Origin of the sequence: Agrobacterium sp. ICMP 6402 (genome assembly GCF_009498615.1) — a bacterium.
GTDB classification, from domain to species: domain Bacteria; phylum Pseudomonadota; class Alphaproteobacteria; order Rhizobiales; family Rhizobiaceae; genus Agrobacterium; species Agrobacterium burrii.
This window is the reverse complement of record NZ_QSNV01000003.1, coordinates 342135-390971: the sequence shown is the minus strand read 5'-3', so window position 1 is coordinate 390971 and position 48837 is coordinate 342135. Positions and strand designations below refer to the sequence as shown.

At 58.9% G+C, this 48837-nt stretch carries 52 protein-coding genes, 3 tRNA genes and 3 pseudogenes; 23 read left to right on the top strand and 35 right to left on the bottom strand.

Going from position 1 to position 48837, the window contains the following annotated elements:
• A pseudogene (locus tag DXT96_RS27075) lies at window positions 1-77 on the bottom strand (elongation factor Tu); the annotation flags it as partial.
• Between the two features lie 405 nt (window positions 78-482).
• Between DXT96_RS27075 and DXT96_RS13065 the strand changes: the two are divergent.
• Window positions 483-1115: a TerC family protein gene (locus DXT96_RS13065; protein ID WP_149900272.1), complete on the top strand. Its 633-nt coding sequence runs from the start codon at window positions 483-485 to the stop codon at window positions 1113-1115.
• 534 nt (window positions 1116-1649) lie between these two features.
• On the opposite strand, the gene DXT96_RS13055 is transcribed toward DXT96_RS13065, so the two are convergent.
• Window positions 1650-2018, bottom strand: a complete 369-nt coding sequence (locus tag DXT96_RS13055; protein WP_153515114.1) for an MliC family protein — start codon at window positions 2016-2018, stop codon at window positions 1650-1652.
• Between the two features lie 701 nt (window positions 2019-2719).
• Window positions 2720-3169 (bottom strand): hypothetical protein, encoded by a 450-nt coding sequence (locus DXT96_RS13050; protein WP_153515113.1) that lies wholly within the window; start codon window positions 3167-3169, stop codon window positions 2720-2722.
• A gap of 336 nt (window positions 3170-3505) precedes the next feature.
• Between DXT96_RS13050 and DXT96_RS13045 the strand changes: the two genes are divergently transcribed.
• Window positions 3506-3832, top strand: a complete 327-nt coding sequence (locus tag DXT96_RS13045) for a BA14K family protein (protein ID WP_153515112.1) — start codon at window positions 3506-3508, stop codon at window positions 3830-3832.
• Window positions 3833-3900: 68 nt separating this feature from the next.
• Here DXT96_RS13045 and DXT96_RS13040 read toward each other — a convergent pair whose 3' ends face one another.
• From DXT96_RS13040 to DXT96_RS13015, 6 genes and pseudogenes are all read right to left on the bottom strand, one after another.
• Window positions 3901-5751 carry an ABC transporter ATP-binding protein gene (locus tag DXT96_RS13040; protein ID WP_153515111.1) on the bottom strand — a complete coding sequence of 617 codons (1851 nt, stop codon included), beginning with the start codon at window positions 5749-5751 and terminating at the stop codon, window positions 3901-3903.
• A gap of 1073 nt (window positions 5752-6824) precedes the next feature.
• Window positions 6825-7190, bottom strand: coding sequence for a hypothetical protein (locus DXT96_RS13035; RefSeq protein WP_153515110.1), 366 nt, complete (start codon window positions 7188-7190; stop codon window positions 6825-6827).
• A gap of 40 nt (window positions 7191-7230) precedes the next feature.
• A pseudogene (locus DXT96_RS13030) lies at window positions 7231-7413 on the bottom strand (POTRA domain-containing protein); the annotation flags it as partial.
• A 27-nt stretch (window positions 7414-7440) separates the two neighbouring features.
• Window positions 7441-7689, bottom strand: a pseudogene (locus DXT96_RS13025) (Arm DNA-binding domain-containing protein); the annotation flags it as partial.
• A 162-nt stretch (window positions 7690-7851) separates the two neighbouring features.
• Window positions 7852-7925: transfer RNA gene (locus DXT96_RS13020), tRNA-Gly, on the bottom strand.
• 25 nt (window positions 7926-7950) lie between these two features.
• Window positions 7951-8035 (bottom strand) — tRNA-Tyr (locus tag DXT96_RS13015).
• 209 nt (window positions 8036-8244) lie between these two features.
• Between DXT96_RS13015 and rlmB the strand changes: the two genes are divergently transcribed.
• From rlmB to DXT96_RS12990, 5 genes are all read left to right on the top strand, one after another.
• Window positions 8245-9132, top strand: coding sequence for a 23S rRNA (guanosine(2251)-2'-O)-methyltransferase RlmB (rlmB, locus tag DXT96_RS13010; RefSeq protein WP_153515109.1), 888 nt, complete (start codon window positions 8245-8247; stop codon window positions 9130-9132).
• A 76-nt stretch (window positions 9133-9208) separates the two neighbouring features.
• Window positions 9209-9601, top strand: a complete 393-nt coding sequence (locus tag DXT96_RS13005) for an acyl-CoA thioesterase (RefSeq protein ID WP_149900265.1) — start codon at window positions 9209-9211, stop codon at window positions 9599-9601.
• Between the two features lie 5 nt (window positions 9602-9606).
• Window positions 9607-10200, top strand: a complete 594-nt coding sequence (locus DXT96_RS13000) for a hypothetical protein (protein WP_149900264.1) — start codon at window positions 9607-9609, stop codon at window positions 10198-10200.
• A 70-nt stretch (window positions 10201-10270) separates the two neighbouring features.
• Window positions 10271-10672: a DUF2946 family protein gene (locus DXT96_RS12995; protein ID WP_149900263.1), complete on the top strand. Its 402-nt coding sequence runs from the start codon at window positions 10271-10273 to the stop codon at window positions 10670-10672.
• A gap of 45 nt (window positions 10673-10717) precedes the next feature.
• Window positions 10718-12082: a PepSY domain-containing protein gene (locus tag DXT96_RS12990; protein WP_153515108.1), complete on the top strand. Its 1365-nt coding sequence runs from the start codon at window positions 10718-10720 to the stop codon at window positions 12080-12082.
• A 75-nt stretch (window positions 12083-12157) separates the two neighbouring features.
• On the opposite strand, the gene DXT96_RS12985 is transcribed toward DXT96_RS12990, so the two are convergent.
• Together DXT96_RS12985 and DXT96_RS12980 are read right to left on the bottom strand one after the other, a co-directional pair.
• Window positions 12158-12634, bottom strand: a complete 477-nt coding sequence (locus tag DXT96_RS12985; protein ID WP_153515107.1) for a nuclear transport factor 2 family protein — start codon at window positions 12632-12634, stop codon at window positions 12158-12160.
• Between the two features lie 12 nt (window positions 12635-12646).
• Window positions 12647-13258, bottom strand: coding sequence for an NAD(P)-dependent oxidoreductase (locus tag DXT96_RS12980; RefSeq protein ID WP_153515106.1), 612 nt, complete (start codon window positions 13256-13258; stop codon window positions 12647-12649).
• A 155-nt stretch (window positions 13259-13413) separates the two neighbouring features.
• Between DXT96_RS12980 and DXT96_RS12975 the strand changes: the two genes are divergently transcribed.
• Complete coding sequence (locus DXT96_RS12975; RefSeq protein WP_142840194.1) at window positions 13414-13797, top strand: helix-turn-helix domain-containing protein; 384 nt, start codon at window positions 13414-13416, stop codon at window positions 13795-13797.
• A gap of 36 nt (window positions 13798-13833) precedes the next feature.
• Here the strand turns inward: DXT96_RS12975 and DXT96_RS12970 are convergent, their stop codons facing one another.
• Entirely contained in the window at window positions 13834-14256 is a 423-nt protein-coding gene (locus tag DXT96_RS12970) for a GNAT family N-acetyltransferase (protein ID WP_153515140.1), read from the bottom strand.
• Window positions 14257-14362: 106 nt separating this feature from the next.
• Window positions 14363-14716 (bottom strand): DMT family protein, encoded by a 354-nt coding sequence (locus tag DXT96_RS12965; RefSeq protein ID WP_003495099.1) that lies wholly within the window; start codon window positions 14714-14716, stop codon window positions 14363-14365.
• A gap of 257 nt (window positions 14717-14973) precedes the next feature.
• Between DXT96_RS12965 and uvrB the strand changes: the two genes are divergently transcribed.
• A complete protein-coding gene (gene uvrB, locus DXT96_RS12960; protein WP_153515105.1) occupies window positions 14974-17934 on the top strand; it encodes an excinuclease ABC subunit UvrB in 2961 nt (986 codons plus the stop codon).
• A gap of 114 nt (window positions 17935-18048) precedes the next feature.
• Here uvrB and DXT96_RS12955 read toward each other — a convergent pair whose 3' ends face one another.
• Complete coding sequence (locus DXT96_RS12955) at window positions 18049-18651, bottom strand: hypothetical protein (RefSeq protein ID WP_153515104.1); 603 nt, start codon at window positions 18649-18651, stop codon at window positions 18049-18051.
• A gap of 175 nt (window positions 18652-18826) precedes the next feature.
• Here DXT96_RS12955 and DXT96_RS12950 point away from each other — a divergent pair, with 175 nt between their 5' ends.
• Window positions 18827-19795 (top strand): alpha/beta hydrolase family protein, encoded by a 969-nt coding sequence (locus DXT96_RS12950; protein WP_153515103.1) that lies wholly within the window; start codon window positions 18827-18829, stop codon window positions 19793-19795.
• A gap of 28 nt (window positions 19796-19823) precedes the next feature.
• Here DXT96_RS12950 and DXT96_RS12945 read toward each other — a convergent pair whose 3' ends face one another.
• Window positions 19824-20249 (bottom strand): DUF1801 domain-containing protein, encoded by a 426-nt coding sequence (locus DXT96_RS12945; RefSeq protein ID WP_153515102.1) that lies wholly within the window; start codon window positions 20247-20249, stop codon window positions 19824-19826.
• Between the two features lie 163 nt (window positions 20250-20412).
• On the opposite strand from DXT96_RS12945, the gene DXT96_RS12940 reads away from it, so the two are divergent.
• Together DXT96_RS12940 and DXT96_RS12935 are read left to right on the top strand one after the other, a co-directional pair.
• A complete protein-coding gene (locus DXT96_RS12940) occupies window positions 20413-20868 on the top strand; it encodes a PRC-barrel domain-containing protein (RefSeq protein WP_046798139.1) in 456 nt (151 codons plus the stop codon).
• A gap of 202 nt (window positions 20869-21070) precedes the next feature.
• Window positions 21071-21640 (top strand): DUF922 domain-containing Zn-dependent protease, encoded by a 570-nt coding sequence (locus tag DXT96_RS12935; RefSeq protein ID WP_153515139.1) that lies wholly within the window; start codon window positions 21071-21073, stop codon window positions 21638-21640.
• A 7-nt stretch (window positions 21641-21647) separates the two neighbouring features.
• On the opposite strand, the gene DXT96_RS12930 is transcribed toward DXT96_RS12935, so the two are convergent.
• Window positions 21648-22250 (bottom strand): J domain-containing protein, encoded by a 603-nt coding sequence (locus DXT96_RS12930; RefSeq protein ID WP_371418856.1) that lies wholly within the window; start codon window positions 22248-22250, stop codon window positions 21648-21650.
• Window positions 22251-22647: 397 nt separating this feature from the next.
• On the opposite strand from DXT96_RS12930, the gene DXT96_RS12925 reads away from it, so the two are divergent.
• Window positions 22648-23001 (top strand): nuclear transport factor 2 family protein, encoded by a 354-nt coding sequence (locus DXT96_RS12925; protein ID WP_153515101.1) that lies wholly within the window; start codon window positions 22648-22650, stop codon window positions 22999-23001.
• 60 nt (window positions 23002-23061) lie between these two features.
• On the opposite strand, the gene DXT96_RS12920 is transcribed toward DXT96_RS12925, so the two are convergent.
• Window positions 23062-23137 (bottom strand) — tRNA-Thr (locus DXT96_RS12920).
• Between the two features lie 210 nt (window positions 23138-23347).
• Here DXT96_RS12920 and DXT96_RS12915 point away from each other — a divergent pair.
• Entirely contained in the window at window positions 23348-25087 is a 1740-nt protein-coding gene (locus DXT96_RS12915) for a GGDEF domain-containing protein (RefSeq protein ID WP_153515100.1), read from the top strand.
• Window positions 25088-25217: 130 nt separating this feature from the next.
• On the opposite strand, the gene DXT96_RS12910 is transcribed toward DXT96_RS12915, so the two are convergent.
• The 5 genes from DXT96_RS12910 to DXT96_RS12890 form a co-directional block, all read right to left on the bottom strand.
• Complete coding sequence (locus DXT96_RS12910) at window positions 25218-26327, bottom strand: endonuclease/exonuclease/phosphatase family protein (protein ID WP_153515099.1); 1110 nt, start codon at window positions 26325-26327, stop codon at window positions 25218-25220.
• 59 nt (window positions 26328-26386) lie between these two features.
• Window positions 26387-27415 (bottom strand): ABC transporter ATP-binding protein, encoded by a 1029-nt coding sequence (locus tag DXT96_RS12905; protein ID WP_153515098.1) that lies wholly within the window; start codon window positions 27413-27415, stop codon window positions 26387-26389.
• Complete coding sequence (locus DXT96_RS12900) at window positions 27403-29097, bottom strand: iron ABC transporter permease (RefSeq protein WP_153515097.1); 1695 nt, start codon at window positions 29095-29097, stop codon at window positions 27403-27405. Before DXT96_RS12900 ends, DXT96_RS12905 begins: the two co-directional genes overlap by 13 nt.
• Window positions 29098-29106: 9 nt before the next feature.
• Window positions 29107-30090, bottom strand: coding sequence for an ABC transporter substrate-binding protein (locus DXT96_RS12895; RefSeq protein WP_153515096.1), 984 nt, complete (start codon window positions 30088-30090; stop codon window positions 29107-29109).
• A 304-nt stretch (window positions 30091-30394) separates the two neighbouring features.
• Entirely contained in the window at window positions 30395-31639 is a 1245-nt protein-coding gene (locus DXT96_RS12890; RefSeq protein WP_153515095.1) for a PLP-dependent aminotransferase family protein, read from the bottom strand.
• A gap of 276 nt (window positions 31640-31915) precedes the next feature.
• Here DXT96_RS12890 and DXT96_RS12885 point away from each other — a divergent pair, with 276 nt between their 5' ends.
• Window positions 31916-32365 (top strand): RbsD/FucU family protein, encoded by a 450-nt coding sequence (locus DXT96_RS12885; RefSeq protein WP_153515094.1) that lies wholly within the window; start codon window positions 31916-31918, stop codon window positions 32363-32365.
• Between the two features lie 4 nt (window positions 32366-32369).
• On the opposite strand, the gene DXT96_RS12880 is transcribed toward DXT96_RS12885, so the two are convergent.
• From DXT96_RS12880 to DXT96_RS12860, 5 genes are all read right to left on the bottom strand, one after another.
• Entirely contained in the window at window positions 32370-32639 is a 270-nt protein-coding gene (locus DXT96_RS12880; protein ID WP_149900246.1) for a Txe/YoeB family addiction module toxin, read from the bottom strand.
• On the bottom strand, window positions 32636-32890 hold the full coding sequence (locus DXT96_RS12875; protein ID WP_142840208.1) for a type II toxin-antitoxin system Phd/YefM family antitoxin: 255 nt from the start codon (window positions 32888-32890) through the stop codon (window positions 32636-32638). The genes DXT96_RS12880 and DXT96_RS12875 overlap by 4 nt, the downstream gene beginning before the upstream one ends.
• 136 nt (window positions 32891-33026) lie before the next feature.
• Window positions 33027-34046: a ketol-acid reductoisomerase gene (gene ilvC, locus DXT96_RS12870; protein WP_149900245.1), complete on the bottom strand. Its 1020-nt coding sequence runs from the start codon at window positions 34044-34046 to the stop codon at window positions 33027-33029.
• A 47-nt stretch (window positions 34047-34093) separates the two neighbouring features.
• Complete coding sequence (locus tag DXT96_RS12865; protein ID WP_110760222.1) at window positions 34094-34747, bottom strand: TetR/AcrR family transcriptional regulator; 654 nt, start codon at window positions 34745-34747, stop codon at window positions 34094-34096.
• A 389-nt stretch (window positions 34748-35136) separates the two neighbouring features.
• Window positions 35137-36042: an AraC family transcriptional regulator gene (locus DXT96_RS12860; protein WP_149900244.1), complete on the bottom strand. Its 906-nt coding sequence runs from the start codon at window positions 36040-36042 to the stop codon at window positions 35137-35139.
• A gap of 192 nt (window positions 36043-36234) precedes the next feature.
• Here DXT96_RS12860 and DXT96_RS12855 point away from each other — a divergent pair, with 192 nt between their 5' ends.
• On the top strand, window positions 36235-37281 hold the full coding sequence (locus tag DXT96_RS12855) for an NAD(P)-dependent alcohol dehydrogenase (RefSeq protein WP_149900243.1): 1047 nt from the start codon (window positions 36235-36237) through the stop codon (window positions 37279-37281).
• A gap of 76 nt (window positions 37282-37357) precedes the next feature.
• On the opposite strand, the gene DXT96_RS12850 is transcribed toward DXT96_RS12855, so the two are convergent.
• Both DXT96_RS12850 and DXT96_RS12845 read right to left on the bottom strand, forming a co-directional pair.
• Window positions 37358-38623: an NAD(P)/FAD-dependent oxidoreductase gene (locus DXT96_RS12850; protein WP_149900242.1), complete on the bottom strand. Its 1266-nt coding sequence runs from the start codon at window positions 38621-38623 to the stop codon at window positions 37358-37360.
• Window positions 38624-38695: 72 nt separating this feature from the next.
• Window positions 38696-39451, bottom strand: a complete 756-nt coding sequence (locus tag DXT96_RS12845) for a pyridoxine 5'-phosphate synthase (protein ID WP_149900241.1) — start codon at window positions 39449-39451, stop codon at window positions 38696-38698.
• Window positions 39452-39679: 228 nt separating this feature from the next.
• Between DXT96_RS12845 and DXT96_RS12840 the strand changes: the two genes are divergently transcribed.
• Window positions 39680-40375 (top strand): MerR family transcriptional regulator, encoded by a 696-nt coding sequence (locus DXT96_RS12840; protein WP_153515093.1) that lies wholly within the window; start codon window positions 39680-39682, stop codon window positions 40373-40375.
• A 78-nt stretch (window positions 40376-40453) separates the two neighbouring features.
• Here the strand turns inward: DXT96_RS12840 and DXT96_RS12835 are convergent, their stop codons facing one another.
• Window positions 40454-41581, bottom strand: a complete 1128-nt coding sequence (locus DXT96_RS12835; RefSeq protein ID WP_153515092.1) for an ATP-dependent RecD-like DNA helicase — start codon at window positions 41579-41581, stop codon at window positions 40454-40456.
• Window positions 41582-41705: 124 nt separating this feature from the next.
• On the opposite strand from DXT96_RS12835, the gene DXT96_RS12830 reads away from it, so the two are divergent.
• Complete coding sequence (locus tag DXT96_RS12830) at window positions 41706-42992, top strand: SDR family oxidoreductase (protein WP_153515091.1); 1287 nt, start codon at window positions 41706-41708, stop codon at window positions 42990-42992.
• Entirely contained in the window at window positions 42992-43474 is a 483-nt protein-coding gene (locus DXT96_RS12825) for a DUF2269 domain-containing protein (protein ID WP_153515090.1), read from the top strand. Before DXT96_RS12830 ends, DXT96_RS12825 begins: the two co-directional genes overlap by 1 nt.
• A gap of 6 nt (window positions 43475-43480) precedes the next feature.
• On the opposite strand, the gene DXT96_RS12820 is transcribed toward DXT96_RS12825, so the two are convergent.
• Together DXT96_RS12820 and DXT96_RS12815 are read right to left on the bottom strand one after the other, a co-directional pair.
• A complete protein-coding gene (locus DXT96_RS12820; RefSeq protein WP_153515089.1) occupies window positions 43481-43963 on the bottom strand; it encodes an SRPBCC family protein in 483 nt (160 codons plus the stop codon).
• The gene (locus DXT96_RS12815; RefSeq protein ID WP_153515088.1) at window positions 43960-44322 is read right to left on the bottom strand and encodes a helix-turn-helix transcriptional regulator; all 363 of its coding nucleotides are present in this window, start codon (window positions 44320-44322) and stop codon (window positions 43960-43962) included. The genes DXT96_RS12820 and DXT96_RS12815 overlap by 4 nt, the downstream gene beginning before the upstream one ends.
• 141 nt (window positions 44323-44463) lie before the next feature.
• Here DXT96_RS12815 and DXT96_RS12810 point away from each other — a divergent pair, with 141 nt between their 5' ends.
• Genes DXT96_RS12810 through DXT96_RS12800 form a run of 3 tightly spaced genes read left to right on the top strand, consistent with a single transcriptional unit; the run spans window position 44464 to window position 46170 of the window.
• Window positions 44464-44844, top strand: a complete 381-nt coding sequence (locus tag DXT96_RS12810; protein ID WP_153515087.1) for a hypothetical protein — start codon at window positions 44464-44466, stop codon at window positions 44842-44844.
• A complete protein-coding gene (locus DXT96_RS12805; protein ID WP_194287629.1) occupies window positions 44828-45385 on the top strand; it encodes an RNA polymerase sigma factor in 558 nt (185 codons plus the stop codon). Before DXT96_RS12810 ends, DXT96_RS12805 begins: the two co-directional genes overlap by 17 nt.
• Complete coding sequence (locus DXT96_RS12800) at window positions 45382-46170, top strand: anti-sigma factor (RefSeq protein WP_153515086.1); 789 nt, start codon at window positions 45382-45384, stop codon at window positions 46168-46170. The genes DXT96_RS12805 and DXT96_RS12800 overlap by 4 nt, the downstream gene beginning before the upstream one ends.
• A gap of 6 nt (window positions 46171-46176) precedes the next feature.
• On the opposite strand, the gene DXT96_RS12795 is transcribed toward DXT96_RS12800, so the two are convergent.
• On the bottom strand, window positions 46177-46770 hold the full coding sequence (locus tag DXT96_RS12795; RefSeq protein ID WP_153515085.1) for a LysE family translocator: 594 nt from the start codon (window positions 46768-46770) through the stop codon (window positions 46177-46179).
• A gap of 163 nt (window positions 46771-46933) precedes the next feature.
• Between DXT96_RS12795 and DXT96_RS12790 the strand changes: the two genes are divergently transcribed.
• A complete protein-coding gene (locus tag DXT96_RS12790) occupies window positions 46934-47779 on the top strand; it encodes an aldo/keto reductase (protein WP_153515084.1) in 846 nt (281 codons plus the stop codon).
• Window positions 47780-47912: 133 nt separating this feature from the next.
• Here DXT96_RS12790 and DXT96_RS12785 read toward each other — a convergent pair whose 3' ends face one another.
• A complete protein-coding gene (locus DXT96_RS12785; protein ID WP_153515083.1) occupies window positions 47913-48446 on the bottom strand; it encodes an SRPBCC family protein in 534 nt (177 codons plus the stop codon).
• Window positions 48439-48807 (bottom strand): helix-turn-helix transcriptional regulator, encoded by a 369-nt coding sequence (locus tag DXT96_RS12780; protein WP_149900229.1) that lies wholly within the window; start codon window positions 48805-48807, stop codon window positions 48439-48441. The genes DXT96_RS12785 and DXT96_RS12780 overlap by 8 nt, the downstream gene beginning before the upstream one ends.
• Window positions 48808-48837 lie beyond the last annotated feature (30 nt).

The window sequence follows — 48837 nt, the reverse complement described above, 5'->3', positions numbered from 1 at the left end:
GTCTTGCCGTGGTCGACGTGACCGATCGTGCCAATGTTGACGTGCGGCTTATTGCGCTCAAACTTGCTCTTTGCCATGTGAATTGCTTCCTGTGAACGTGAAGTAGGTTCCCCGGCGAACCGGTTTGGTGTCGCCGTTTAAGGCTTTGTAAGCGAATGCGCAAGACTTAATTGTGAAAGCGTCTGCGTACGCGCTTCAAGCGTGCCCTGAGGCCCGTATATGGTGTGTTGTTTGCGACATTTAAACCCTCGGGAGGAGGACACCGACGCGAGGCGCGGGCGAACGCTTTCCCGCCATTGCTGATCACTAATTAAGGTATTTTCATCACAACTTCTTTACCTGCACCGCCATGATGGCTTAAGGACAGTCCATCGCCCGGGGGGAGACAGGTGATTGGAACGCGGCGCCAGGCGCCACCCCATGCCATATCTCGATCCGTCGCTTTCCCTCGCGACCTTGTCTATCCGTTTCAGGACCATCCCATGGAAATCTTCACAGCCGCCGGTTTCACGGCATTCTTACAGGTCATTGCGATCGATCTCGTTCTGGCGGGCGACAATGCCATCGTCATCGGCCTTGCCGCTGCGGGGCTTCCCGCCCATCTTCGCCGCAAGGCGATCCTGGTGGGCATCATCGCCGCCACCGTTCTGCGCATCGCCTTTGCCGCCGTCACCGTACAGCTTCTCGCCATTGTCGGTCTGCAATTGTTCGGCGGCCTGCTGCTCGCCTGGGTATGCTGGAAGATGTGGTCCGAACTGCGCGAGGCGGCCGGCTCCATCGAAGACGAGGTGACCGACGAGGAAGCCGATCTGACCAAAGGCCACAAGACCTTCCTGCAGGCCGCGATCCAGATCGTCATCGCCGACGTCTCCATGTCACTGGACAACGTTCTTGCCGTTGCCGGCGCCGCACAGGAACATGTGACGGTACTGGTGATCGGGCTTATCGTCTCGATCGCCCTCATGGGTCTTGCCGCCAACTTCGTCGCCAAACTGCTGCACCGCTATCGCTGGATTTCCTATATCGGCCTGATAGTCATCATCTACGTGGCGCTCAACATGCTCTACCACGGCGTGATCGAAGTCTTGCCTTACATCAAGCCTTATTTCGGCTGAAATCCCCTAAAGCAGCGCATTGTCAAAAGGCCCGGAAACGCAAGTTTTCGGGCCTTTTTTTTGACATGTGGGCATCAAACCTTCTCAATCGCACAGCGGCGCAAGCCGCCCTCGCCGCCCGTAACACCGCACCGTCCGCCTTGAGAACCACTTACCGCGAGAGGTATCGGCAGCTACGGGAATCACTCACCGCGCGTGCTGCAACATACGGACAAGACAGGGAAATCATGATTTCTCGCCTATGGCTTTTGGCAATTGAGGTCAGCCACGAGCAAGCCTAGGGAGCTAGTAATAAGTCATAATAATAAAAAGAAAGGTAAAGCTGCCAATGGCTTATGACTGGAGCGGTGGTCGTACCCGCCGCCTTAGACGGGTGAAGCTTGGCGTTGTCGCAAGCTCTCTCATCCTGCTGGCGCTTCTTGCGTCGCTCGTTCTTGGCTGAACGCGCCGCGCGCGCAATCCAACGCTGACCGGCGGCATGGCAAGGTTTTATGACCGCCCTGCCGCCGCTCCTTTAAGGGCAGCCGACGGCGATCAGGATTTCTTCTTTTCCACGCAATGAACCGGCTTCTTCATCTCCGGATCCGCCATCAGATCGTAAAGATCGGCCTCCTCACCCTTCGACCACCAGACATGGACGCCGCCCTGATATCTGGCCCCCGATCCTGAAATGACATTCGCTGCAACAATGACGCCATCCTTCAAACCCAGTCGCACGAGACTGATGTCGCCGGCATTAAAATAAACGGCCTCCACCGTGTCGGCGGCGCATTGATAGACAGCCTCGACCTTCTCGATCTTCGTGTCCTTCGGAAGCGGAATCACCAGATCTTCCGCCAGAGCGCTGGAAGCTACCGGTGACGACAAGATTGCAAGACACGTGACGGCGATGGATTTTCTCATGACGACCCTTTCCTGATCCGGTCGAAACATAAGGTCACGACAGCAAAGCCAAAATTGGGCCAACCGTCCTCACTTTTGGAATGTCCGGGAATATAAACGACGGAGACATACCGCAGCTATCGGCGACACATGTCAATCCGCTGCCCGTTCGTGCCGGCGGTCGCAACAGCCGCCCTTACCAATACATCCAATAAGCGACGCCAAGAATCACCGCCCACATCAGCAATGATATGGTCAGCACCGCGAGATAGTTTCGAAATCGTCTGGTCATCCGCCCACATTGCCGGTCGGCCGTCATGGGACAGCCTTCACCGTTGAATTGCTGGATGCGGGCCGAACCGCAGGATCAACTCTTTCTACCAAGATACTGAATCACGGACTATTCGCAGATTTTACCCGCCCGAAAACGGGGTTGTCCCATGCCCCGGACTTGCACCCGCATGCAAGAAGTCACCCACCTTTACGCACGATCATAATGCGGGCATTGCCCCACCTGTTCTCCATCTGGTGATGGCGATGGACGGCGCACGAACAAAACCCCGCCATTACCGGCAGGGTCTGCAAAAAGCGATAAGGGCGCACAACTTCGGAGGTGGCGCAAACACGGCCTCACCGGCTGAAACGGCACCCCGCCTGTCGGTATGATTTTGGAATCATTCTGATGGTCGGGCGACGGCAGTCAGTCGCCGCCCCGCCCCTTGTCAGCTCTTCAGCGCCGTGTTGCACAGGCTCCAGTAGCCGCCGCCCTTCTGAATCCATTTCAGATCGCCGAGCGTGCCGTCATCCTTGTTCTTGTGATAGGAATCGACACAGGTCTTCAGGCGAGCCTTGCCGGGCGTTTCGCTTGAGTATTTCTTATCGACAGCACTCGGAAAAGCGACGCCCTTCGGGGCCTTTATCGTCGCTTTTTCGGGTTCTTTGTCGGGTGTGGCCGCGACCTGCTTATTGTCAGCGGCATCTTCAGCCGCCGCGTCGCTGCCGCAGAACTTGGCGCGATAGTCGTTCCACTTGACGTCCTTCGCGGACCCGTCGGTTTTCGCCGCCTGATATTTCACGCTGCACTCTTTCATGGTGAGTGCGGCTGCGGGGGAGACGAACGCTGCAGATGTCAGCAGCGCAAAGGATGAGAGAATGACAACCCTGTTAAACATTGAAGACTCCCGTTTGCATGATTGCCGGCCGACTATCCGACCGGATTTTCCGCTTGTCAACGAGCAGTGCGGGAAGGACGAAAAGTCAAATTGACGAGGGAATGAAACGCGTTCACGGGACACGGCATCTTCCTAATGAAGACGGCATCATGCCGGCTCACATTTTGCGCGTGGACGCGTCATGCCCAACAGCCGCCGCAGGCAACCTCTCCAATCCTGCCGCCTCACCTTTTTGCCAATCCCGAAGAATCACGTGTTCGTGTGGCGTCAACCCTCTCAGGGAACGAATTTCCTAAATTTTCGTTAGCATCCCGAACGAATAACGAGGATTTATCGATGTTGAGGATGCCGAAGACTATCTCCGCACTCGCTCTTGGCGTCGCATTATCTGGCGCTTCCGTCATGCCCGCCCACGCGCTGAGCCTCATACAGCCGGCCTATGAACCGCCGGAACAGGCGCAGGAGTTGAACCAGCGCGGCTACCCCGCATCCGCCTTCGCCGCGGGAAAGGGTGAAGAAGCTACGTCCAACGGTTACGCCCTGTCACAGGCGGAGATAAACCACGTCAAATGGTGTGCGGCGCGATACACCTCCTACCATCCGACCGATAACAGCTATATGGCCCCTGCGGGGACACGCAGTCAGTGTCTTTCTCCCTACTGACTTGGCCGCAAGAACAGCCACCTAAAATGACGGGTGACATCTCACGCGTTGTCGGCAGCAGGATTTGATCACTCATCTTCCGGCATGAAGCCGCCGATCTGGCGTTTCCAGAGCCGGGCAAACAGCCCGTTCCGCTCGACCAGATCCTCCGGTCGCCCCTCTTCGACAATCCGGCCGTGATCCAGCACGATGATCCTATCCATTCTGGCGATGGTAGACAGGCGGTGCGCGATCGCGATCACGGTTTTGCCTTCCATCACAAGATTGAGCTTTTCCTGAATAGCGGCTTCGGACTCGCTGTCCAGCGCAGATGTGGCCTCATCGAGGATCAGGATGGGCGCATCTTTCAAGAGTACCCGAGCGATGGCGACCCGCTGACGCTGCCCGCCGGAAAGCTTGATGCCGCGGTCCCCGACAAACGCCAGATACCCTTTTCGGCCCTCGCTATCGGCAAGATCAGCGATGAAAGCATCGGCCTTGGCCACTTTCGCCGCCCGCTCGATATCTTCCTGCCTCGCCTCCGGCCGCCCGTAGCGAATATTGTCGCCGACGGAACGGTGCAGCAGCGCCACATCCTGGGCGATAACCCCGATATTACGGCGCAGACTCATCTGCGTGACATCACGGATATCCTGACCGTCGATGCGAATTGCACCCTCCTGAATGTCGTAAAACCGCAGGAGCAGATTAACCAGCGTCGTTTTTCCCGCTCCCGACAGGCCCACAAGGCCGACTTTCTCCCCCGCGCGCACGGTCAGTGACAGATCATCAATCACCGGCCTGCCTGACTTATAAGCAAAGCGGATATCGTCGAAATCAATGTTCCCATGCGAAACACTCAGTTCCGCAGCGCCTGCCCTGTCAGTGATGGTGGGCGGCGTCGTCATGACAGGCATGGCGTCCTTGATGGTGCCAATCGCCTGAAATATCTGCTGCCCCATCTGCAGGAAGGTGAATGTGTGCCCAGACAGGCGTTGCAGAATATAGACGGCACCGACAAACTCCCCAACCGTGAGGAAGCCCTTCACCAAACCGGAAAAACCGACCGACAAAATCGCCAGCCATAACGCCATATTGAGTGCCACGACGACCAGTTCGGACGCGCGGTAGACACGCTGCTCCCTGTGCTGCGTCTGCACCGCCTTCATCAGGATGCGGCGGATTGCGCCCGCCTCGCTATCTTCAGCGGCGAATTGCTTGATCATCTGCATATTGCTGTAGAGATCGGTGATCGCGCCCGAGACAAGGCTCTTTTGTTTGGCCGAACGACGTGACCGCTCCGTGAAGACGGGAGCCAGTTTAACGGCGAGAACCACATTCAGCACGATCCAGACCAACACCGGCAGAGCCAGTTGCCAGGATAGTGCGGCCAGCAGAACCAGAGAGCCGACCATCTGCAACAGGAAGCGCGGTCCTGTCTGGAATGCATTGATGATCTGCTGCTGGACCGCCGACGACACCTGTGAAAGACGCGAGGCGACCTGCCCCGCATAAAGCTCATGGAAAAATGCCAGATCCTGCCGCTCCACGGCCTTGTGGCCCTGCCACTGAATGGCCGCCGGCATCGCGATGCCAAGGGTGTGCGAATTGAGCGTGTTAAGAAGAAATGACGCGATCGGCATGGCGGGAAAAATCAGCATTCCGAGGACAGCGAGCAGCAGCCATTCATTGCGCAGAAAAGCCTCCGCTCCCTGCGCCGTCACGCCATCAACGATGACGGACAATCCCCAGATGATGGAGAGATTGATGGCTTCCACCGCCATGGAGGACAAAGCAAGTGCGATGAGGACGCCGCGAAACATCGCGATAAAATGCAGCAGCACCGCCACGGGGCCTTTCGACGGCAACGGGCGGAAAGGAATGTCAAGCGGCCGTATCAGCCTCTCGAAAGGGCGGAAGATCGTATCTGAAATCGACATGGGCCTCTCGGATCAAGCTTGGCATCGACGGGGAGGAATCAGCTACGCGCCCGGCATCGAACCATGATCGGCCCTTGATCTCAATTGCAAAGAATGGCCGGCGCTGCCTTCGCGGCCAGGCACCAGAACTTAACGTCAAATGTGCGGATGAGCCGATGCGGATCATCGGCCGGTAAAACAAATGCCGATGGCTACGACTGCGCGTATCCGCACATACGATAAAAGCGCTTAAAAATCTAAGCTTTGTACGCGATACATAATGCTGGGAAGAGTAAATGGAGCGGGTGCCCCGAACCTGCTCTGAAAGTCTGCGAGTGTCTTGCCTCGCCATTGGGAGGCAAGTTTTCGGTATGGTGACAGCATCGCAGTAACGACACCATCATTCGCGTTGTTGATGGCCGACGATGTCTGATTCAATGCGGTGCGTCCAGTCAGGAACAGAGATCCGAAAATAATGGAGGAGAATGATTTCAACATCTTCATTAATTACAGCAGTGTCTTCTACAATGAATTGGAATTACCCCAACCTTCATCAAAACCGCCCTTCGCTATGATCGTCATTAAATATGGATTTGTACTCAACAAGCGCTTCGATAGTGGATTTAATATCCAAATTATATTCTGGATTCTGCCTTTCAAAATCCCTCAAAACAATAATACTATCATCAATACAATAATTTGCCCGACACATTCCATAGAATGTTTCAAAAATATTTTTTAACCATAACTTTTACCACATTTTGCCTTTTTAAACTATTTTATCAAAATATATCCTGAAACGTTTATCGTTTTTCCATAGTAAACAGTAGACAAAAATGCCGATATTCTTTCTTCTGAATCATTGTCAATACGCGACAAAATCGCGATAACTTCTTTTTCCGTTCTGTTTTCTGGCGATTTGTACTTCACTTGACAGGCCTCCCTTTAGCCGTGAACGGCCCAGCACGGATAAGTGCATTTTCCTCGGACTGCCGCAGCTCGTTCCAAGAAGACGGAAGAAGACTGCAGGAACAATCAAGCTGACACCGCTCCGGCTATCCGAACTAGGTTTCGGTGCCCGGGTGTACGACCGGCTATTTTGTGAATTCTTGTGAAAGAAGTTTCATACTCTTCTTATCAAACCGCGATGTAAATCCGTCCCAATGCTGAGCACGGAGCTCCGGCCCTTCCAACCAAATTTCAATCACCACGCTGGTATTTGGCTCTTTTACTGCCTCTTGATACTTAATCGTCAGATTAGTATTCTTAATTGAAGCCAGAGTGCATGCTAATAGACAACCCGTCGGTTCACGTAGCACCAAATTCAGGAGACCTGCAGCCGAAAGCCTGTCTGCCGATTTGCCTGTGTAGAGTTCTATGGAACCGTAATCCAACTCCACAGATTGTTTGCAATCCGCAGGAGCAATGAGCGATTCTAAATTGTTATAGTGGCTTAACATCGGCCCAGCCTTTCTCTACTCGATCCAACAGTTAGAACTGTGTTCCATCTTCCTTACCCGGTAACATCGAGGTCTTCGCGTCGTTCGATGACAGGCGGTTGATCTGGTCCAAGCCCTGCTCAATATCGCGAATATTGGCGACCTCACCCTTCATGCCGGGAAAAGCCGCAGCGAATGAACCGTTTCGCCCGGCCGGTTGACCGTTAAGGTAGATATCCGAGATGGCAGTAAGGTGATCGCGTTTCTTAGCCAACGACGGGTCCAAACCCTCAGCCAGTTTTTTCTTGGCCTCGTCACGCAGTCGTCGGGCATCCGCCAGCCCCACCGTCGGGCACGCCCCAATCGTCAGCGTTTTTCGTTTCCCGAAAAAATCATAATCAAACCGCCAAGACTTTCCGCCAGCAACCGATATATAGAGGTAAAGCCCCTTCTCATCAGATAGCTTCTGCGGCTTGCTGTCGGCTTTGGCGTTCTTAACCTGAAAGTCTGTCAGTGCCATTTTACGGTATCGGCTTTCCACCACGATGACGAATACCGTAATTTTTACCGACAAAAGTGCTGGATGTCACTGCATACCGTTGCACGACCTTACGCACGCGCGAGGCAAAAACGCTGAAAAATCAACGCTTTTTGACGTCATTGATCTTGTTGGAAAGGTCGCTGGAGCGGGTAGCGGGAATCGAACCCGCGTATTCAGCTTGGAAGGCTGCTGCTCTACCATTGAGCTATACCCGCGGTGGTGATTTCGATCCGTGCAGAATGGTGGAGGGAGTTGGATTTGAACCAACGTAGGCGTAGCCAACGGATTTACAGTCCGTCCCCTTTAACCACTCGGGCATCCCTCCAGCTTTCTGCTAGGATCGAGCTACCAAGCTCTTCAGATTTCGCTGCGGCGAAGCGCCGTTGCGTCGTCTGTGGCGCGTATATGACGGCCTCGTTCGTTTCTGTCAACACGCCCTTTCACGAATTTTCGGGAAAAAATTCAAACATCTTTACAGCCCTGTGGATTATCGCGGGGGCTGGTGCGCGCCTCTTCCCGGAGATATAAGGCGGCATGAGCAAAGACGATCCCAACGACAAATCCACCCGCGACACGCACTACGCCACCCTGCGCCGTGCCGTGCGCGACGCCAAACGCGAAAGGGGCGAAATCCCCACTCCGCCACAGCAGAGGCGCAGAAGCCGCAGCGCGGACGACTGGAAGCCGCCGCAGCTTGCGCCGGATCAGGTGCATCTTTACGGCCTGCATACCGTGCGTGCGGCGCTGTCCAATCCCGAACGGCAGATCGTCAAGCTCTCCGTCACCCAGAACGCGCTTGCGCGTCTGGATATCGGCGAGGCGGATGCCCAGCCCTTCCCGGTCGAAATGGTTTCGCCACAGGATATCGACAAGGTCCTCGGCCCCGAGGCGATCCATCAGGGTGTGATGCTGGAAACCAGGCCGCTGCCGGTCAAGAAGCTCGATGCGCTGAAGAAAAGCCCGCTGATCCTCGTGCTCGATCAGGTCACCGACCCGCACAATGTCGGCGCCATCATGCGCTCGGCGGTCGCCTTCAACGCCGGCGCCGTCATCACCACCATGCGCCACAGCCCGACCGAGTCAGGCGTACTGGCGAAATCCGCATCCGGCGCGCTGGAACTCATTCCCTATATCCAGGTCACCAATCTGGCCGATGCGCTGGGCGAGTTGCACAAGCTTGGCTTCTTTTCGGTCGGGTTGGATTCGGAAGGCCCCGGCCCCATCGAACAGACTTTCAGCGGCGCAAAAATTGCGCTGGTGCTGGGAGCCGAAGGCAAGGGCCTGCGCCAGAAGACGCGCGAAACCGTCTCGGCGCTCGCCCGTCTCGATATGCCCGGCGAGATCAAATCGCTCAACGTGTCGAATGCGGCGGCCATCGCCCTTTACGCAACGCAGCAATTTCTGGGCAAAGCGTCGTCCTGACGCTTGCCCTTCCTTGCGAAATCGCAAAGCGCAACGCATGCTGCGCCTTTCTCATTCGCAAGGAGCAAATCTCGACATGACCGACCTGCCCATCAAACCGACCGGCGAGCTAACCCTGCGGACGCTCGCCATGCCGGCCGACGCCAATCCGGCCGGTGATATTTTCGGCGGCTGGGTCATGTCGCAGATGGACTTGGCGAGCGGCATCCGCGCAGCGGAACGCTCGCGCTGTCGCGTGGTTACGGCGGCGGTCAAGGAGATGGCCTTCGAACTGCCGGTGAAGATCGGCGATACTTTGTCCATCTATACCGATATCGCCCGCGTCGGCCGCACCTCCATCACATTGACGGTTGAGGCCTGGGCGCAGCGGTCGCGTTTCGACAAGCTGGAAAAGGTCACCGCCGGCACCTTCATCATGGTGGCGATGGACGAAAACGGGCAGCCGACGCCCATTCCTCCGGGGGAGTAGGCACGATGGAGGCCGCCGTCAACGCCGCAGAAGCCTATTCGCACATCCGTGCCGTCATGGGCATGGTGGTCGGCCTCAGCCTCGCCCGCCTGCTGACCGGCCTTGCCGGTTTCGTGCAACACCCAAAAAAGGAACACATCTATCCGCTGCATCTCGGCTGGGTGGCGTTCCTGTTTCTGATGCTGGTGCATTTCTGGTGGTGGGAACACCGGCTTTCCGCCACCGGCCACGTGCTGGGCTTCGGCGCCTTCCTGTTCCTCATCCTGTTCTGCTCGCTGTTTTATTTCCTCTGCGTGCTGCTGTTTCCGACTGAGATGAAGGAATACAAGGGATATGAGGACTACTTCTTTTCCCGCAAAAGCTGGTTCTTCGGTTTTCTGGCAGCGCTTTTCGTCACCGATGTCGGTGACACGCTGCTGAAGGGACAGGACTACCTCGCAACACTCGGCCCGGAATATCTCATCCGTACCGCGATTTACGTCGTTCTTTTCACGTCCGCCGCCTTCATCGGCAACCGCCGCTTCCACCGCTTCCTCGTCGTCTTCGCGCTGATCTACCAGATCGCCTGGATTTTCCGCACCTACGACCTGCTGGCCTGAAGACCGCAACGCCCTGATGCCGTCATTGTGTCGCGGTGACATTTCGCCGCGACTATGGCATTCCGGCCGTATGGGATACATTCGCAGGATCATGCAGGACCGAAGCTCGGCTGGCGCCATCGCCACGCTGGCCGTCCTGCTTTTCCTTTTGCAGGGGCTCGCCAATGGCCTGACCAGCGGCAACATGGCGATGGCCGCGCTCGCGGCGGATGAGGTCATCTGTTCCAGCCACATGCCGGAAGGCCCCGCAAAGCAGGACCCGGCGGGCAAAATTGCCGCCGACTGCTGCGGAACGCTGTGCCGGCTGGCATCGGCCACCATTGCCACTCTTCCGGTTACGCCTGTCGAACGCGCAGACACGATCGTTACGACGGACGAAGTCGCCTTTTTGAACTTCGACGCGGCATTGCCGCCATCGCCGCCCAATCTGGAATCGCGCCCACGCGCACCACCCCTCCCTCCGCAGAACTGAAACACTCCCGGCCTGCCGGAAATCACTCTTCTTGCGGAGACATCCATGTCCGTTACGACCTCTTTCGAGGGCGAGCGCGCGCCTGCGCATTCCTCGTCCATCAATCTTTACCGCGCCGTGTGGCGCTGGCATTTCTATGCCGGTCTCTTCGTCCTGCCCTTCATGATATCGCTCGCCGTCACCGGCGCCCTCTATCTCTTCCGGGACGAATTCGATAACCTCATCCATTCTGATTTGAAGCGGATAGAGGTGGTACAAGACGCACCGAAAGCGCTGCCTTCCGAAATTGTTGCCGCTGCGCTGACTGCCGTTCCCGGCACGGCCGTCAAATATACGAGCCCCGCCGATCCCGGCGCGTCGACGGAAATCACCGTCAATACGGCGGATGGCAAGCGCGCCGTCTACGTCAATCCCCATACGGCTGAGGTTGCCGGCTCCCTGCCGGATCGCGGCACCGTCATGTGGACGATCCGCTATCTCCACAGCCTCAAATATTTCGGCACCTATGCCCGCTATCTGATCGAGATCGCCGCCGGCTGGTCCATCCTTCTCGTCGCCACCGGCATCTATCTCTGGTGGCCGCGCAAACAGACCGGCGGTGTCGTCACCGTGCGCGGCACGCCGAAAAAGCGGGTCTTCTGGCGCGATACCCATGCTGTCACCGGCATCTTCGTCGGCTTTTTCATCGTCTTCCTCGCCGTCACCGGCATGCCCTGGTCCGGCGTGTGGGGCGCGAAGGTCAATGAATGGGCGAATGGCAGCAATTTCGGATATCCGGCCGGCGTTCGCACCGATGTTCCGATGTCGGGTGACCATCTCGATCACGTGGCCAAAACAAGCTGGTCGCTGGAGCAGGCAAAAATCCCGGAATCCATCGCACCAGCCACCGGCCAACCGGTCGGAATCGACACGGCCATGGCGCGTTTCGACGCCTTGGGCCTCGCTGCCGGTTACGCCGTCGCACTGCCCACCAAATCGTCCGGTGTCTATAGCGGCTCCGCCTATCCTGACGATCTGACGCAGCAACGCGTCGTCCACCTCGATCAATATAGCGGCGAACCTCTGATCGATATGAGCTACGCCGATTACGGTCCGCTCGGCAAGGCGCTGGAATGGGGCATCAACGTGCATATGGGCCAGCAATATGGCCTCGCCAACCAGATGGTGCTTTTGGTCGCCTGTTTCGGCATCGTCCTGCTTGCCGTGTCCGCCGGTATCATGTGGTGGAAACGCCGCCCGCAAGGCTCGCTCGGCGCGCCGCCCCTGCCGCAGGAAAAACGTGTGCTGCGCGGGCTCCTCGCTGTGCTCGCCATCGGCGGCATCCTTTTCCCGCTGGTGGGTGCGAGCCTGCTGGTGATGCTGGCGCTGGATCTGATCGTGCAGTCTCGCCAGAAGCGGCGGGCCGTTTAAAAAGGCATCCTCTAAAATGAAAACAGCCGGGCGAAAAATCCCGGCTGTTTCCCTCGATATCAAAGAAAGCCCGACCTAGAACATCGTATTGTTGTTCGCCGCCTTCTCCGGCACCGGCTGGATCACATCCCAATGCTCGGTGATCTTGCCATCAGTGACGCGGAAGATGTCGACAATCGCCCTGCCGCGATCACCGTCGCTCTCTGTCGAATGAATATGCAGATAGACGAGATCGCCATCCGTGGCGCTGCGGACAATCCGTGCTTTCGACTGCGGGTTTTCTTTAAAGAAGCCGGTGAAATAATCGACGAACGGCTTCTTGCCATCTGGCACATTGGGATTGTGCTGCTTGTAGCTGTCCGCGACGACGACCGCGCCCTTCTCGACATCATGCTTGTTGAAGACGGTGTCGTAAAACTCGATCACCAGCTTGCGGTTGGCTTCTTCCTGAGCCAGATCGCGGTTTGCTGTTTGCGCCAGAACCGGCGCGGCCGCCAAAGCAGGCACGAGGGCGAAAGCGGCGATGGCAAGACGACGTGTTACGAAATTCATGGGTGAGACCTCTCAATAACCGACGGTGAAACGCTGGCGGGAATGCTGCGGCTTCTCGATTTCATCGACAAGCGCGATCGCATAATCTTCGAAGGAAATACGGCTGCCTTCGTCATTGCTGAGCAGGCTGTCCTTGCCGATGCGGAATTTTCCGGTTCTTTCCCCCGGCACAAATTCGGCTGAGGGTGACAGGAAGGTCCAGTCAAGCTGCTTTTCCTGTTTCAGCAGATCCAGGAATTCCGCGCCCTTGGTTGCCTCGGCCTTGTAGGCGGCCGGGAAATCCGGAAGATCGACCACACGCTGACCGGGCGCGATTTCAAGGCTGCCGGCACCGCCGACCACGAGATAACGCTGAACGCCGGAAGCGCGTACCGCCTCGATGAGCTTCAAGGGATCGCTGGCAGTAAAGTGCACCGAGCTTATCACAGCATCGTGACCCCTCAGCAGCTCAGAAAGCGCCGCCTGATCGAAGACATCGCCCTTTTTGGCCACCACATTCGGCAGGCTGGCGATCTTCTCAGGAGCGCGGGCAATCGCCGTTACCTGATGCCCTCGGTCGGAAAGTTCCTTCAAAATGCGAGAGCCGGCATTGCCGGAAGCGCCGACGAGCGCGATTTTAGCCATGGCTTCTGTCCTTTCGTCACAATCGTTAACGGTCTAGATAATAGACCGCGACAGAGAGCTATGATATCGCAACCATAGCCGCAAGAAGTCAGCGGCGGCTGATCTGGTCACATGGCGATGACCTTAAAGGGTGAAAAAGGGCAAGGGGTAGAACAGTGTCGGACACGCAAACAAAGGAAATCTTCACCTTCGAGCAGCCCTGCCCGATCCGCGACGTGTTGGACCGCATCGGCGACCAGTGGAGCCTGCTGGTTCTGGAAGCCCTGCAGGGCGGCGTGCTGCGCTTCAACGAACTGAATCGCAGGATCGACGATATTTCCAAGCAGATGCTGTCGCGCACGCTGAAGCGGCTGGAAGAAGACGGCTTCATCCGCCGCACGCTTTATGCCGAAGTGCCGCCGCGTGTGGAATACGAACTCACGAATCTCGGCCGCTCATTTCTGGTGCCGATGCAATTGCTGGTGCAATGGGCCGACGAGAACCACGTTCGTATCTGCAAGGCGCGCCTGCAATATTCCGAAAACGACAATCGCGGCTGATCGGATTGCCGGCACGGGCGGGGTCGCAAACCGTACCTAGGCCAGACGATAGACCTTGCAGACCAGCCCTTCCGGCTGACGATAGGTCGTGAAGCCCATAGCCTCGTAATAATTCTGCCCGAGCCTGTTATCCGCGCCGATGCTGGCATCGATATTTTTCAGGCCACGAGCCTCCGCCGCCTTTCCGGTTGCCGTAAAGAGCGCGGACCCCACGCCCCTTCGCGCCGCATGCGGGCTGACATGGGTGCCGATGATACCCCAGCCTTCCGCCACGCCGTAGGGATTGTCCGCCCGTGCGTAACGCAGCGACTGGAAGCCCAGAATACGCCCTTCCTCGTCCTCGGCGACCGAACACTCGATACGGTCGGCATGCCGGATGTAATTTTCCAGCACCTCACCGATATCAGTCGGTGCCTTTCGGAGGCCTGCCGAGAATATCTCGTTCTGGACCGCCGCCATTCCAGCCGCATCATCGTCTCTCGCAGGGCGTATCTTCATCGTTGTATCGACCTCATAGGTTGCGACTGCTGGTACATGGTCTTGGGCCGGAGCCTCACCATGCGGATCAGGAGCGGAAAATGAAGGACGCACCGAAAGCGATCAGGGCAAAACCGATCACATGATTGATGGTGATGCTCTCCTTCAGCCAGAAAATCGAGAACAGCGCAAAAACCGCGAGTGTAATGACTTCCTGAATGGTCTTGAGCTGCGCGGTGGAATAAACCTCCGAGCCGATGCGGTTCGCCGGGACGGCGAGCATATATTCGAAGAACGCGATGCCCCAGCTTGCGATGATCGCCAGGAAGAGCGCGCTGCCCTTGTGCTTGAGGTGGCCATACCAGGCGAAAGTCATGAAAACGTTTGAGGCGACGAGCATCAGGACAGGCCAGATGTGGGCGGGACTGATCGAGAACGGCATGATGATTCCTGAAAATAGGGAGGGATGTCATGAAAGGCAGTTTGAAAAACGTAACCATCATTCTGCCGGTAGGAATTTGCTCTAGCGCATCGCAGCGAAAACCGGAATCGATTTTCGGCAGGTTTCGATAAAGCTGCATTCAGCCGCTACGCAACGCATCTGCCCGAATTTTGTTCCAGACGCTTCGTTTCCTTTTTGTACTCATTTTTTCACGACCTCCCCTTCCCTTTGCGCGTGACTCCCTCCATATTTCGCGCATGGCCAGATCACCGAAAAATCCCCCGTCCTCGCCCTCCGGCTTTGAGGAAGCCCCGCAATCGTCGTTCGAAGGCGCACCGCTCAGCGGCAGCGTCGCCGATTGGGTGAAGCAGCTGGAGGCGGAAGCCGAGGCGGGTTCGGTGGAAACCCAGCGCGAAGTCGCCTCGAAAGCCGGCAAGCACCGCAAGAAGATCGAGATCGAGGCCCGAAAGGAAGCCGAGAAGGCAGCCTCCAAGACAGCAAAAAACACCACCGCGTCCAAAACCGCACGCGGCGTTTCCATCGGCGCATCGAGTGATCCGAAAACCCGCGCGGCGGCCGGTCTCAATCCGGTGGCGGGCATGGACGTGTCGCTGGAGGAGGCGGCCAACCTCGCGCCCGGCGCCGTCACGGCTACCGTCGAGGCGCTATCGGCGCTGATCGAGAGCGGCAATCCGCTGTTCAAGGACGGCAAGATGTGGACGCCGCACCGGCCGGCCCGTCCGCCGAAATCGGAAGGCGGTGTTACAATCCGCATGGACTCTGAGTACCTGCCGGCCGGCGACCAGCCGACCGCGATTGCAGACCTCGTGGAAGGCATCAATTCCGGCGAGCGCAGCCAGGTGCTGCTCGGCGTCACCGGCTCCGGCAAGACCTTCACCATGGCCAAGGTCATCGAGGCAACCCAGCGCCCCGCCGTCATCCTCGCCCCCAACAAGACGCTGGCGGCGCAGCTCTATTCCGAGTTCAAGAACTTCTTCCCCGACAATGCGGTGGAATATTTCGTTTCCTACTACGATTATTACCAGCCGGAAGCCTATGTGCCGCGCTCCGACACCTTCATCGAGAAGGAATCCTCGATCAACGAACAGATCGACCGGATGCGCCATTCCGCCACCCGCTCGCTGCTGGAACGTGACGACTGCATCATCGTCGCTTCGGTCTCCTGCATCTACGGTATCGGCTCGGTGGAAACCTACACCGCCATGACCTTCCAGATGCAGGTGGGCGACCGGCTGGACCAACGCCAGCTTCTGGCCGACCTAGTGGCCCAGCAATACAAGCGGCGCGACATGGATTTCCAGCGCGGTTCGTTCCGCGTGCGCGGTGACACCATCGAAATCTTCCCGGCCCACCTTGAGGATGCCGCCTGGCGGATCTCGATGTTCGGCGACGAGATCGATTCCATCACCGAATTCGACCCACTGACGGGCCAGAAGACCGGCGACCTGCAATCGGTCAAGATTTACGCCAATTCGCACTATGTCACACCGCGCCCAACGCTGAACGGCGCAATCAAGTCGATCAAGGAAGAGCTGCGGGTTCGTCTCGCCGAGCTGGAGAAAGCCGGTCGCCTGCTGGAAGCCCAGCGGCTGGAGCAGCGCACCCGCTACGATATAGAGATGCTGGAAGCGACCGGCTCCTGCGCCGGCATCGAGAACTATTCGCTTTACCTCACCGGCCGCAACCCCGGTGAGCCGCCACCGACTTTGTTCGAATATATCCCTGACAACGCCCTCCTCTTCATCGATGAAAGCCACGTCTCGGTCAGCCAGATCGGCGGCATGTATCGCGGCGACTTCCGGCGCAAGGCGACGCTGGCCGAATATGGCTTCCGCCTGCCCTCCTGCATGGACAACCGACCGTTGCGATTCGAGGAATGGGACGCGATGCGCCCGCTCACCGTGGCGGTTTCGGCCACCCCCGGCTCATGGGAGATGGAACAGGCTGGCGGCGTCTTTGCCGAACAGGTCATCCGCCCGACCGGCCTCATCGATCCGCCGGTGGAGGTGCGTTCCGCCCGCAGCCAGGTGGACGACGTTCTCGGCGAAATCCGCGAGACCGCCGCCAAGGGTTATCGCACGCTCTGCACCGTGCTGACCAAACGCATGGCCGAAGACCTGACCGAATATCTGCACGAACAGGGCGTGCGCGTGCGTTACATGCACTCGGATATCGACACGCTTGAGCGTATCGAGATCATCCGCGACCTGCGCCTTGGCGCCTTCGACGTTCTAGTCGGCATCAACCTGTTGCGCGAAGGTCTCGATATTCCCGAATGCGGTTTCGTGGCGATCCTCGATGCCGACAAGGAAGGCTTCCTGCGTTCGGAAACCTCGCTGATCCAGACCATCGGCCGCGCCGCCCGTAACGTCGACGGCAAGGTCATCCTCTACGCCGACAACATCACCGGCTCGATGAAGCGGGCGATGGAGGAAACCTCACGCCGCCGCGAAAAGCAGATGGCCTATAACACCGAACACGGCATTACGCCGGAATCGGTCAAGGCGAAGATCTCGGATATTCTTGATTCAGTTTATGAGCGCGACCACGTAAGGGCCGATATTTCAGGCGTTTCCGGCAAGGGCTTCGCCGATGGCGGCCATCTGGTCGGCAACAATCTACAGGCCCACCTCAACGCGCTGGAAAAATCCATGCGCGATGCCGCCGCCGACCTCGACTTCGAAAAGGCCGCCCGCCTGCGCGACGAAATCAAACGCCTCAAGGCCGCCGAACTGGCCACCATGGATGACCCCATGGCCAAGGAAGAAGCGCGCGCTGTCGAAGGCGGCGGAAAAAACAACAGACGCAGCCGTTTGCCAATCTCCCCCCCTGAGGGGGAAATGTCCGGCAGGACAGAGGGGGATGAGCCACGCGCCGCAACCTCCCTCTTCGCCAAACCCGAACTGGACGAGATGGGTCCCGGCTCGGACGCTGGAAAGCCGCTGTTCCGCAGAAACACGCTGGACGAAATGACCGTCGGCCGCACCGAAAAACCCGTGCGCGGCGAGGTTCCCGGCAAGCCCGAGACTGAAGCCGGCAAACGTTTCTCACCCCTGCTGGAAGGCCAGCCGGAGCGCGCGACGGACGATCCGAGGCCGCTGGTACGCGGCAAAGTCGGCGCAGGGTCTTATGAGGACCCCGGCGAACAGAAACGGAAAAGCCGGACAAAAGGGAAGACGGGACGGCCGGGACGCTGACCCGGACGACAGGCCGAACAGGCCCAATAGTTTCGAACACTGCTTCAGCTTCTTGCGCTGTAGGATGATCGTTCCGGGAGATAGCCAGAGCGCTACGTGCTCTGGCGACAACGACTAGCTTTCGCAGCGGCTGACCCGCGTCGCAATCTGCGCTGCTCCAAACACCTTCACCAGATCCGCATCGATGGACATCGGGATATAGTCCTCGTTTTCCGCGGGCTTGATATAGGTCGAGAAATAGATTGGCCCACTCGGCAGAGTGCCGGCGACGCAGACCCGCAATATCTCTATCTCCGTGCTGCCGCGGATACGCGGCCCATCAATGCGCGAGCGGCGCACCTTCTCCTGCAATGCAGTGAGCCGTGCAATATCCTCGGGCTTTATTCTCCACACGCTTGTGCCCCATCCGGCCCGGCTTTTTACGTTGAAGCGTGCGCGATCAGCCTCAGCCATATTTTCTTCGATCAGCCCGAATGTTTCGACAGACTTGTCCTTCACCCCATCAGTGGCGCTACGGATGATCATCACCGCATCACCGGAGCGTAATGAAAGGAAGGTTGGGAGCTGCAACCCCACCCGAACATGCTCAAAATTCATCGTCAGAAAATCGAGTCGCATCAGCTTGGGAATACTGGAAATCGGCGTGGTCATGCAGCCGGAGAGGAATACGAGCAAAATAAGCAATGGTTTGAAACGCGATAATGTCAATGTCATCATGAAACCCTGAAGGCTATGGCGCGATATGAACGACCGCCGCATCGAGGTTTCCGAAGCTGAAGCCATTAGATCGCCCGCAAACTTGCAAGGAGAGCATTACCGCAACATTATGCCCAGACCACGCGGTTCCCGCGATGTTGATTATCGTCTGGAAATGGCGGCAGGGAGACACGGCATGCATCGAAAAAATCTGGCGGCCTTCTGCCTTTTGTTTTCCTGCGGACCAGCCTTGTCCGGCCAGATCGAGGATGCCACTTTCCAGAGCGCCGCCCTCAACGCACCGCTTGCCGTCAACATCTACCGCCCGGATGGCGCGCCGCCGGAAAACGGCTGGCCTGTGCTGTATCTCCTGCACGGCCATGATGGCGACCAGAACAGCTGGCGCGATCTTGGCAATATCGAAAAGACGCTCGATACCCTGATCGCGGCAGGCGCCATCCGCCCGGTGGTGGTTGTCATGCCCGGTGTCAAAAACAGCTGGTATGTCGATTCCGCCGCCGTTGGCGGTCCAGGCGACTACGAAACTGCCCTGACCGGCGATCTGCGCCACCAGATCGAAAAAACCCTGCCGGTGCGCAAGGATCGAGAAGGCCGCGCCATTGCCGGCCTCTCCATGGGCGGTTTCGGCGCATTGCATCTGGCCTATGGTCACGAAGACCTCTATGGCGCCGTCGCCAGCCTGTCGGGCGCGATCTGGCAGAACGTGCCCGCCTCCGATCTCGACAAGACACCCGCCGAACTCAAGCTCATTCAAGACAGTGCCTTCTTTCACCGCATCGACCGCACCACCGTCACCAGCGGCATCGTGCTGCCCTCCACCGGCGACCATTTCTCCGGCGCCTTCGGCACGCCTTTCGATGCAAGGCTCTTTAATGAAAAGAACGTCTTCACCCTCGTCGCACAACACGTCGCCGAAAGCCAGGATCTGCCCGCCACCTATCTGACCGTCGGCGACGATGACGGCTTCTTCCTCTGGCGCGGCGCTATCGCCCTGCATGAGACACTACAGGCCGACAAGCGCAAATCCGAGCTGCGGGTGACCGATGGCGATCACGTCTGGTCGGTGTGGAAGGTCTCCATCATCGACGCGCTGAAGTTCATCGATAGCGAATGGGACAAGGCGGCGGATGTCGCGCAAGATTGAGGAACCCGCTTGTCTTCTTACTGCCTGATCATTTCCCAGCCCGCTTTTTCCCGGTTTTTACCGACAGGTTCAACTCCACCGCCGCCCGGATCAGCGCCATCAGCGCTTCCTCATTCACCACGTCCCCTTCGTGAAAATCGATTGCCCGCCGCATATTGCCCTCAAGGCTCGAATTGAACAGACCCGCCGGGTCGGCGAGTGAAGCCCCCTTCGCAAAGGTCATCTTCACTGCACTCTTGTAGGTTTCACCGGTACACAGAATGCCCGCATGCGACCAGACCGGCACGCCGCGCCATTTCACTTCTTCAATCACCTCCGGGTCTGCCTTTTTGATCAGCGCGCGGACATGCGCGAGCATGTCGCCCCGCCAGTCGCCAAGCTCCACGATCTTCCGGTCAATGAAGTCCGATGCTGCAATCTCCTCCGCAGCTATCGCCACCGTCGTTTTTGCCATGACACCCTCCCGATTTCACCGCGCCGCCGCTCCCGGCCTGCCTCGCGACTGTTTCATCTTTCAGCATAGACCAAATTTTCACGTCCTCCCACGCGGAACCAAATTCGCGCTTCACCGTTTCCTCCCCGAACGCAATGTTCAGCATACAAAGGGAAGAAACATCATGAAAATCAAGGTCATCGCGCTCGCTGCCGCGGCAGTGCTATCCTCTTCCGTGGCATTTGCCCAGACGGCAACCACGGCTCCTGCCGCCGGCGCGGACGCCGCTTTGTCGGGTCCCGGCATCACCATGGGCACCAAGGCCAACGGCCCGCTGAAGTTCGTGAATGTCCAGAAGACCGATCTCACCGCCTCCCAGCTCGACGGTCTCGACATCTATAACGCCCAGAATGAAAACATCGGCGAAATCGAGGATGTCGTCATTGGCGACGGCAAGTCGGTGATTGGCCTTGTGGCCAGCGTCGGTGGCTTCCTCGGCATAGACAAGAGCTACGTGGTGCTCGACCCGGCCTCCGTCGCGGTCCACAACGACAACGGCACCTGGAAGGCTTATGTCGACACCACCAAGGAAGCGCTGCAAAATGCGCCGAAGCTCGACTACGACAAGCTGGACGACTGATTACCCCTGCAGTCGCAAGCTTGCCCCCGCGATCCGTCATCGCGGGGGTTTTTCATGCGTTATATTCCGGCCAGGCATCTGGCACTCCCATCGCACAGACCCTTGCCTGACAGCCCGCCTCTCGCCTATCTTCGGCTCGCAAATCACCAAGGATCCATGCGTGCCCGCCAAAATCGTCTCCGCCCTCACTACCAGCACCGTCATGATGTTGCTAAGCGCCGTTCCGCTGTCCGCGCAATCGACCGGCTGGAAACCCGCAGAGCAGATAAAAACCTATGCCATCAGCGGCAATACCGGCGGTGCGTTGTACCAGTCGATCGGCGAACGCGGCCCGACCGCCGGTGTACAGGCGATCGCCCACACGACCTTCAAGCTGACCTGGCGTCGGGATTATCGTCCGCAGCCGGATGGCGCCTGTGTGCTGGCCACAGCAAGGCCCAATCTCACCATCATCTACACCTGGCCGAAAGCGCCGGCGCAATTGCCATCCGCCGTTGCCGCCAGCTGGAAAACCTTCATTTCCGGCGTCGAGACCCATGAGCGCGTCCATGGTGACCATATCCTCGACATGGTGCAGAAAATCGAAGCCTTCAGCACTGGCCTGAGGGCAGAAAACGATCCGAAATGCCAGAAGGTGCGCGTTGTCCTGCAGCAACGGCTGGGTGAGCTTTCCAACGAGCAGCGCCAGCGCGGCCGTGATTTCGACCGCGACGAGTTGTCCCCCGGCGGGCGGGTGCACAAGCTCATTCTCGCACTGGTCAACGGCCCCTGAAGAGCGATTATTCCGCCGCCTCGCCCTTCAGCAGCGGTTCGGAAAGCACCATGGTCTCCAGCTCATAGGAATAACCCTCGAGCATCGTATAGGCCTGCTCGATTGCCTCGATCTGAGCTTCCGCATTGCGGATGGCTTCGGCGATCGACTGGCTGCGGGCGCGCAGCATGGAACTCAGCACATCGGTTTCCGGCTTGCGGCCGAGACGATCCATGTGTTTGCGAACCCGCGTGCGGTGCCGTTCGAGTTCGAGAATATGGAAGCGGCTTTTGAGAATATCGTCGGTCAGCTTGCGGCGCATGGCCGCCACGGGATCAAAACTTCCCGGTTCGCGCTCATCCAGAATGAACTCGTTGACCAGTGTTTCCAGCATCAGCAGGCCCTTCAGGTCCTTGGCGTCGGCCAGCTGTGGATCGTAACCGGTATCGTCGAACACCTTGCGGCGCACCGGATCCTTCAAAAGCTCGTAGGCCGTCTGCAGGCGGGCGAATTGATCGGTATCGCCACCGCTGTCGGGATGGGCCGCCTTGGCAACCTTGCGATAGGCCGACTTGATCGCCGCCTCGTCGGCATCACGCTCCACGCCAAGCAAAACATAGGGATCGATCACAAAAACACCTTCAAACGCAAACTGTTACCCGCATGCCTGATACCACCGTCACAAGACCTGCGGGCGGATCATAGGCCAAATCCACCCCGCGCGGCACCCCGCACCGGCGGTTAAACCGGCAAAGCCCACATAAAAGCCTCATGGCGCACCGCAGGACGACCGGCGGAAAAGCCCATGATGCCGAAATTTGTCGGACCCAAGGCGACTATAGTTACAGGCGGGACAAAATTGTGGAAAGCGACAGCAAAACATGCCGCCACTCCACGCGTCGCCTTTGTGGCAGGCCACCGTAAAACACTTTTGCGAAGGCGTAAGGAGCGCGTTTTCAGGAGGTTATGGTGGAAACTCACCAACGGGTGTAAGCTCGGCTTTTGGATCTGAAGGGAGGGATGATCCGATGCCGCAAACCATTACCCAGACCGTCACGGACTATGTGCACGCCATGGCCTATGCCGATGAGGGCCGGATGCGTGACGTTTTCGATCCACGCGCCAACATCGTCGGCACCTTCGAAGGCGAAACCGAATGGCTGTCTCTGGAGGACTTCGTTGACCAGATGCGAAAAAACGAACGCGGCCTGCCCGATCACGACCCCACTTTCGAAATCATGGGCATAGACAAGGAGGGCGACAGCGCCTCGGTGAAGCTGACTACAAGTTTCGATGGCATGGATTTTTACGAATACCTGTCCCTGCTGGAACACGAAGGCAACTGGTCGATCGTGCACAAGCTTTACCACATCAAGCGGTAGATGCGGTCCGGAAAAGCAACGGAAGTGCGGATGGGGGCAGGTTCAAGCTATTGAAAATACTGGTGCCCCCGACAAGGTTCGAACTCGTGACCCCCTGATTACAAATCAGGTGCTCTACCAACTGAGCTACAAGGGCAATCCAGTGCCTTGCCAACTATCAGATTCTGACTTGGTGTAAAGCAAAAACTGATGACACGGCATCAGCGAACATCTTTTCCACATCACCTGCGCTCATCGTCCCCTGGACTATCATCGCGGCAAAGGCCCGGAAAATAAGCGAAGTATTTACGCAGCGCCGGTAAGATGGCGATGAAACATAACCATTGCAGTGAGAATTACGCCTCAGATGCGCGCGAGCATACAGAAAATACAGCTGACAGGCACGATCGTCATCGCCGCAAGTTCAATCCTGCTGGCCACTCTCGCCGCGGTGCCAAGTGTCTCCAATTATCTGCGTTACCGCACCAATGCCGCCCAGCTCACCCGTTTCGAAACCGCCCTTCAGTCCGCATGGCTGATCTCGGCCGAGCGCGGCCCTGCAAACAATCTGATGGGCGCACCCGCCCCCGATCCGAAGCTGGTCGAGGGACTTGCAGCTGCACGCAAGGCGACGGATGACAAGTTGTCGGAACTTGAAGTTTCCTTCACCGAGGAAATCAAGGCCCAGCCTGAATTCGCCAAATCACTTGCCGAAACCCGCCAGAAACTGGCGCAATCCCGCGAAGCGGTGGATCGCGTTGCCGCGTCCCCCCCTTCCACACGCAGCCAAAGCGCCATGTCCAACGCGATTTTATCGATGTTCAAGGCGGCTGATAGCGTCAACCTGCTGCGCGGCAAAGTGGCACGTGCCGTCATCAAGGTCACGCCCGACGTGGCGATCGACATCGCGATGACCGGCACCGCCGGCGTGATGCGTGACAGGATCGGCCGACTCGGCTCCTATGTGGTGATGAGCCTGCGGGCAAACAGGCAGGAAAAGCTGGGTTATCGCGCCAAATTCGATAATGAGATGCAGAGCCTGCTGTCGCTGAAAGCGTCGCTGATCAACTACACCGCCGCCTATCTGTCGACGCCGCAACTGGACAAGGCGTTTCAGGATATGGAGACCTATTATTTCGGTCAGGCGTTGCGTTACGCGCAGAATACGATCGTGATAGCCATACCCTCCGCCCAGCCGGGCATTCTTGAATTCTCCAGGAACTATATTGCCGGCATGCGCTCGTCCGATGCCCTGCGCGATCTCATCCTCTCCGAAACCCGGGCAAGGCTCGAAAAAAGGAAGAACGAGGCTCTGGTCTTTGGCGGAGCATCCCTTCTGCTCGCCGCCTTCGCGGTTCTGGTTCTGCTGCGGCTCACATCGGTCTATCGAACGATGCTGTTCCAGCCCATGCAATCCGTCCGGGCGCAGATCGCCGCGATCGCCGCCGGTGACCTTTCCGAAACCCGTTGTGAAGACAGGGTTGCCCCGGAAGTGAAGAAGATGTTCGAGGAACTTGATTTCCTGCGTGAGCAGCTTCGCCAGAAGGGCGAAATGGAAAACCAGCAGCGCGCGCTGGCAGAACAGCTGCGCACGCTCTCTGAAACCGATGCCTTGACGGGTGTCTTCAATCGCCGTGCGCTGGAACGGGCCGTTCGTGCCATATTGAGCGGCGAAGAACAGTATCAGTCGCTCGGCGTGATGATTGTCGATATCGACCACTTCAAATCGATCAACGACCGTTATGGCCACGCCATGGGCGACCTCGCGCTGCAAAAGACCGCGGGGCTTTTGCGCAGTGCGTTGCGCAAGAACGATATTCTGGCCCGTTACGGCGGTGAGGAATTCGTCGTCGTGCTGCAGGACGTCAGCCACGCCACCGCGACGGCAACCGCCGACCGCCTTCGCCGCCTGATCGAAGCGCAGATGATCGATGAGCAGAGCGGCCTGTCGCTGACGGCAAGCTTTGGCGTTGTGTGGCAGGAAGCGCGGGCGATAAGCAGCTGGGACGAGTTGATCGCAATCGCCGACGACCGGCTTTATGAAGCCAAGCGCGCCGGCCGCAACCGAGTCTGGGCCACCTATTTTCCAAAGGTCGCCAACGGATAGCCGGCATCAATCGGTATGCTGCCGGCGGCTAAAGCATTTCCACTAAAAACGGAATCGCTTTTATTTTGGAAAAAAACTTAAAAACAAATAGTTATAGCACTTTCACGTTTTGAAGAGACGCAGAAATTCTCTAGATCAGGTCCAGCGTCATCACGACAGGGCAATGGTCGGAAGCCTTCGGCCGATCCCAGCCGGTGCGCGGATAACGCTCCACCTCCTGCCCCGGCGGAAAGATGGTGCGATACGGCTGGCCCGCCCGGATGATTTCAGGAGCCCTTGTAGCATTGATTTCAGCCAGACGCGGTGAAAGCCAGATATAATCCAGCTGGCACAGGTGCTGCTCCTGCGGCCCACGCGAATGGTAGAGTGTCCAGCGATCCATGACATCGCGGCGCAGCATCGGATTGGTGACGAAATCATCGGCGGTGAAGACATCGAGCGCGCTCCTCGCCTCCTCAACGGGCGCAAAACTATAGCCGTTGCGCCGGTCGCCGGAAATCGCCACACGCTCCTGATAGTCGTTCATATCGCCGCAAATGGCGAAATTCTTGTTGCGCGTATTGCCGACACCCCAGCGGTTTTCGATGATACGGCGCACGGCCATGGCTTCCGCCTCGCGGATCGGCATGGTGGCGAGCCGGGCATCGACGGGGTCGCGGGAATTGGTCATGGATTTGAAATGCGTGACGTAAAGCGTCAGCGGCTTGCCGCCGATCCGAAGGTCGATTTCCAGGCAATCCCGTTTGAAAATCTTGTCATCGATCTGGTTGGTCGCAGCCAGCGCCGGATTGAAGAGATCGAGATTGCGATAGGTCAGCGCCGCATGGCTCTTGATGTCGACCACCTCGATCTTGTCGCCATCACGGGTCTGCTCGCGCATGACGACGGCGACATCGATGCCGCGGCTGTCATTGCCCTCGACCAGATATTTCTGCAGATAGCCATTGCCGACCATGCGGTAAAGATAGCCATATTCGAAGGCCTGCAGCGCGGCCATGTTATCGACTTCCTGCAGGCAGAGAATATCCGCATCCGCGTCAGCTATGGCGAGCGCCGAAAGCTGGCGCGTATCGTCAGTTGAGGAGACGGTCCGCGCGCTTTCCAGCGCCTGATAGGTCGCCTCGTCCCTGATATCGAACAGCTGGATCGCCCTGTCGCGCCGCGTCTGGTTGCGAAAACCGGTGAAATCGAAACGGGTGAGAAGATTTTCGATATTGAAGGTGGCAAGCCGAAGCGACATGTTTCATTCCTGTTGCTGGAATAGGAGCTTAGCCGCTCCAACCCCGCCTAGCCAATAGTCTAAAGACGCCACGCCGCACGAATCGCAACCGGCATGCGATCTCCGACAGCGACCGCTTCCCGGGAATAGGCCCGAAGCGCCTGCCCGTCTGGCAGGTCGAGACGGAGAGCATAACGCTCGCCCTCGTAAAGAACCGAAGTAACTGTGCAGCTGACACCCTCCGCGTCCCGCACCACATCCTGCGGCCGCACGAGAATATCCGCCTGCGGCAAGTGTCTGCCACTCTCCATCGCCGCCCGAAGTGTCGTCCAGTCAAGATCGCGCGCAACCCCTTCCGCTACCGGCAGGGTCAGGATCGCCCCCTGCCCCACCAACGAGCCGACCAGCCGGCCCTCCGGCCGCGCGTAAAGCTCCGCCGGTGCCGCCACCTGCAACAGCTTGCCCTGCGACATGACGGCAACATCGGTGGCAAGCGCCATGGCTTCGGCCTGATCATGGGTGACATAGATCATCGTCGCGCCGGAGCGGATGTGGAATTCGCGAAACGTCTCTTCCATCTCCTGGCGCAGATGCCGGTCGAGATTGGCGAGCGGCTCGTCGAGCAGCACCACATCAGGCTCGGTAACGAGGCAGCGGGCGAGCGCCACGCGTTGCCGCTGACCGCCGGACAATTCGGCAGGACGACGGTCCGCAAAACTTTCGAGACGCACGGCTGCCAGCGCCTGACGCACCTTTTCGCGATATTTCTCACCCGAAATGCCGCGGACTTTCAAAGGATAACCGGCATTGTCGGCAACCGACATATGCGGCCAAAGCGCATAGGACTGGAACACCATCGCCATGTTGCGCCGCTCTGGCGGCACCATGCTGCCCCCATCGGCCAGCACGCGTTCTCCAAGCAGGATGGAGCCGTCGGTCGGCTGTTCAAAACCGGCAATCATGCGCAGCACCGTCGTCTTGCCGCAGCCGGAAGGGCCGAGCAAGGCGAGAAAGCCGCCGTCGCGCACGGTGAGCGACACGTCGTCGACGGCGGGCTTCGATCCGGATCCGAAATTTTTCGACAGGCGGTTGAGGATCAGTTTCGCCAAGGGACCACTCCTTTCGGCAGATAGCGCCCCAGAATTTCGAGCAGCAACATGAGGAAAATCACCATGATGACGACGAGCACCGAAAGCCCCGAAGCAAGATCGAAGCTGCCGCTGTCATCAAGATTGTAGATGAGCACGCCGAGCGTCTGCGTGCCGGCCGACCACAGGAGCGCCGAAACCGTCAGCTCGTTGCAGGCGATCAGGAAAACCAGGATGACCGACGCCCCCGCCGCAGGCCCGACCAGCGGCAGGATGATATCCGTGAGCCGCCGCCAGAAACCGGCGCCGGACAGCCGTGCGGCCTCTTCCAGCGACGGATCGAATTGCAGGAAGGCGCTGACCATGGGTTTCAGGCTGACGGCGAAGAAGGAGGAAAAATAGGCGAGCAGAATGATCCAGATCGTGCCGTAAAGTGTGAAGCCCAGCAGCGGAATGGGGGCTGCGAACAGCAGCACGAAGGACACCGAGATAACTACGCCCGGCAGCGCATAGGGAATATCCACCAGCGCCGAGAGCAGGAACATGAAGCGGCTTTTGCCGCGCACCAGAAAATAAGCGGTCAGCACCGTCACCGCCAGCAGGCAAAGCGATGTGGCGGTTGCCAGAAACAGCGAATTGCGGAAGGCGGTACGGGTGACACTCTGGCGGTAGAGCAGTTCCTCATAGGCATGCAGCGTCACGGTCTTGAGGCTGAGCGGCACGCCGTAAGCGGGAGCGAGCGAGCTTGCCATCAGCGCGGCAAGCGGCGCAACCAGCATGAAGAACAGCACAAGCCACAGGGCAAGCTCCGCCGGGACCCGCCAGCGCGCCAGCCCAAACGTCGCGGCCTTGCCGGAAAGGCCGATGATCCGATAGTCCCTGCCCTTCATCGCCCGTTCCTGAAGCGCAAGCCCGGCGACCGAGATGATGGCGATCATGGTGGAGAGGATGGCGATATCGCCGAAGGTGCTGGTGCCGAAACTGGCGAAACGGCTGTAAATCAGCGTCGGCAAGGTAAAGATCGAGCCAGGTATGCCGAGGATGGCCGGAATGCCGAAATTGCCAACATTGGACACGAAAGAAATCGCCGCGCCGGCAATCAGCCCCGGCGTGGAAAGCGGCAGGATGATATCGACCAGCACACGCCGCGGCGAAGCACCGGAAAGCTTGGCGGCCTCGATGCCATCCTGCGGCAGGGCCAACAGACCGGCGCGCAGCGACAGATAGACAAGCGGTGCATGCTGCACGCCGAGCAGCAGCGCGATGCCCGCAATGGAATAAAGCGGCTGCGGCGATCCCATCGGCGGCGCAAGGCCGATGGCCTTCAACAACGTACTCGACGGGCCGGTCATGCCGATCCACGACAGCGCCGTCACCTGCGGCGGGATCATCATCGGCAGCATGAACAGGAAGCTTAAAATCGACTTGCCGCGAATATCGCAAAGCGTCAGCGCAAGCGCAAAGGCACCGCCGATCGCCAGCGAGATCAGCATGCCGAAAAACGAGGTCGAAAGCGTGTTCAGCGCCGCATCCCAAAGGGCTGGATCAGCAAGAAGCCGCCATATGTCACCATTGAGTGATGAAATGATACCGGTATAGGCCAGCCGGCCGAGCGGCAGGGCGCTGAGTGCAAAAACGACACTCACCACAAAAGGAAACAGCCAGCGCGGCTGGCTGCTTCCATAGGCACTTGAACGGGACATGCCGCTATATCAGCCCTTGGAGCCGAAAATATCGGAGAAGGTCTTCAGGTCCTGTTCGGAGTTCTTCAGCGCATCAGCAGCACTGAGCGGCAGAACCTTGATCTTGTCGCGGGCCGGGAAGCCTTCAGGCATGCCGGCATCGGCACGAACAGGAATGTAGCCGAGCTTGACGAAGCCCTGCTGGCCCTTTTCCGAAAGCACGTAGTCGACGAACTTCTTCGCCGCTTCCTCGTGCTTGGTGCCCTTGATGATCGCGACCGGCTCTGTGACGGCCGAAACACCCTCTTCCGGGAAAACGAACTCGACCGGAGCACCCTTGGCCTTTTCGCGGATCGGCATGTAATCAACGACGACGCCGTAAGCCTTTTCGCCTGACGCGACCGACTTCAGAACCGCACCGTTGCCGCCGCCGGCAATGGCTTCATTGGTCTTCAGCTGCTTGTAATAGTCCCAGCCGAGACCATCGGCAGCAGCAAGTGTCTGCGCATGGATCAGCGCCGCACCCGAGGTCAACGGGCTTGGCATGGTCACGAGACCCTTGGCTTCGGCCTTGGCCAGATCCTTCCAGCTCGTCGGCTTCATCGCGGCAGCGGTGTTGTACATGATACCCGTCGTGATGAGCTTGGTGGAGTAATAGAAGCCATCCGCATCATAGAGCGAAGCGTCGATGTTCTTGGCTTCGGCAGACTTGTGGGCCAGCAACTGGCCAGCCTGCTTCATGCGCTCGAGCGTTACGGTGTCGGCGATCAAGAGCACGTCGGCAACCGGATTGCCGGCGCTGATCTCAGCCATCAGCTTGGCCATGATCTTCGGCGTTCCGTCACGCACCCATTCGACTTCAAGACCGGGATTGGCAGCCTTGAAACCATCAACGGTCGCCTGCGCGTCCTCGTTCGGCTGGCTGGTATAGAGCACCAGATCGGCGGCATTGGCAGCGGTGGCGATAAAGCCGAGCGATACGATGGCGGTGAAAGCGGAGAGCAGCGTTTTCATGGGGTCGGTCCCTGTTGTTTGGTGGGACCGCTTAAACATGCTTGCATAACATGTATGTGACAGGCAGGATTTTTGGGGTGTGATCTCTACAGCAAGGTAGACATTGTGGCTTACCCCCCTCTGCCCTGCCGGGCATCTCCCCACAAGGAGGGAGATCGGCAAGAGGCTCTCTTACCACTTCATTCTCTAACGTTGAGATGGGCGATACCTCGCCACAGGTCGATCTCCCCCCTTGTGGGGGAGATGTCCGGCAGGACAGAGGGGGTGAAACCACAACCTCCGTCGCTGCCGTAAGCTGCCGACATCAAATCGCCGAAAGCACCTCACCCGTTTCCGCCTGCGCCGTCGTAATCAACCGACCCAGCCGCATCATCCCCTCCTCAATCATCGCCTCGTTGGCGCAGGAGAAGCTGATGCGCAGCGTGTTCGTACCCGAGCCATCCGCAAAGAATGCACGACCGGGAACGAAGGCCACCTTTTCCGTGGCGATGGATTTTGCCAGCAGTGCGGCGCCATCCATGCCTTCCGGCAACGTGACCCAGATGAACATGCCACCTTCCGGTTTCGTCCAGTGCGTGCCCTTCGGCATGTACTTGTCGAGCGCGGCCAGCATCGCATTACGGCGGGCGCTATAGGCGGCCTTGATCTTGGCCACCTGCTTGTCGAAGCCGCGCGAGGCGACGCGTTCGATGGCGATCTGGTTGATGGTCGAGGAATGCAGGTCAGCGGCCTGCTTCATCAGCACCAGCTTGCGGATAACAGGTGGGGAAGCGACGATGTAACCGACGCGAAGGCCAGGTGCGAGCGTCTTGGAGAAGCTGCCGCAATAGATGGTGCGGGTGTTCTCGATGCCGCCGGAACGGGCAATGTCGAGCGCCATGATCGGCGGCACCGCCTCGCCATCGTAACGCAGCGACTGATAGGCGGCATCTTCGATGACGGCGATGTCAAGCTCGTCGGCCAGCGCCAGAACCTTTTCGCGGCCGGCCAGATCGACGGTCTCGCCGGTCGGATTGGAGAAATCGGCCGAGAGATAGGCGAACTTCACCGCACCGCCATGCTTGGCGGCGGTTTCGCGATAAGCCTCCGGCGTGCGGTTGCCGCCCGGATTGAGCTGATCGTAATTCGGCTCATAGGCGTTGAAGGCGGAAAGCGCGCCGAGATAGGTCGGCCAGGTCACAAGCGCCGTGTCCTTCGGCGACAGGAACAGCTTGCCGAGATAATCGAGACCCTGCTGCGAGCCGGAAACGATGAAAACATTATCAGCGGTGCAGTCGATGCCGATCTCGGCCATCTCACCCGCCAGCCATTCGCGCAGCGGCTTGTAACCCTCGCTAACAGAATATTGCAGCGCTGCATTGACCTGCGCGCCGGAAAAAATTTCCGCATAAGCCTGCTGGAATTCCTCTGCGGGGAAGAGAGCCGGGTCCGGAATGCCGCCGGCAAAGGAGATGATATCAGGCTGTTCGAGCAGCTTCAGCAACTCGCGGATTTCAGACGCTTTCATGCGCGAAGAGCGCGTGGCGAAAATTTGTTCCCAATCTAGCATGGGTACGTTTCCTCTTGTGTCGTTTTTATGCGTGCATCTTTACAGAAATGTCGATATGTCAGCAATACTGACTTATCAGTTTTTCGAATTATTTCTGCCTCCCTGCACATTGCCCGCAGCCGACCGGCATTTGGGGCCGCCTTTGGCGAACAAAGCCAAATACACCCTCCCGCAAAGCTTAACAATCTTCCGTTTGCGATTGACGCGGCAAGCTTTTCCGGGTGGATTGCGGGCCACGCCGCGACGCGGCGAAAGCATCCATGGGAGTGAGACGACATGCTGAAAAATATCGACGCGGCGCTGAATGCCGATGTGCTGCATGCGCTGCGCGCCATGGGTCACGGCGATACGCTGGTGATCTCAGATACCAATTTCCCGTCCGATTCGGTTTCCCGTCACACCACGGTCGGCAGGGCGTTACACATCGACAATGTCTCCGCCGCGCGCGCCATGAAAGCCATCCTGTCCGTCCTGCCGCTCGATACGCCGTTGCAGGCCTCGGTCGGCCGTATGGAAGTGATGGGCGCACCCGATCAGCTGGAGCCGGTCCAGGCCGAGGTGCAGAAGGAAATCGACGCGGCCGAGGGGAAGTCCGCTCCTATGTATGGCATCGAACGCTTTGCCTTTTACGAAAAAGCGAAGCAGGCCTATTGCGTCATCACCACTGGCGAGACGCGGTTTTATGGCTGCTTCCTCCTTACGAAGGGCGTCATCCAGCCGAAGTAAGCGGCTACTGGTAATGGAAGCGGCACTGAATAATTTCCAGCTTTTGCTCGCTTCCAGACCCGGACACCCGATAGACAAAGCGATGCTCGCCGGTAATCCGCCGTGACCAGTAACCAGCCATGTCGCCCTTCAAGGGCTCCGGCTTTCCAAGCCCCGAAAAGGGTGTTCGCTTCGCATTTCGAATAAGGTCGTTGATTTTCTCGACCATGCGCGCATCGGTTCTCTGCCAGAACTCATAATCGTCCCATGAACTCGTGGTCCAGACGAGTTTCATTCTTCGGTCGGGTCCCGCTCGACGGTATCACCACGTTCAAGCTCCTGCATGGAAGCACGAAGCCGTGACGCATTTGCAGGGTTGGATAGCAGATGCAACGTTTCCTGCATGCTTTCATATTCCCCTTCTGCAAGAACAACGACCGCCTCTTTGCCTTGCCGCGTGACAAGAAGAGGAGCGCGCGTCTCCAGAACCCGGTCGAAATGGGTCGCGAAGTTCTGACGGAATTCCGTAAATCGCACATTTGCCATGGAAGCTGCCTTTCGGAAATATGTACAGATTTATGTACGTATTTGACGACGAAAGTCAAGGTTACGTAGTTTAGCCCGGAATGAAAAAGCCGGAGCTTTCGCCCCGGCCTCCATATCTTCCACCAAACAATGAAGCTTAGTTGACGGCCTTGTCGACCAGCTTGTTCTTGCCGATCCAGGGCATCATGCCGCGCAGCTTGGCGCCGACTTCTTCGATCTGGTGAGAATCGTTGTTGCGGCGGATACCCTTGAAGCGAGCGCCGCCGGCCTTCCATTCCTGCATCCACTCGGTGGTGAACTTGCCGGTCTGGATGTCGTGCAGAACGCGCTTCATTTCAGCCTTGGTCTCGGCGGTGATGATGCGCGGACCGGTAACGTATTCGCCCCACTCTGCCGTATTGGAGATCGAGTAGTTCATGTTGGCGATGCCGCCTTCATAGATCAGGTCGACGATCAGCTTCACTTCGTGCAGGCACTCGAAATAGGCCATTTCAGGCGCATAACCGCCTTCGACCAGCGTTTCGAAACCGGCGCGGATGAGTTCGACGAGACCGCCGCACAGAACGACCTGTTCGCCGAAGAGGTCGGTTTCGCACTCTTCCTTGAAATTGGTTTCGATGATACCCGAACGGCCGCCGCCAACGCCGCAGGCGTAGGAGAGAGCGAGTTCAAGAGCGTTGCCCGAAGCGTTCTGGTGAACGGCAACGAGGCAGGGAACGCCGCCGCCCTTCTGGTATTCGCCGCGAACCGTGTGGCCGGGGCCCTTCGGTGCGATCATGACGACGTCGAGCGATGCCTTCGGCTCGATGAGGCCGAAGTGAACGTTGAGGCCGTGTGCGAAGGCAATCGCTGCGCCATCACGGATGTTGCCGGCAATGTCGGCCTTGTAGATGTCGGCCTGCAATTCGTCAGGCGTCGCCATCATCAGGAGGTCGCCCCACTTGGCGGCTTCGGCAACGGTCATGACCTTGAAGCCGTCGGCTTCGGCCTTCTTGACGGTCGGCGAGCCGGCCTTGAGCGCAATGACGACGTTCTTGGCGCCGGAATCCTTGAGGTTCAGCGCATGGGCGCGGCCCTGGGAGCCGTAACCAACGATGACGACATTCTTCGCCTTGATGAGATTGAGATCGGCATCACGATCATAATAAACGCGCATTTTATGGTCCTTCCCTGATACTTGTATCTGTTGTCTTAACCGGAACCTTAAGCGACCTTGCCACCCAGTTCCGAATGTACCTTTTCCGTGCCGTAGAGGGTCAGAAAGGCGACGACCGCCTTCTTTGCCCGGGCGGAAAAATCCTTGTCCGGCGCCTCGCCCAGCAGCATGCGCACATGCAAATCCGAAACGATGAGACCGTAAAAACCGCGATATGCCTCTTCGGCATCATCGAAACGCAGGTAGCCGGAACGGCGACCCGCCTCGATCAGTCCACGGGCGCGGCGATCGATCTGGCGACGGCCGCGTTCCAGCAAAAGATCGCCGAGCTTGGAACCGTCACGGCTCGCCTGCCCGATGGCCAGACGGTTGAGCGCCAGCGACACGTCACCCGCGAGCACATCGAGCAGATCATGGGCGAAAACCTCGAGATGATCGGCAAGCTGCGGCGCGGAAACGCGGTCACCCGCCTTCTCGAAAGTGCGGACCTTGCTCTGCTGAAAGGTGATCATCGCCGCCAGCAGGCCGTCCCGGTCGCCGAACCACTTATAGAGGCTTTCCTTGGAACAGTTGGCGGCGCGCGCCAGCCCCGATGTGGTGAGCGCTTTTTCGCCGCCCTCGACCAGAAGACGCAATGCCTGGTCCAGAACAGCGTTCTGGCGCGGCGAAAATTCCTGCGCTGTGATCGGGTCGGAAGCCAAGTCTTTCCACTCCAGGGGCTCGATTAATGTACCGTACGGTACGGTTCGAGCGCCATTTAAGCGGAGGCAGCGTTGCGGTCAAGCGGATTCTTCGGGGGCGAGAAGAATTGGTGCGGTACGGCGTGGTGGGGATGGCGGCGTAGTGGGAATCTTTGGGCGGTTGCGCCTTGGTAGCGGAGCGATGGCGCGTGGGGCTCACCCCCCTCTGCCCTGCCGGGCATCTCCCCCACAAGGGGGAGATCGATATGCCGCTACGCTTCGCCAATCTCGAGGACAGAGAATGAAGCAGGGCCAAAGCTGCTTGCCGATCTCCCTCCTTGTGGGGGAGATGCCCGGCAGGGCAGAGGGGGGTAAGCCCCACGCGCCATCGCTCCGCCATGCATGGACATCTACCCAGCCGCAATCTCGCGCGAAGCGTCGATATCCCGCGACGGCGACAATCCGTAGAAGCGGCTATATTCGCGGCTGAACTGCGACGGGCTCTGGTAACCGACACGATGGCCGGCCGTGCCCGCATCCAGCCGCTCTGCAAGCATCAGCCGGCGTGCCTCATGCAGCCGCAACTGCTTCTGATACTGAACAGGCGTCATGGCCGTGATCGTCTTGAAATGGTGATGGAAAGACGAGACGCTCATGCCGATATGCTCGGCAAGATCCTCGATGCGCAGCTGGCGCGCAAAATTCTCACGCAGCCAGGCGATGGCGCGGGCGATGCGATTGCCCTGGCTGCCGGCGGCGATGATGTTCATCAGCTGCCCGCCGGCTGGTCCGGTCAGGATGCGGTAGAGGATTTCCTGCTCGATCAAGGGCGCCATGGCGGCAATCTCTGCCGGACGATCGAGCAAACGCAACAGACGGATGGCCGCATCCAGAAGCTCCGGCGTGGCGGCATTAACGACGATACCGCGCTGCGCATTCGCGGGCTCCGTCGGCGTATCGATCGGCACGCGACGCATGAGATCGAGCAGCTTCTCGCTGTCGATGGCAAGCGCGATACAGAAATGCGGCGCCTCCCTGCTCGCCTCCACCACCCGCCAGGCGACCGGCAGCTCAAGCGAGGTCAGCAGATAGTCGCCGGCGCCGTAATTGATGGTATCCGTTCCCAATTGAACGCTTTTCGACCCCTGTATCACCATCGCAAGACAGGGACGGTAGCTGCCGTGACACGGCGCGCTTGGCGCGGTGCGCCGGCTGATGCCGAGGGATTCGATGGCCGTCTGCACCTCACCGTCACGGGTGGCATGTCGTGCGGCGATGGAGGCGATCTCCTGATAGACATTGAACGGCAAGGACATGAGGGGAATCCCTTAAGTGAAGGAAGAGACGCGGCAGATGCCACTTATCTAGAAAGCCACCGGACTTCCGCAAAGAGCATGCCCGCATATTTTTTGCAGGATCGTGCAAAAAGCTCGGAGGATCGCTCTAACGCCGCCCCGCACTTCCATTGCATATTCCGCCGTCCCCAACCCCTCGATAAGGATATTCAAATGGCTACTGCAAGAGGTTACGCTGCGACCGACGCGTCGAAGCCGCTTACCCCGTTCACCTTCGAACGTCGCGAGCCGAACGACGACGACGTCGTCATCGACATCAAATATGCCGGCATCTGCCACTCGGACATCCACACCGTCCGTAACGAATGGAAGAATGCCGTCTACCCGATCGTTCCCGGCCATGAGATTGCCGGTGTCGTCAAGGCTGTCGGCTCCAAGGTCACGAAGTTCAAGGTCGGCGACCACGTCGGCGTCGGCTGTTTCGTCGATTCCTGCGTCGGCTGCGCCACCCGCGATCTCGACAATGAACAGTACATGCCCGGTCTTGTCGGAACCTATAACTCCGTCGATAGAGACGGCAAGACCGCCACGCAGGGCGGTTATTCCGACCACATCGTCGTGAGGGAAGACTACGTTCTGTCCATTCCGGACAACCTTCCGCTCGACGCTTCCGCGCCGCTCCTCTGCGCCGGCATCACGCTCTATTCGCCTCTGCACCACTGGAATGCCGGTCCGGGTAAAAAGGTCGCGATCGTCGGCATGGGTGGTCTTGGCCATATGGGCGTCAAGATCGGCTCGGCCATGGGCGCGGATATCACCGTCCTGTCGCAGACGCTGTCCAAGAAGGAAGACGGCCTCAAGCTGGGCGCAAAGGAATATTACGCCACCAGCGACGCTTCGACCTTCGAAAAGCTAGCAGGCACATTCGACCTGATCCTCTGCACCGTTTCGGCTGAAATCGACTGGAACGCCTACCTCAATCTCCTGAAGGTCAACGGTACTATGGTGCTGCTCGGCGTGCCGGAAAATGCGATCCCCGTCCATGCTTTCTCCGTCATTCCGGCACGCCGTTCGCTTGCCGGCTCCATGATCGGCTCGATCAAGGAAACCCAGGAAATGCTCGATTTCTGCGGCAAGCACAACATCGTGTCGGAAATCGAAAAGATCGACATCAAGGATGTCAACGAAGCCTATGAGCGCGTGCTGAAAAGCGACGTGCGCTACCGCTTCGTCATCGATATGGCGTCGCTCGACGCATGATGGGCGTCACGACAACCGACTGAGTGAAAAGGGCGGGAAGCCGATGCTTCCCGCCCTTTGCTTTATCCGCCTGCCCTCAGGCCTCGTCCTTCAGCGTCTCTTTCTGGGTAATCAGCCGCGCGCTGTGCTGGCCGCTCAGATAAATCCACAGCCAGCTCCACGCCACAGCCAGCCGCGAACGCGTTCCGATCAGGAAGTAGATGTGGGCAAGGCCCCAGATCCACCATGCCAGAACGCCCTTGAGCTTGAACCTGCCGAAATCGATCACCGCTGCGCGTTTGCCGATGGTGGCGAGATTGCCCTGGTGGCTGTAGCGGAAGGGTGCAGGCGAAGGTTTGCCGGAGAGCCGGGCCTTGATGACTTTCGCCACATAGGCGCCCTGCTGCTTTGCCGCAGGCGCGATGCCCGGCACCGGTTTGCCGTTTTCCTGATTGACGGCGGCCGTATCGCCAATAACGAAAATATCAGCGTCATCTTCCAGATTGAGGTGAGGTCCGACGATGACACGCCCGGCCCGGTCGGCGGCGGCATCCAGCCATTTAGCAGCGGGAGACGCCTGCACGCCGGCGGCCCAGACAACCGTGCGGCAGGGATAATGGGTCTCGCCCACCGTCACGCCTTCATCACTGCAGGCCGTCACCGGCGTACCGAGCAGAACCTCGACGCCGAGCTTCTCAAGCGCTTCCTTGGCATAAGCAGAAAGATCCTCGGTGAAAACCGGCAGGACGCGGGGGCCGGCCTCGACAAGCAGCACGCGGGTCTTTCGGGTATCCACATTGCGGAATTCCGGCGGCAGCGCCTTGTGGGCCAGTTCGGCGATCATGCCCGCCATTTCCACACCCGTCGGGCCTGCGCCGATGATGACGAAGGTCAGCAGCGCCTGCCGTTCCTCTTCGCTGGTGGCAAGTTCGGCCCGCTCGAAAGCCAGCAGCAGGCGGCGGCGGATTGTCGTCGCATCCTCCAGCGTCTTGAGGCCGGGGGCGGACCGTTCCCACTCGTCGCGGCCGAAATAGGCGTGGCGCGCGCCGGTGGCCAGCACCAGCGTATCGAAACCGATCACCTGGCCCGAACTTAAATGCACGGTCCGCGCCGCCCGGTCTATGCCGGTCACTTCCGCAAGCAGGGTCGTTACCTCCTTGCGGTCGCGGTAAAGATGGCGGATCGGCCAGGCGATTTCGGATGTCGCCAGCGCCGTGGTCGCAACCTGATAAAGCAGGGGCTGGAACAGGTGATGGTTGCGGCGATCGATCAGTGTGATGCGGACAGGGGCTCCCTCCAGCCCGTGTACCAGTTGTAAACCGCCGAAGCCTCCACCCACGACGACAACATGATGTTCTTGCATATGTCTCTGCCTTCAAAAGCTCGCGCACGGAGCATGCGCAAGCCAAAGCATAGGCGAAAAAATTGACTTTGGTTATGAAATAGGCTGACCGCAGGCCTGACAAAAACGCCGGACTGTTTCAGCCATGCCATATTCCAGCGCATCCGCCGTCAATCCGTGGCCGATGGAAACTTCAGCCAGATAAGGAATGCGTTTCATCAGCCTGGGCAGGTTCGCGACAGTCAGGTCATGGCCGGCATTGACGGCAAGCCCGAGTGCCGCAGCATGGTCCGCCGTCTGTCCCAGCTTCTCAAGAAGCGCCTCGCCCTTTTGCGGATCGTCAAAGCAGCCGCCATAGGGGCCGGTGTAAAGCTCGATACGCGCCGCACCCGTTTCAGCCGCCAGTTCCACCGGCTCGCGTTCCCCGTCACCATCGGCAAACAGCGAAACCCGCATACCGCCGGCCTTCAGGCGTCCGACGACTTCCTTCAGGAAAACGTCGTGCTTGCGGAAATCCCAGCCATGGTCCGACGTTGCCTGCGAGGGATCATCCGGCACCAGCGTCACCTGTTCCGGCTGGGTCTTTTCGCAAAGAACGAGAAAATCTTCGGTCGGATACCCTTCTATGTTGAATTCCGCCTTGGGAAAGCTGTCATCAATCAACGCGCGCAGCACCGGCAAGTCTGAAAAGCGGATATGGCGCTGGTCGGGACGAGGGTGTACAGTCAGGCCACTTGCACCCGCAGCGAGTGCCAATTGCCCGAAATGCGCGACATCCGGCCACGGAAGATCGCGACGGTTGCGCAGCATGGCGATTGCGTTCAGATTGACGGAAAGTTTTGCGGGCATGGCATCGGGCTCCGGTTCGGAATCTGCATCCTGTTTCACGCAGGTTGACGCCGACCGCAAGGAGGCCGATAAAATTTTTTGGAATGCGGGAACGAAAAAACACAATACACGTTACGGTTCTTATGTAGCGTTTGGCATGATGTCTTGAGACTGACCGTTGTGGGGGAACAAGCAACGGCGGTCTTTTAAAAACCGGGCACGCTGTCAAAAAGCGAAAAGGGGGAAACGATGCAGGATGGCCGTATGCCGTTTGAACACGGCGACGAGGACAAACCCAATCTAAGGCTCAGCAGCTTTCTACCGGATATAAGCCTGCCGTCCTCCCTGCCCGCAGAACCCGTCCCCATTGCCGATATGGCCAACATCTTCAGAGTAACGCACCGGACCTTGCATTTTTACGAGGAAAAGGCGCTGTTGACCTCAAGGCGCATCGGCCAGATGCGGGTCTACACCCACCGCAACGTCCAGCGCATGGCCGTTATCAATGTCTGTCGCGAAGTGGGCATTTCGGTTGCCGCCATTACCGAGATCATGGAAAAACTCGTCCGCTCGCTCTCACAGGAAGAGGCGGACGACATATTCCACGCCGCGCTGAGACAGCGGAAGAGAGAATTGACCGCCGAGCTTTCCACCCTTCAGCGACAGGCCCAACAGATCGAGGAATTGCTCGTCAGCGATGGCGATACAGACGGCTTCGACGGCGCCGAGCGCGGTCCTGCCAGAGACATTGTCCTCACCGACAGCGAACGAAAATGTCTGGAACTGATGGCGGAGGGTTATGCGCCGGTACGACTCGCCCGCGCCCTTGGCCTTTCGGGCAGCGATCTCAATGCTCTGGAGGCGAAGATCATCGGCAAGTTCAACGCCAGCAACCGCTTTCAGGCGGTCGCCAAGGCAGTGCTGCTGGGCGTCATCCGCGCATAAAAGCATTTGCAGGAAAACTGCGTCGCGGTTTTCCATCCGGACAAGGCGCAGACCGGGAGATAGAGCACATGCTCTATCTCAACGCACGATGGTCAGTGTCTCTGCGGCACGGGTAATGGCGGTGTAAAGCCAGCGTTCGCGCGTGTCGCGGAAGGCATAGCTCTCGTCGAAGAGAACCACATTGTTCCATTGCGAACCCTGCGCCTTGTGCACGGTCAGCGCATATCCGAAATCAAACTCGTCGTAACGCTTGCGGGTGGTCCACGGAATTTCGGTCTCGGCATCCTCAAACGCCGCCTTCAGCAGTTTGATCTTCGCCGCACCGCGATCCATATCGTCGTCTTCCGGCCGGATCATCAGGTTGATGCCCGGTTTCACCGTCTCGCGCGACGAACTCATCACCTGCCAGAGCGAACCGTTCAGCAGGCCCTTGGCCGGATCGTTCCGCAGGCACACCAGCTTGTCGCCGGATTGCGGATAATCGGTCGAAAAGCCCTTCAGTTCGCGAAGCCGCTGATTGTACCGCCGGCGCGTGCGATTGGTGCCGACGAGCACCTGATCGGCCTCCAGCACCAGCGACTGCGTCACCTCCGACTTCGAAATCACCTGCGCCGTGCCGTAGTCGCCGCGCATGATCTCGCGGCCTTCGCGCACATCCATGGCAAGATGAATGATGGGGTTGTCCTTGGCCTGCCGATGGATTTCCGACAGCAGATAGTCCGGCTCCTGCTCGGTGAAGAAACCGCCGCCCGAAATCGGCGGCAACTGACCGGGATCGCCGAGCACGAGGATCGGCGTGCCGAAACTCATCAGATCCTTGCCGAGTTGCTCGTCCACCATCGAACATTCGTCGATGATGATCAGCGCCGCCTTGGCAAGCGGGCTCTGGCGGTTGATGGAAAACATGGGCGCGACCGAGGTCTTGCCGGTTTCCTCGTCTTCCACCGTTTCTTCGCCGCGCGGGCGGTAGATCAGCGAATGGATGGTGCGGGCATTGGTCGCCCCGCGCGAGCGCAGCACCTGCGCCGCTTTGCCGGTGAAGGCCGCAAACAGCACCTCGCCATCGACATTTTCCGCGAAATGTCTGGCAAGCGTCGTCTTGCCCGTTCCGGCATAACCGAACAGCCGGAAAACCGGCGTCCGGCCTTCCTTCAGCCAGCGGGAAACAGCCTTCAGCGCTTCGTCCTGTTGCGGAGAAAATAACATGCGCCCTCATCGCAGGATTCGAGCCTCATGCGCAACAGAAAAAGAACGAAAGATGAATCGATGCGCGAGAATGCGGCAATAAAACACGGCTGGTTTTTAAACCCCGGCCGCTATTATGCCGCGCATGAAGATATTGATTCTCGGCGCGACAGGTTTCATCGGTTCGGAGGTGATGCGTAGCCTTCACGGGCGTGGCCACGCCGTCACCGGACTGGCCCGTTCCGTTGTCCGGGCCATGGACAAATGGCCTTTCGCGAACTGGATATCCGCCGATCTCGCGCGCATGATGCACGCCCCGGATTGGGAGGCGCTGGTCAGCGATCACGACGCCATCGTCAATTGCGCCGGCGCGCTTCAGGATGGTCTTTCGGACGATCTTGCCGCGACACAGGAAAAAGCGATGCTGGCGCTCTACGATGCAGCAACGCAGGCCGGTGGCAGGCTGATGATCCAGATATCGGCCCGCACGGCGGGAGCCGCATCGGACCTGCCCTTCCTCACCACCAAACGCCGTGCCGATGCGGCGCTTGCCGCAAGCGTCCTGCCTTTTGTCTTTCTCCGCCCCGCGCTGGTTGTCGGGCGCAATGCCCATGGCGGCACGGCACTGGTGCGCGCACTTGCGAGCTTTCCCCTCATGCTGCCGCTCGTCAATGGCACGATGCCGGTCCAAACGGTCGCGGTCGAGGATGTGGCGGCGGCCGTCTGTGCGGCGATCGACGGTGAAATTCCACCGAGCAGCGATCTCGAACTCGCCGCCGGGGAAACACTGACATTGCAAGACGTGGTCGCCATGCACCGGCAATGGCTGGGCCTGCGCCCGGCCCCCACCATCAATCTTCCAGCCGCCTTCATGCGTCCCGTAAGCCTCATGGCGGATGCCGCAGGCGCGCTCGGCTGGCGGTCGCCGCTGCGTTCCACCGCCATGACGGTCATGTCGGAAGGCATCGTGACGGAGGGTGAGGTGAGACCGGTGGCGACATCGCTCAGGACATTGAGGCAAACGCTGGCCGCCCACCCTTCCGGCGTGCAGGACCTGCGGTTCGCCCGATTATATCTCCTGAAACCGCTGGTCATTCTGTGCCTATCATTATTCTGGCTGTTGTCCGGCCTCGTCCCGCTGCTGAATATCAACGCAGCGGCGGCACATTTTCTGCCCTTCATGCCGCAGGCACCGGCGGTCACTCTGACGCTCGCCACCTGCCTCATCGATATCGCCCTCGGCGTCACCGTCCTGTTGCGACCGCTCGCCAGAAAAGCGCTCATCGGCATGCTGCTGGTCAGCGCTGCTTACCTTGCCGGCGGCAGCCTGCTGGAACCGGACCTGTGGCTCGATCCGCTTGGCCCCCTCGTCAAGGTTCTGCCTTCGGTCGCCCTGACACTTGTCGCCCTTGCCACGCTGGATGAACGCTGATGACGCTTGAGGAACTTCTGCGGCTCGCCCATGTCATCGGCGCGACGGTGCTGTTCGGCACCGGTGCCGGCATCGCATTCTTCATGGTGATGGCGCGGCGAACGGAAAACCCGGCGCTGATCGCCCATGTGGCGGGCACGGTCGTCGTCGCCGACACCATCTTCACCGCCACGGCGGCGATCATCCAGCCGGTGACCGGTTATTTTCTGGCACGCATCATCGGCTGGCCGCTGACCGAAGGCTGGATCGCCCTTTCGCTCGGCCTTTATGTCTTCACCGGCATTTTCTGGCTGCCGGTGGTGTGGATCCAGATCAAGCTGCGCAATATCGCCCGAGACTGCGCCGCCACGGGACAGGCCTTGCCGGCGCAATGGTTCCGCCTTTACCGCATCTGGTTCGCCTGCGGTTTCCCCGCCTTCTTCGCGGTTGTCGGCATCATCTGGCTGATGCTCACCAAGCCAGATATCCCCCTGTTCGGCTGACGCGCGTTAATTGACCGCCTGCTTCTCGACAAGCTCAGCCAGTTGCCCGGCAACCGTGTTCCAGCCGTCAAAGAAACCCATCTCCGCATGCTTATCGCGATCTACAGGGTTTCGGTGCATGGCATAGGCCACATATTCCATACCCTCCGGGTGATCACGGAACGTCATCACGGCGGTGAGGAACGGACGGGCGGAGGGACGAAAGCCGGAGGTCAGCGCATCTGTAAAAACCAGACGCTCGCCATCATCCACCGCCAGAAAACATCCGCTGATATGGTCGCCGAATGCCGTGCCGTCCTCACTGTAGCGTGTCTCGAACGCGCCGCCGGGGTGAAGCTCCATTTTCTCGACGCGGCATTGACCGGGATGCGGCACCCACCATTGTTCGAGCCTGCTCTTATCGACCCATGCATTCCAGACGAGCTGTCGCGGCGCCCTTATGATGCGTGAAATCTTGAGGTCGAGATCGGGATTGAAAGTCTCGGTCATGTGTCATTCTCCCGTTTGCGTGTGGCCGCCATATCTTTTTGCGCCATGACGAATTGCTCAAGCCTGTCCGTGCGGCCTTCCCAGATGGCGCGCTGTTGCGACAACCAGCCATCGAGCATGGAAAATCGCTGTTTTTCCAGCGAGCAGAACCGCACCCGGCCCTGCTTGCGGGTGACGATCAGCCCCGCCTCCTCCAGCTGGCGGATATGTTTCATAAACGACGGCAGGGCCATATCGAAAGGTTCTGCCAGCATGCCGATGCTTGCTTCCCCGCCGCCAAGCCTCAAAATCACCGCCCTGCGGGTGGGATCGGCAAGAGACTGGAAGATGTCGTCGAGCGCATCTGAATAGTTTTCCATAAGGCTAACTATCACGACAAAACACTTAGCTCAATGGGTAAGTTTAAAAATCACAAAAATCGTCCACGGCAGGGAATAAACCGGCAGGCTGCGGTGTCTCTTGATCTGTTGGCGGCAAAGCCCGCCCGAACCAAGGAGGATATGTCCATGAAAATCCGCTTTATCGTTCCCGCCCTCGTTCTGGCTTTCGCCGGAACGGCCTATGCGGCCCCGGCGGTCGAAACGGTCAAGACCGACAAAGGCAATGTACTTGCCGGCGAAAAAGGCATGACGCTCTACACTTTCAAGAACGACAAGAAGGGCGTATCCAATTGTTATGACAAATGCGCGGTGAACTGGCCGCCGTTTTTCGCAGCCACTGGCGCCAAGGCCGAGGGGGCCTATACGACCGTGACGCGCAAGGATGGCAAGATGCAATGGGCAAAGGACGGCATGCCGCTCTACTATTGGGTCAAGGACATGAAAAAAGGCGACGCCACCGGCGACGGTATGAACGGTGTATGGGATGCCGCAAAACCCTGATGGCATGAATGGCAAAACGCGGGGGAGCCACTCCCCCGCAGCCGGCGCCTTCGAGGCGGAGGTGCTGGCCCTGATACCCATGCTGCGACGGTATTCCCGCAGCCTTTCCCGCTCGGATGCGGATGGCGAAGACCTTTTGCAGGACTGCGTGGAAAAAGCGCTGATCAATAAAAGGCAATGGCGCGGAACGGGTTTGAAATCATGGGCTTACACGATAATGACGAATCTTTATCGTAACCGCCACCGTGCCGAGAAACGTCACCCGTCCGAAAGCCTCGATGGCCACGAAACCATTGCCGTCACCGATCAGCTTTCCGACACGCTGGAAAACGACCGGCTGCACGGCGCGCTCGCACTTCTTTCGCCCGATATGCGGGCCGTGCTGATGCTGGTGACGGTGGAAGGTTACAGCTATCAGGAGGCGGCGCAGACATTGACGATCCCCGTCGGCACCGTCATGTCCAGACTGTCCCGCGCCCGCGAAACCCTTCGCCAGCATCTGGCGGCGGATAATATCATTCCCCTGCGGAGACCACGATGAAACGGCCCGATGCCATAACCGAAGACGATCTGCATGCCTATGTCGACGGACTTCTTTCCGACGACAACCGTGCGGCTGTCGAGGCGTGGCTGGCGGAACGGCCGGAAGAGCGTGCCCGTGTGGAGGACTGGAAAAAACAGGCCGATAGTCTGCGAAACGCCTTCGCCTCCTATGCCGCCGCGCATCCGCACGACGCATCGATGCTGAGCCCCCAAAAGCCGGATCGCCCATGGCGGCTGAAACCGGCTCTGGCGAAAATAGCGGCTGCCCTCGTGATCTTCGTGGCGGGCGCCGCAGCCGGCAGGCTTCTGCCGCCGTCTGTCCCCACGCCGCAGGATGTGGTTCTGGCATCGCTGCCGACGGATATTCCCGCACAGGCGAAATCCGCCTACCTCATCTATGCGAGCGAGGTGCGCCACCCCGTCGAAGTCGGCGCAGGCGAGCAGAAGCATCTCGCGACATGGCTCGGCAAGCGGCTCGGTTATCCCTTCGCCATACCCGACCTTTCCAAGATCGGATATGACCTCGTCGGTGGGCGTCTCATCCCCGTCAGCGGCAAGCCGGGCGCAATGCTGATGTATCAGGACAAGACCGGCAAACGCGTGACGGTGCTGATTGGTCATAACGAGGAAAACCGCACCACCAGTTTCCGCATGGCGAGCGCCGACGGCATCGAGACTTTCTACTGGATAGACAACGAACTGGGCTATGCCGTTTCCGCCGAACTGACGCGCGACGAAGTGCAGAAGATTGCCGAGGAATGTTATCGGCAATTCCCGACGTAAAGGCTGTTATTTCAGCATCGGCCAGAGGCTGATGACGAGCAGCACGGCCATGGTGATGTTGAACCATTTGAGCCGGACCGGCACGGACAGCCAGTCGCGCAGCGCAGAGCCGAAGCCCGCCCAGGTCGAAACGCTGGGAAGATTGACGGCGGCGAAGGCCACGCCGACGACCAGAACGGTGACGAAATATTGCGCCTCGTTGGTATAGGTCGCCATTGCCGTCACCGCCATCACCCAGGCCTTCGGATTGACCCATTGAAAGGCAGCGGCGGCAAGGAAGCTCATCGGCTGCGATGCGGCCGTCCCCTCGTTCAGGCTGCGGGAAGTACCGATCTTCCACGCGATCCAGACGAGATACAGCCCGCCCGCAAATTTCAGCCCGGTGTAAAGCGCCGGCACCGAATGCAGCACCGCACCTAGACCGAAACCGACACCGATCAGCAGCGAAAAGAACCCCACGCCGATGCCCAGCATATGCGGGATGGTGCGGCGGAACCCAAAATTCACGCCAGAGGTAAACAGCATCATATTGTTTGGGCCGGGCGTGATGGAGGTGGTGAAGGCAAACAACACCAGTGCAGCGAAGGTTTCAACGGTCATGATTTCTCCTGTGAAAGAGACCCTACCCACCCGACCACTATCAAACCAGCCCGGCAAGCCGATGGCCGGGGTCAATTTTTTTGATGGATCGATCCCACCCGTGCCGGGTTTGAGAAGTCAGCACAAAGGGCTATTCTCCCCCGACAACCGCTGGAGCGAAACAATGTATGACGACATTCCTTCCGTTACCCTGCCATCTCGAAAAGAGGTTCCAGCCCTTGGCCTCGGCACCTGGAACATGGGAGAAAACAGATCGTCCGCGTCTCAGGAGATCGACAGCATCCGCAAGGCGATCGATCTCGGCATGACGCTGATCGATACCGCCGAGATGTATGCCGATGGCCGATCCGAAGAGGTGGTCGGCACGGCAATTGCCGGCCATCGTGACGACGTGTTTCTGGTCAGCAAGGTCTATCCGTGGAACGCTAGCGCCAAAGGCACGGTGGAGGCCTGCGAGCGCAGCCTTGCAAGGCTCGGCACCGATCATATCGACCTCTATCTGCTGCACTGGCGTGGCGAACACCCGCTGAACGAAACGGTGGCGGCTTTCGAAAGATTGAAGAGCGACGGCAAGATCGGCAACTGGGGCGTCTCCAATTTCGATACCGACGACATGGAAGAGCTTTTCGCGGTGCCAGATGGCAAAAACTGCGCCGCCAATCAGGTCCTCTACAACCTGTCGCGGCGCGGCCCCGAGTTCTCGCTGCTGCCCTGGTGCCAAGAGCGCGGTGTACCGCTGATGGCCTACTCCCCCATCGAGCAGGGCCGCATCCTGAAGAACCACGAACTCATCCGCATCGCCAAGGCCTATCAGGCGACCCCGGCGCAACTGGCGCTGGCCTTTCTGCTGGAAAGAGACGGCGTCATCGCCATCCCGAAATCCGCCAGCGCCTCCCGTGTGGAAGAAAACCGCGGTGCGACCGATCTTGAAATAAGTGACGAAGACTGGACCGCTCTCGATGCCGCCTTCCCGTTGCCAACGCGAAAGACGGCACTGGAAATGCTCTGATGGAGCAAGGGGTTAAGAGACATTTCGGAATCGGGCGCTGAGGCGGTTGAATCAGAAGGTGAGAGCCGGAGCTACCGCGCTAAGCCTCCCTTTGAACGGCGCGGACCAGCCGCGCCGTCAGGCTTGACGCATTTTATGAAGTTATGCGCTGCTCATACTCTTTTCTCAGTTTCAGCCATGCATCCCAGAAGGGGCCGGGCTCCTTTTCCTGAAGGCGGTCCGCAAGAATATCGAGATGCGCGTGCCAGCCGGAACTGACATCGAGCTTGCTCTTCCGATCCGAAAGCCGACGATGAATCAGCGTCAGAAGCACATCCCTGCCGAGGGACTGGAGTTCGATCGACACCTCCCCGCCTTCGCCCCAGCTGAAGACAAGGCGATGCGGCGGAACGACGGTAATGATGCGGGACGCCATCTTTTCCTCTTCGGAAAAGCCCTCCGGCCGGCGACCCGGCGGATTGGAAAGCTCGTCATTGCGCCAGACCAGTTCGAATGGCGCGTCGGGCGCCAGCCGCATTTCGCCTGATGCCAGCCAGCGGCGACGAAGATCGCTTTGGGTCAGATAGGCCCACACCCGCTCAATCGGTCCCGGCAACAGCCGTTCGATCTTCAGGGTCGCAGGCTCCACGAGCCGGCCATAGATGTCGGGTATTGCGATATCAGCCATTGTCATTTCCTCCATTTGCAGGGGTTTTCCCCTGCTCATCCTCCCGGAGCATTTGCTCAAGAATATCGAGACGGCTGTTCCAGAACTGCCGGTAGAAGCCCAGCCATTCATGCGCCTGCGCCAGAGGTTCGGGCGCAAGTCGGCACACATGGGTGCGCCCCTTCACCTCACGGCGGATAAGCCCGGCATTCTCAAGCGCTTTGATGTGCTTGGAGGCTGCGGCGAGCGAAATGTCGAACGGCTCGGCCAACTGGCTTACCGTTCGTTCGCCAAAAGAAAGGTCCCGCAGCATCGTGCGCCGCGTCGCGTCGCCGAGAGCATGAAAGACAGTGTCGAGTTGTGGAACAGATAATTCAACCATGTTGTTGAATATAGCTCACCGACCCAGAAA

Coding starts and splice junctions, on each gene's coding strand:
- DXT96_RS12910 (WP_153515099.1), bottom strand. CDS start 26,327: ATGTCGCTTCGGCTTGCCACCTTCAATATCGAAAATCTTCTCACCCGT.
- ilvC (WP_149900245.1), bottom strand. CDS start 34,046: ATGCGCGTTTATTATGATCGTGATGCCGATCTCAATCTCATCAAGGCG.
- DXT96_RS12875 (WP_142840208.1), bottom strand. CDS start 32,890: ATGGCAAATGTGCGATTTACGGAATTCCGTCAGAACTTCGCGACCCAT.
- DXT96_RS12790 (WP_153515084.1), top strand. CDS start 46,934: ATGTATGACGACATTCCTTCCGTTACCCTGCCATCTCGAAAAGAGGTT.
- DXT96_RS12915 (WP_153515100.1), top strand. CDS start 23,348: ATGCGCGCGAGCATACAGAAAATACAGCTGACAGGCACGATCGTCATC.
- DXT96_RS13000 (WP_149900264.1), top strand. CDS start 9,607: ATGGAGGCCGCCGTCAACGCCGCAGAAGCCTATTCGCACATCCGTGCC.
- DXT96_RS12885 (WP_153515094.1), top strand. CDS start 31,916: ATGCTGAAAAATATCGACGCGGCGCTGAATGCCGATGTGCTGCATGCG.
- DXT96_RS12860 (WP_149900244.1), bottom strand. CDS start 36,042: ATGTCCTTGCCGTTCAATGTCTATCAGGAGATCGCCTCCATCGCCGCA.
- DXT96_RS12840 (WP_153515093.1), top strand. CDS start 39,680: ATGCAGGATGGCCGTATGCCGTTTGAACACGGCGACGAGGACAAACCC.
- DXT96_RS12965 (WP_003495099.1), bottom strand. CDS start 14,716: ATGCCGTTCTCGATCAGTCCCGCCCACATCTGGCCTGTCCTGATGCTC.
- rlmB (WP_153515109.1), top strand. CDS start 8,245: ATGAGCAAAGACGATCCCAACGACAAATCCACCCGCGACACGCACTAC.
- DXT96_RS12945 (WP_153515102.1), bottom strand. CDS start 20,249: ATGGCAAAAACGACGGTGGCGATAGCTGCGGAGGAGATTGCAGCATCG.
- DXT96_RS12810 (WP_153515087.1), top strand. CDS start 44,464: ATGTCCATGAAAATCCGCTTTATCGTTCCCGCCCTCGTTCTGGCTTTC.
- DXT96_RS12800 (WP_153515086.1), top strand. CDS start 45,382: ATGAAACGGCCCGATGCCATAACCGAAGACGATCTGCATGCCTATGTC.
- DXT96_RS12835 (WP_153515092.1), bottom strand. CDS start 41,581: ATGTTATTTTCTCCGCAACAGGACGAAGCGCTGAAGGCTGTTTCCCGC.
- DXT96_RS12825 (WP_153515090.1), top strand. CDS start 42,992: ATGACGCTTGAGGAACTTCTGCGGCTCGCCCATGTCATCGGCGCGACG.
- DXT96_RS12845 (WP_149900241.1), bottom strand. CDS start 39,451: ATGCCCGCAAAACTTTCCGTCAATCTGAACGCAATCGCCATGCTGCGC.
- DXT96_RS13040 (WP_153515111.1), bottom strand. CDS start 5,751: ATGTCGATTTCAGATACGATCTTCCGCCCTTTCGAGAGGCTGATACGG.
- DXT96_RS12850 (WP_149900242.1), bottom strand. CDS start 38,623: ATGCAAGAACATCATGTTGTCGTCGTGGGTGGAGGCTTCGGCGGTTTA.
- DXT96_RS12780 (WP_149900229.1), bottom strand. CDS start 48,807: ATGGTTGAATTATCTGTTCCACAACTCGACACTGTCTTTCATGCTCTC.
- DXT96_RS12890 (WP_153515095.1), bottom strand. CDS start 31,639: ATGCTAGATTGGGAACAAATTTTCGCCACGCGCTCTTCGCGCATGAAA.
- DXT96_RS12935 (WP_153515139.1), top strand. CDS start 21,071: ATGATGTTGCTAAGCGCCGTTCCGCTGTCCGCGCAATCGACCGGCTGG.
- DXT96_RS13005 (WP_149900265.1), top strand. CDS start 9,209: ATGACCGACCTGCCCATCAAACCGACCGGCGAGCTAACCCTGCGGACG.
- DXT96_RS13035 (WP_153515110.1), bottom strand. CDS start 7,190: ATGTTAAGCCACTATAACAATTTAGAATCGCTCATTGCTCCTGCGGAT.
- DXT96_RS12820 (WP_153515089.1), bottom strand. CDS start 43,963: ATGACCGAGACTTTCAATCCCGATCTCGACCTCAAGATTTCACGCATC.
- DXT96_RS12940 (WP_046798139.1), top strand. CDS start 20,413: ATGAAAATCAAGGTCATCGCGCTCGCTGCCGCGGCAGTGCTATCCTCT.
- DXT96_RS12955 (WP_153515104.1), bottom strand. CDS start 18,651: ATGATGACATTGACATTATCGCGTTTCAAACCATTGCTTATTTTGCTC.
- DXT96_RS12805 (WP_194287629.1), top strand. CDS start 44,828: ATGCCGCAAAACCCTGATGGCATGAATGGCAAAACGCGGGGGAGCCAC.
- DXT96_RS12925 (WP_153515101.1), top strand. CDS start 22,648: ATGCCGCAAACCATTACCCAGACCGTCACGGACTATGTGCACGCCATG.
- DXT96_RS12785 (WP_153515083.1), bottom strand. CDS start 48,446: ATGGCTGATATCGCAATACCCGACATCTATGGCCGGCTCGTGGAGCCT.
- DXT96_RS12980 (WP_153515106.1), bottom strand. CDS start 13,258: ATGGCTAAAATCGCGCTCGTCGGCGCTTCCGGCAATGCCGGCTCTCGC.
- DXT96_RS12795 (WP_153515085.1), bottom strand. CDS start 46,770: ATGACCGTTGAAACCTTCGCTGCACTGGTGTTGTTTGCCTTCACCACC.
- DXT96_RS12990 (WP_153515108.1), top strand. CDS start 10,718: ATGTCCGTTACGACCTCTTTCGAGGGCGAGCGCGCGCCTGCGCATTCC.
- DXT96_RS12815 (WP_153515088.1), bottom strand. CDS start 44,322: ATGGAAAACTATTCAGATGCGCTCGACGACATCTTCCAGTCTCTTGCC.
- DXT96_RS12880 (WP_149900246.1), bottom strand. CDS start 32,639: ATGAAACTCGTCTGGACCACGAGTTCATGGGACGATTATGAGTTCTGG.
- DXT96_RS12895 (WP_153515096.1), bottom strand. CDS start 30,090: ATGAAAACGCTGCTCTCCGCTTTCACCGCCATCGTATCGCTCGGCTTT.
- DXT96_RS13045 (WP_153515112.1), top strand. CDS start 3,506: ATGTTGAGGATGCCGAAGACTATCTCCGCACTCGCTCTTGGCGTCGCA.
- DXT96_RS12985 (WP_153515107.1), bottom strand. CDS start 12,634: ATGAATTTCGTAACACGTCGTCTTGCCATCGCCGCTTTCGCCCTCGTG.
- DXT96_RS12855 (WP_149900243.1), top strand. CDS start 36,235: ATGGCTACTGCAAGAGGTTACGCTGCGACCGACGCGTCGAAGCCGCTT.
- DXT96_RS12830 (WP_153515091.1), top strand. CDS start 41,706: ATGAAGATATTGATTCTCGGCGCGACAGGTTTCATCGGTTCGGAGGTG.
- DXT96_RS12970 (WP_153515140.1), bottom strand. CDS start 14,256: ATGGCGGCGGTCCAGAACGAGATATTCTCGGCAGGCCTCCGAAAGGCA.
- DXT96_RS13065 (WP_149900272.1), top strand. CDS start 483: ATGGAAATCTTCACAGCCGCCGGTTTCACGGCATTCTTACAGGTCATT.
- DXT96_RS13050 (WP_153515113.1), bottom strand. CDS start 3,169: ATGTTTAACAGGGTTGTCATTCTCTCATCCTTTGCGCTGCTGACATCT.
- DXT96_RS12950 (WP_153515103.1), top strand. CDS start 18,827: ATGCATCGAAAAAATCTGGCGGCCTTCTGCCTTTTGTTTTCCTGCGGA.
- uvrB (WP_153515105.1), top strand. CDS start 14,974: ATGGCCAGATCACCGAAAAATCCCCCGTCCTCGCCCTCCGGCTTTGAG.
- DXT96_RS12995 (WP_149900263.1), top strand. CDS start 10,271: ATGGGATACATTCGCAGGATCATGCAGGACCGAAGCTCGGCTGGCGCC.
- DXT96_RS12900 (WP_153515097.1), bottom strand. CDS start 29,097: ATGTCCCGTTCAAGTGCCTATGGAAGCAGCCAGCCGCGCTGGCTGTTT.
- DXT96_RS13055 (WP_153515114.1), bottom strand. CDS start 2,018: ATGAGAAAATCCATCGCCGTCACGTGTCTTGCAATCTTGTCGTCACCG.